Annotated in this window: 55 protein-coding genes (2 of these 55 running past the window's edge); 26 read left to right on the top strand and 29 right to left on the bottom strand. The window is 62.8% G+C overall.

Annotated features, from left to right (window positions below; all coding sequences use genetic code 11):
- The 4 genes from A0O30_RS14975 to A0O30_RS14960 all read right to left on the bottom strand — a co-directional run.
- On the bottom strand, window positions 1-1,287 hold the 5' portion of the coding sequence (locus A0O30_RS14975) for a phosphatase PAP2/dual specificity phosphatase family protein (RefSeq protein ID WP_105947025.1). It extends 27 nt beyond the left edge of the window; the window shows 1,287 of its 1,314 coding nt (coding positions 1-1,287); its start codon is at window positions 1,285-1,287; its stop codon lies beyond the left edge, outside the window.
- Window positions 1,288-3,042 (bottom strand): bifunctional alpha/beta hydrolase/class I SAM-dependent methyltransferase, encoded by a 1,755-nt coding sequence (locus tag A0O30_RS14970; protein ID WP_105947024.1) that lies wholly within the window; start codon window positions 3,040-3,042, stop codon window positions 1,288-1,290.
- Window positions 3,043-3,066: 24 nt separating this feature from the next.
- The gene (locus tag A0O30_RS14965; protein ID WP_105947023.1) at window positions 3,067-3,678 is read right to left on the bottom strand and encodes a CDP-alcohol phosphatidyltransferase family protein; all 612 of its coding nucleotides are present in this window, start codon (window positions 3,676-3,678) and stop codon (window positions 3,067-3,069) included.
- Between the two features lie 160 nt (window positions 3,679-3,838).
- Complete coding sequence (locus A0O30_RS14960; protein ID WP_105947022.1) at window positions 3,839-4,723, bottom strand: LysR substrate-binding domain-containing protein; 885 nt, start codon at window positions 4,721-4,723, stop codon at window positions 3,839-3,841.
- Window positions 4,724-4,800: 77 nt separating this feature from the next.
- Here A0O30_RS14960 and A0O30_RS14955 point away from each other — a divergent pair, with 77 nt between their 5' ends.
- Window positions 4,801-5,565 (top strand): sulfite exporter TauE/SafE family protein, encoded by a 765-nt coding sequence (locus A0O30_RS14955; RefSeq protein WP_105947043.1) that lies wholly within the window; start codon window positions 4,801-4,803, stop codon window positions 5,563-5,565.
- Here A0O30_RS14955 and A0O30_RS14950 read toward each other — a convergent pair.
- Window positions 5,555-5,869: a putative quinol monooxygenase gene (locus tag A0O30_RS14950; RefSeq protein ID WP_016713437.1), complete on the bottom strand. Its 315-nt coding sequence runs from the start codon at window positions 5,867-5,869 to the stop codon at window positions 5,555-5,557. The genes A0O30_RS14955 and A0O30_RS14950 overlap by 11 nt on opposite strands.
- A 163-nt stretch (window positions 5,870-6,032) precedes the next feature.
- Between A0O30_RS14950 and A0O30_RS14945 the strand changes: the two genes are divergently transcribed.
- From A0O30_RS14945 to ggt, 3 genes are all read left to right on the top strand, one after another.
- A complete protein-coding gene (locus A0O30_RS14945) occupies window positions 6,033-6,623 on the top strand; it encodes an NAD(P)H-dependent oxidoreductase (RefSeq protein WP_060500016.1) in 591 nt (196 codons plus the stop codon).
- Window positions 6,624-6,653: 30 nt separating this feature from the next.
- A complete protein-coding gene (locus A0O30_RS14940) occupies window positions 6,654-7,550 on the top strand; it encodes a LysR family transcriptional regulator (RefSeq protein WP_028699858.1) in 897 nt (298 codons plus the stop codon).
- A gap of 117 nt (window positions 7,551-7,667) precedes the next feature.
- On the top strand, window positions 7,668-9,335 hold the full coding sequence (gene ggt / locus A0O30_RS14935; protein ID WP_105947021.1) for a gamma-glutamyltransferase: 1,668 nt from the start codon (window positions 7,668-7,670) through the stop codon (window positions 9,333-9,335).
- Window positions 9,336-9,469: 134 nt separating this feature from the next.
- Here ggt and A0O30_RS14925 read toward each other — a convergent pair whose 3' ends face one another.
- Together A0O30_RS14925 and A0O30_RS14920 are read right to left on the bottom strand one after the other, a co-directional pair.
- A complete protein-coding gene (locus A0O30_RS14925) occupies window positions 9,470-11,389 on the bottom strand; it encodes a methyl-accepting chemotaxis protein (RefSeq protein ID WP_105947019.1) in 1,920 nt (639 codons plus the stop codon).
- A gap of 174 nt (window positions 11,390-11,563) precedes the next feature.
- Window positions 11,564-12,457 (bottom strand): neutral zinc metallopeptidase, encoded by an 894-nt coding sequence (locus A0O30_RS14920; protein ID WP_016713442.1) that lies wholly within the window; start codon window positions 12,455-12,457, stop codon window positions 11,564-11,566.
- Window positions 12,458-12,657: 200 nt separating this feature from the next.
- Here A0O30_RS14920 and pcaH point away from each other — a divergent pair, with 200 nt between their 5' ends.
- Both pcaH and pcaG read left to right on the top strand, forming a co-directional pair.
- Window positions 12,658-13,377: a protocatechuate 3,4-dioxygenase subunit beta gene (gene pcaH / locus A0O30_RS14915; protein ID WP_105947018.1), complete on the top strand. Its 720-nt coding sequence runs from the start codon at window positions 12,658-12,660 to the stop codon at window positions 13,375-13,377.
- 10 nt (window positions 13,378-13,387) lie between these two features.
- Window positions 13,388-13,993: a protocatechuate 3,4-dioxygenase subunit alpha gene (gene pcaG / locus A0O30_RS14910; protein WP_012274187.1), complete on the top strand. Its 606-nt coding sequence runs from the start codon at window positions 13,388-13,390 to the stop codon at window positions 13,991-13,993.
- Between the two features lie 208 nt (window positions 13,994-14,201).
- Here pcaG and trmA read toward each other — a convergent pair whose 3' ends face one another.
- From trmA to A0O30_RS14895, 3 genes are all read right to left on the bottom strand, one after another.
- Window positions 14,202-15,287 (bottom strand): tRNA (uridine(54)-C5)-methyltransferase TrmA, encoded by a 1,086-nt coding sequence (gene trmA, locus A0O30_RS14905; protein ID WP_105947017.1) that lies wholly within the window; start codon window positions 15,285-15,287, stop codon window positions 14,202-14,204.
- Entirely contained in the window at window positions 15,284-16,579 is a 1,296-nt protein-coding gene (locus tag A0O30_RS14900) for an NCS2 family permease (protein ID WP_019098809.1), read from the bottom strand. Before A0O30_RS14900 ends, trmA begins: the two co-directional genes overlap by 4 nt.
- Window positions 16,580-16,860: 281 nt before the next feature.
- Window positions 16,861-18,081 (bottom strand): MFS transporter, encoded by a 1,221-nt coding sequence (locus tag A0O30_RS14895; protein WP_105947016.1) that lies wholly within the window; start codon window positions 18,079-18,081, stop codon window positions 16,861-16,863.
- Between the two features lie 346 nt (window positions 18,082-18,427).
- Between A0O30_RS14895 and A0O30_RS14890 the strand changes: the two genes are divergently transcribed.
- Genes A0O30_RS14890 through A0O30_RS14880 form a run of 3 tightly spaced genes read left to right on the top strand, consistent with a single transcriptional unit; the run spans window position 18,428 to window position 21,040 of the window.
- Complete coding sequence (locus tag A0O30_RS14890; RefSeq protein WP_025754001.1) at window positions 18,428-19,864, top strand: cytochrome ubiquinol oxidase subunit I; 1,437 nt, start codon at window positions 18,428-18,430, stop codon at window positions 19,862-19,864.
- A gap of 3 nt (window positions 19,865-19,867) precedes the next feature.
- On the top strand, window positions 19,868-20,875 hold the full coding sequence (cydB, locus tag A0O30_RS14885; RefSeq protein ID WP_016713450.1) for a cytochrome d ubiquinol oxidase subunit II: 1,008 nt from the start codon (window positions 19,868-19,870) through the stop codon (window positions 20,873-20,875).
- Between the two features lie 9 nt (window positions 20,876-20,884).
- Window positions 20,885-21,040, top strand: coding sequence for a DUF2474 domain-containing protein (locus tag A0O30_RS14880; protein ID WP_016713451.1), 156 nt, complete (start codon window positions 20,885-20,887; stop codon window positions 21,038-21,040).
- 121 nt (window positions 21,041-21,161) lie between these two features.
- Here the strand turns inward: A0O30_RS14880 and A0O30_RS14875 are convergent, their stop codons facing one another.
- Both A0O30_RS14875 and A0O30_RS14870 read right to left on the bottom strand, forming a co-directional pair.
- Window positions 21,162-22,286: a methyltransferase gene (locus A0O30_RS14875; RefSeq protein WP_105947015.1), complete on the bottom strand. Its 1,125-nt coding sequence runs from the start codon at window positions 22,284-22,286 to the stop codon at window positions 21,162-21,164.
- A gap of 96 nt (window positions 22,287-22,382) precedes the next feature.
- Window positions 22,383-23,090: an autoinducer binding domain-containing protein gene (locus tag A0O30_RS14870; RefSeq protein ID WP_105947014.1), complete on the bottom strand. Its 708-nt coding sequence runs from the start codon at window positions 23,088-23,090 to the stop codon at window positions 22,383-22,385.
- A gap of 213 nt (window positions 23,091-23,303) precedes the next feature.
- Between A0O30_RS14870 and A0O30_RS14865 the strand changes: the two genes are divergently transcribed.
- Window positions 23,304-24,080 (top strand): ferredoxin--NADP reductase, encoded by a 777-nt coding sequence (locus tag A0O30_RS14865; protein WP_028699862.1) that lies wholly within the window; start codon window positions 23,304-23,306, stop codon window positions 24,078-24,080.
- Between the two features lie 128 nt (window positions 24,081-24,208).
- On the opposite strand, the gene mscL is transcribed toward A0O30_RS14865, so the two are convergent.
- Entirely contained in the window at window positions 24,209-24,628 is a 420-nt protein-coding gene (gene mscL, locus A0O30_RS14860; RefSeq protein WP_060499987.1) for a large-conductance mechanosensitive channel protein MscL, read from the bottom strand.
- Window positions 24,629-24,804: 176 nt separating this feature from the next.
- On the opposite strand from mscL, the gene radA reads away from it, so the two are divergent.
- The gene (radA, locus tag A0O30_RS14855) at window positions 24,805-26,175 is read left to right on the top strand and encodes a DNA repair protein RadA (protein WP_012274175.1); all 1,371 of its coding nucleotides are present in this window, start codon (window positions 24,805-24,807) and stop codon (window positions 26,173-26,175) included.
- A 176-nt stretch (window positions 26,176-26,351) separates the two neighbouring features.
- Here radA and A0O30_RS14845 read toward each other — a convergent pair whose 3' ends face one another.
- The 3 genes from A0O30_RS14845 to A0O30_RS14835 form a co-directional block, all read right to left on the bottom strand.
- Window positions 26,352-27,869, bottom strand: coding sequence for a nucleobase:cation symporter-2 family protein (locus A0O30_RS14845; RefSeq protein ID WP_060499985.1), 1,518 nt, complete (start codon window positions 27,867-27,869; stop codon window positions 26,352-26,354).
- A gap of 263 nt (window positions 27,870-28,132) precedes the next feature.
- On the bottom strand, window positions 28,133-28,501 hold the full coding sequence (locus A0O30_RS14840; protein WP_105947013.1) for a PilZ domain-containing protein: 369 nt from the start codon (window positions 28,499-28,501) through the stop codon (window positions 28,133-28,135).
- 71 nt (window positions 28,502-28,572) lie between these two features.
- Window positions 28,573-29,193 (bottom strand): lytic polysaccharide monooxygenase auxiliary activity family 9 protein, encoded by a 621-nt coding sequence (locus tag A0O30_RS14835; RefSeq protein WP_105947012.1) that lies wholly within the window; start codon window positions 29,191-29,193, stop codon window positions 28,573-28,575.
- A 318-nt stretch (window positions 29,194-29,511) separates the two neighbouring features.
- Here A0O30_RS14835 and A0O30_RS14830 point away from each other — a divergent pair, with 318 nt between their 5' ends.
- The 3 genes from A0O30_RS14830 to yjiA all read left to right on the top strand — a co-directional run bounded on the left by A0O30_RS14830 (window position 29,512) and on the right by yjiA (window position 32,917).
- A complete protein-coding gene (locus A0O30_RS14830) occupies window positions 29,512-31,578 on the top strand; it encodes a carbon starvation CstA family protein (protein ID WP_016713458.1) in 2,067 nt (688 codons plus the stop codon).
- A 17-nt stretch (window positions 31,579-31,595) separates the two neighbouring features.
- Window positions 31,596-31,793 (top strand): YbdD/YjiX family protein, encoded by a 198-nt coding sequence (locus A0O30_RS14825; RefSeq protein ID WP_016713459.1) that lies wholly within the window; start codon window positions 31,596-31,598, stop codon window positions 31,791-31,793.
- Window positions 31,794-31,939: 146 nt separating this feature from the next.
- Window positions 31,940-32,917 (top strand): GTPase, encoded by a 978-nt coding sequence (gene yjiA / locus A0O30_RS14820; protein ID WP_105947011.1) that lies wholly within the window; start codon window positions 31,940-31,942, stop codon window positions 32,915-32,917.
- Here yjiA and A0O30_RS14815 read toward each other — a convergent pair.
- Window positions 32,877-34,364, bottom strand: a complete 1,488-nt coding sequence (locus A0O30_RS14815) for a methylenetetrahydrofolate reductase C-terminal domain-containing protein (RefSeq protein ID WP_105947010.1) — start codon at window positions 34,362-34,364, stop codon at window positions 32,877-32,879. The two genes, yjiA and A0O30_RS14815, sit on opposite strands and share 41 nt — an antisense overlap.
- Before the next feature lie 208 nt (window positions 34,365-34,572).
- Here A0O30_RS14815 and A0O30_RS14810 point away from each other — a divergent pair, with 208 nt between their 5' ends.
- Both A0O30_RS14810 and A0O30_RS14805 read left to right on the top strand, forming a co-directional pair.
- Window positions 34,573-35,397, top strand: coding sequence for a 5-methyltetrahydropteroyltriglutamate--homocysteine methyltransferase (locus tag A0O30_RS14810; RefSeq protein ID WP_105947009.1), 825 nt, complete (start codon window positions 34,573-34,575; stop codon window positions 35,395-35,397).
- A gap of 54 nt (window positions 35,398-35,451) precedes the next feature.
- Window positions 35,452-36,171: an SDR family oxidoreductase gene (locus A0O30_RS14805; RefSeq protein WP_105947008.1), complete on the top strand. Its 720-nt coding sequence runs from the start codon at window positions 35,452-35,454 to the stop codon at window positions 36,169-36,171.
- A gap of 192 nt (window positions 36,172-36,363) precedes the next feature.
- Here the strand turns inward: A0O30_RS14805 and A0O30_RS14800 are convergent, their stop codons facing one another.
- Window positions 36,364-37,542 carry an acetyl-CoA C-acetyltransferase gene (locus tag A0O30_RS14800; RefSeq protein WP_105947007.1) on the bottom strand — a complete coding sequence of 393 codons (1,179 nt, stop codon included), beginning with the start codon at window positions 37,540-37,542 and terminating at the stop codon, window positions 36,364-36,366.
- A gap of 175 nt (window positions 37,543-37,717) precedes the next feature.
- Between A0O30_RS14800 and A0O30_RS14795 the strand changes: the two genes are divergently transcribed.
- Both A0O30_RS14795 and A0O30_RS14790 read left to right on the top strand, forming a co-directional pair.
- Entirely contained in the window at window positions 37,718-37,984 is a 267-nt protein-coding gene (locus tag A0O30_RS14795; protein ID WP_105947006.1) for a PepSY domain-containing protein, read from the top strand.
- Window positions 37,981-38,514: a cytochrome b/b6 domain-containing protein gene (locus A0O30_RS14790; RefSeq protein WP_105947005.1), complete on the top strand. Its 534-nt coding sequence runs from the start codon at window positions 37,981-37,983 to the stop codon at window positions 38,512-38,514. Before A0O30_RS14795 ends, A0O30_RS14790 begins: the two co-directional genes overlap by 4 nt.
- A gap of 9 nt (window positions 38,515-38,523) precedes the next feature.
- Here A0O30_RS14790 and A0O30_RS14785 read toward each other — a convergent pair whose 3' ends face one another.
- Genes A0O30_RS14785 through A0O30_RS14770 form a run of 4 tightly spaced genes read right to left on the bottom strand, consistent with a single transcriptional unit; the run spans window position 38,524 to window position 42,658 of the window.
- Window positions 38,524-39,633 (bottom strand): agmatine/peptidylarginine deiminase, encoded by a 1,110-nt coding sequence (locus A0O30_RS14785; protein ID WP_105947004.1) that lies wholly within the window; start codon window positions 39,631-39,633, stop codon window positions 38,524-38,526.
- A 3-nt stretch (window positions 39,634-39,636) separates the two neighbouring features.
- Window positions 39,637-40,722: an extracellular solute-binding protein gene (locus A0O30_RS14780; RefSeq protein WP_105947003.1), complete on the bottom strand. Its 1,086-nt coding sequence runs from the start codon at window positions 40,720-40,722 to the stop codon at window positions 39,637-39,639.
- A 2-nt stretch (window positions 40,723-40,724) separates the two neighbouring features.
- Window positions 40,725-41,621: an N-carbamoylputrescine amidase gene (gene aguB, locus A0O30_RS14775; RefSeq protein ID WP_105947002.1), complete on the bottom strand. Its 897-nt coding sequence runs from the start codon at window positions 41,619-41,621 to the stop codon at window positions 40,725-40,727.
- Window positions 41,618-42,658 carry an agmatine/peptidylarginine deiminase gene (locus A0O30_RS14770; RefSeq protein WP_105947001.1) on the bottom strand — a complete coding sequence of 347 codons (1,041 nt, stop codon included), beginning with the start codon at window positions 42,656-42,658 and terminating at the stop codon, window positions 41,618-41,620. The genes aguB and A0O30_RS14770 overlap by 4 nt, the downstream gene beginning before the upstream one ends.
- 135 nt (window positions 42,659-42,793) lie before the next feature.
- On the opposite strand from A0O30_RS14770, the gene A0O30_RS14765 reads away from it, so the two are divergent.
- The 3 genes from A0O30_RS14765 (at window position 42,794) to A0O30_RS14755 (ending at window position 46,016) form a co-directional block, all read left to right on the top strand.
- Entirely contained in the window at window positions 42,794-43,654 is an 861-nt protein-coding gene (locus A0O30_RS14765; protein ID WP_105947000.1) for a LysR substrate-binding domain-containing protein, read from the top strand.
- Between the two features lie 136 nt (window positions 43,655-43,790).
- Window positions 43,791-45,002, top strand: coding sequence for an enoyl-ACP reductase FabV (gene fabV / locus A0O30_RS14760; RefSeq protein WP_016713467.1), 1,212 nt, complete (start codon window positions 43,791-43,793; stop codon window positions 45,000-45,002).
- Between the two features lie 105 nt (window positions 45,003-45,107).
- Window positions 45,108-46,016 carry an alpha/beta fold hydrolase gene (locus A0O30_RS14755; RefSeq protein ID WP_105946999.1) on the top strand — a complete coding sequence of 303 codons (909 nt, stop codon included), beginning with the start codon at window positions 45,108-45,110 and terminating at the stop codon, window positions 46,014-46,016.
- A gap of 129 nt (window positions 46,017-46,145) precedes the next feature.
- Here the strand turns inward: A0O30_RS14755 and A0O30_RS14750 are convergent, their stop codons facing one another.
- The 4 genes from A0O30_RS14750 to A0O30_RS14735 form a co-directional block, all read right to left on the bottom strand.
- Window positions 46,146-46,487, bottom strand: coding sequence for a HopJ type III effector protein (locus A0O30_RS14750; protein ID WP_177410280.1), 342 nt, complete (start codon window positions 46,485-46,487; stop codon window positions 46,146-46,148).
- A complete protein-coding gene (locus tag A0O30_RS14745; protein WP_012274156.1) occupies window positions 46,480-46,776 on the bottom strand; it encodes a DUF1244 domain-containing protein in 297 nt (98 codons plus the stop codon). Before A0O30_RS14745 ends, A0O30_RS14750 begins: the two co-directional genes overlap by 8 nt.
- A gap of 9 nt (window positions 46,777-46,785) precedes the next feature.
- Complete coding sequence (gene folM, locus A0O30_RS14740) at window positions 46,786-47,478, bottom strand: dihydromonapterin reductase (RefSeq protein WP_060499968.1); 693 nt, start codon at window positions 47,476-47,478, stop codon at window positions 46,786-46,788.
- A 77-nt stretch (window positions 47,479-47,555) separates the two neighbouring features.
- Window positions 47,556-48,116: an antibiotic biosynthesis monooxygenase gene (locus tag A0O30_RS14735; protein WP_105946997.1), complete on the bottom strand. Its 561-nt coding sequence runs from the start codon at window positions 48,114-48,116 to the stop codon at window positions 47,556-47,558.
- Between the two features lie 218 nt (window positions 48,117-48,334).
- Between A0O30_RS14735 and A0O30_RS14730 the strand changes: the two genes are divergently transcribed.
- Window positions 48,335-49,270, top strand: coding sequence for a MerR family transcriptional regulator (locus A0O30_RS14730; protein ID WP_105946996.1), 936 nt, complete (start codon window positions 48,335-48,337; stop codon window positions 49,268-49,270).
- On the opposite strand, the gene A0O30_RS14725 is transcribed toward A0O30_RS14730, so the two are convergent.
- Together A0O30_RS14725 and A0O30_RS14720 are read right to left on the bottom strand one after the other, a co-directional pair.
- Window positions 49,255-49,872, bottom strand: coding sequence for a hypothetical protein (locus tag A0O30_RS14725; protein ID WP_105946995.1), 618 nt, complete (start codon window positions 49,870-49,872; stop codon window positions 49,255-49,257). The two genes, A0O30_RS14730 and A0O30_RS14725, sit on opposite strands and share 16 nt — an antisense overlap.
- 59 nt (window positions 49,873-49,931) lie before the next feature.
- Window positions 49,932-50,360: a PAS domain S-box protein gene (locus tag A0O30_RS14720; protein ID WP_105946994.1), complete on the bottom strand. Its 429-nt coding sequence runs from the start codon at window positions 50,358-50,360 to the stop codon at window positions 49,932-49,934.
- Window positions 50,361-50,476: 116 nt separating this feature from the next.
- Here A0O30_RS14720 and A0O30_RS14715 point away from each other — a divergent pair, with 116 nt between their 5' ends.
- Window positions 50,477-50,932, top strand: a complete 456-nt coding sequence (locus tag A0O30_RS14715; RefSeq protein ID WP_019098828.1) for a flavodoxin — start codon at window positions 50,477-50,479, stop codon at window positions 50,930-50,932.
- A 25-nt stretch (window positions 50,933-50,957) separates the two neighbouring features.
- On the opposite strand, the gene A0O30_RS14710 is transcribed toward A0O30_RS14715, so the two are convergent.
- Entirely contained in the window at window positions 50,958-51,839 is an 882-nt protein-coding gene (locus A0O30_RS14710) for a LysR family transcriptional regulator (protein ID WP_105946993.1), read from the bottom strand.
- 98 nt (window positions 51,840-51,937) lie between these two features.
- Here A0O30_RS14710 and A0O30_RS14705 point away from each other — a divergent pair, with 98 nt between their 5' ends.
- From A0O30_RS14705 to A0O30_RS14695, 3 genes are all read left to right on the top strand, one after another.
- Window positions 51,938-52,324 carry a CidA/LrgA family protein gene (locus tag A0O30_RS14705; protein ID WP_016713476.1) on the top strand — a complete coding sequence of 129 codons (387 nt, stop codon included), beginning with the start codon at window positions 51,938-51,940 and terminating at the stop codon, window positions 52,322-52,324.
- A complete protein-coding gene (locus tag A0O30_RS14700; RefSeq protein WP_016713477.1) occupies window positions 52,314-53,000 on the top strand; it encodes an LrgB family protein in 687 nt (228 codons plus the stop codon). The genes A0O30_RS14705 and A0O30_RS14700 overlap by 11 nt, the downstream gene beginning before the upstream one ends.
- Window positions 53,001-53,176: 176 nt before the next feature.
- A protein-coding gene (locus tag A0O30_RS14695) for an alpha/beta fold hydrolase (RefSeq protein WP_105946992.1) crosses the window boundary here: on the top strand, window positions 53,177-53,421 show its 5' end (the start). The gene runs 661 nt beyond the window's last position; 245 of the gene's 906 nt are visible here — the first part of the coding sequence; it begins with the start codon at window positions 53,177-53,179; its stop codon lies beyond the right edge, outside the window.

The raw sequence follows: 53,421 nt of genomic DNA, 5'->3' as shown, positions 1-53,421 counted from the left end.
AGCCTGGCGATGCGTGTTGCGCAGGACGATGCCGGGGCGTGCTTTACGGATAAGGGATTCTGCCTGCTGGGCGTCATCGCAGCGGCCGGTCACCATCAGCCAGGCCGCCACGGCGCTGGCGCTGCGTGAATAACCCAAAGCGCAGCAGACCAGCACGGGGCCTTTGGCATGGCAGTGTTCGATGGCGTTAGCGGCCTGCTGTAGCAGGATGCTGTCGGGTGCTATCAGGTCAAGGGTGGGGAAATGCTGGTAATCCTGCGTTGCCAATACGGTGTACGGCAGCTCCGCACACAAATCGACAATCGCAGCAAATTGCCCCCCCTCGCCACGTCCTGGAATCCGCCCAAGGTACACGCCATCGCATACCTCATCCGCTTGCGGGTGGCCCTTCGTCCACAGCCGCGAATTGAGCCACGCACCTGCCAGATAGGGCGCAAGCAGCCACCGGCTCGCATTCGACAAGCGCCCGTCGACACCCTTCTGAAAACCACCCGCCCCGAACACGGCATAGTTCAGTGCCACTAGCCCCAGCGACACGGCCGGCCAAACTAACCACAGCCAGATACCGCCCAGCGCAACAGCTGGAAGTGCACACAGCAGCGCGCCCACGGCATAACAACCGGCGACCTTCCAACGCTTGGCATCCCGTGCAAGGTGGGCCGCTTGAAAAGGCAGGCGCCCCTGACATGGCCACAGCCACAGGCAGGCAAACCCGGCCAGCGCCCCCGTGGGTACATCGATGAAATGATGCTGCCAGGTGGTCAGCACCGACACTCCGATCAGCGCCATCCAGCCATGCATCAGCCAACGCCAGGGCTGGCGTTGCACATGCCGGGCAAACATCGTCCAGATGACCACCAGCAAAGCGATGTGCAGCGAAGGCGCCTGGTTGAAGGGTTTGTCGAAGCCCATCAACACATCGAACAGCCAGCCGAACAGCCCGTCCAGGTCCGGTCGCTCGAAGGTGAAACGCAGCGGCCACAGCAAGAAGCAACTGACGCTGATCACCTGTGCGGTAAGCAGCGCCAGCGCGTGGCGGTCCATTTCCTGGCGTGTGCGTGGCAGCAGGAAGGACAGCCCGTAGAGCAGGTCGATCGACCAGTACGGGATGATCGTCCAGGGCCACAGCGGCATGCCGTGCTCCCAGCCGAACACCAGGCTGCCGACATCACTGCGCCCGGCCGTGTAATGGTTCGCCAGCCCATAGCTGAGGAAAAACAACGGCCCCAGCAGCAGAAGCCAGAACACGCCCCGGCGAATCAGCCCAGGCTCGCGTGGCGGGCTCACTCAGCGTACCCGCTGTGCCAGGCTGACGCTGAAAATGCCCCATTCATCGATACGTTGGGCCAGCTTGCGGAAGCCCGCTGCCTCGACCAGCTGGTCCATCTCGGCCTGGCTGCGGCGGCGCATCACCCAGGCCTCGCCACCCCGATGGCTGGTGAGGGCGCGGGCAATCATCTCCAGTTGCGGGTGCCACGGCTGGCCGGTGTAGACCAGGTAGCCGCCATCCTCTACGGCGTCGGCCAGCCCCGCCAACGAGTTGCCCACCAGTTGGTTACTGGGGAAGAGTTCGTACAGCCCTGAAACCACGGCCAGCGTTGGGGGTTGTTCAAGTGTGGCCAGGCTCTGGCGATCGAAAGCATCGCCCTGGACGAAGCGGGCAATGTCGGCCAGGCCCTTTTCGCTGATCAGCGCGCTGCCTTGCTGAACATTCAGTTCGCTGTAGTCGCGCAGCAGGATCGAATCCGGCAGCTGCTCAAGGTCTTGCAGGGCTTCGAGGATGTAGCGGCCATGGCCGGCGGCAATATCGACAACGTGCACGGGCCGTTGTTGTTCACGCAGGCGGGCGATGGCCAGGCGCAGCAATTCTTCGACGTGCAGCTTGCGCTGGCGAATGCCACGCCAGCCGATGGCGTCGAGGTAGTTCTGGTCGATCAGGCGGCCCAGTTTGCCCTTGCCGGTCGGCTGGTTGCGGTACACGTAGTCGAGGGTGCTGCCCGAGTCGAAGCCGGTGTCGAAGCCCAGCTTCACGCCTTCGGACAGCCCCTTGCCCAGCTGCAGGCCCGCGCGGGTGGCGCGCCAGTAAAGGTCGCGGGGCGAATTGCGTGGCAAGGGTGCGGCCAGGCTCTCGGCCTCGGCGCAGCTGGCGCCGGTCTTGTCGGCATCCAGCAATGACGGCTGTGCGGCGGGGTGGGTGAAGCAGTGTTCGACAAACCGTTCGATACGCCTCAGCGCATGGGCCCGATCACGTTCACCCAAGGTGTCGTGGAAGAACCCGGGCAGTATGTGCATTTCCTTGCGGGCACTGCCCAGCCGTTCGAAAAAGCGCTCCTGTGGCTGGCGCTCGACCACGAAGTCGGCCCCCGAGACCAGCAATTGGGTCGGTACCTGAATGGCCTGGGCGTCTGCCACTACCCGGTCGGCGGCTTCGTACAGGCCTAGCAGCATGGTCACTGAAATCGGCCGGCTGATCAGCGGGTCGGCCACGTACGACATCACCCGCTCTGGGTCATGGGTAAGCAGGCGCGGCTTGACGTAGCTGTTGACGAAGAAGTTGCCGCGCAAGGCCTTGAGCAGTTTCAGGCCGGGGCGGGCGAACGGCACGTACAGCTTGACCTTGAATGCCGGCGAGGCCAGCACCAGGCAGCGCACCTTGGGCGCGTAGTCGTGGGCCCAGGTGGCAATCAGCACGGCGCCGACGCTTTGCGCCAGCACCACCACGTCCTGCTCGGCGATACCGTGGTGGGCCTGGATATGTTCGATGAAGGTTTGCACGTCGCGCACGCTGGTGGCGAACCCTGGGCTGTCGCCGCGCGCACCTGGCGACTGGCCGTGGCCGCGTGCATCCCAGGCGAAGAAGTCGTAGCCCGGCATGTCCAGTTCATCGGCCAGGTGGGCCATACGCCCGCCGTGTTCATGGCCTCGGTGGAACATCACCACCGCCCGGCGTGGCTGGTGTTCGTTGCGGGTGGCAGGCCAATGACGGTAGTGCAGCTCGACACCGTCATGGGTGGAGAAGTGCAGCGCTTGCGCTTGGCGCATGGTCAACGTCCTTTTGCGACGATTTTAGGCTCTGCGGGTTTCGGCCAGCCCCTGGCGAACCCGGTTGTAGAGGGTATAGAGCGAGAGCACGAGGATGACCAGCAGCAAACCATTGATCCAGCTGCCGTTCAGCAGGCCAAAGGCGACGCCGGTGCCCAGCACGCCGAAGGCAAAGGCGCGGTCGCTTTTGCCCATGGGGCCGTCATAACGCCGCGATGCGCCGGCCAGCGGGCCCATGACCCCGGCGTACTCGCTGAAGGTGGCGCACAGCACCACCAGCACCACCAGCGTAGGTGACACGCCAGCCAGCAGGGCGAAGGGCAGGTACAGGGCGGCGTCGGCGATCACGTCGCAGAGTTCGTTGAGGTAGGCGCCGAGTGTGGATTGCTGGCCGAACTCCCGGGCCAGCATGCCGTCGACGGCATTCAGCGCCATGCGCAGCAGCATCCACACTGGCACCAGGATGAACAGCCAAGTGGCATGGGGCAGGGCGGCCAGCAGCAGGCCCAGCAGGATCGATACCACGGCGGCGGTGACGGTGACCTGGTTGGCGGTGACGCCCCGGTCATGCAGGCGCTGGACGGTTGGGCGCAGCAGGGCCTGGAAGCGTGGTTTGAGCTGGTAGATCGATGCCACTGGAAAGTCCTTTTTAGTGGGGCGTCATGGCGCCATTGTGTGTGAGCCTTCTTCGCGGGTAAACCCGCTCCCACAGGTATAGCGTCAACTCGGAAGGTGGAGACTTCCCTGTGGGAGCGGGTTCACCCGCGAATGCGGCATCACAGGCACCGTCACAATCTCAGGCTTCCACCAACCGATCCACCAAGCCCGACGCATACCCTGGCAACGCCGCAAAGTCCCGTGTACACACCAGCAACCGGCGGTTCGCCCAGGGCTCTGCCAAGGCCGCCCAGTGCAGTGGCAGCATCCCTTGCCAGCGTTTCACCGCTGCCAGTGGCACCACTCCGACCCCAGCCCCGCCTGCAACCATGCGGATCACGCCATCAAACCCTTCGGCCCGCACTCGCACCTGCATGCGCCGCCCCTCGCGCAGCGCCTGTTCTTCCAGGTACAACGCCAATGCACTACCTGCTCCAAGCCCGACATAGCCATACACCAGGCTGTCGATGAAGCAGGGGGCAGTCTCGTTGGCTAGCGGATGGTTTTGCGGCGTTACCAGCACCAGGGGGTCGTCACGAAATGGCCGGGTTTGCAGGTGCTCGCTGGGCGCAGCAGTAGAAACGATGCCCAAGTCCGCCATGCCCTGGGTAATCGCCTGCACGATGCGCAGGCTTGGCAGCTCCTGCACATCAACGCTGACCCCAGGGTTTTCAGCCAGGTAATGGGCCAGCAACTCAGGCAGGTACTCCGTGAGCGCAGCGGTGTTGCACAGCAGGCGCACTTGACCCTGCTGGCCCTGAGCGTACTGGCCCAGGTCGAATTGCAGGCGTTCCACCTGCTGTGCAATCAGCCTGGCATGCTGCAATAGCGCCTGGCCGGCTGGGGTCGGCTGCACGCCACGGCGGTTGCGTTCGAGCAACGGGATACCCAGCGATGCCTCCATGGCGCGGATGCGCGCACTGGCTGCAGGCAGCGACAGATGGCTACGGCTGGCACCGGCGGTGATGTTGCCGCACTCCAGGGTGTGCTGGAACAGCTTGAGGTCGATCAGGTCGAAATGCATGTGCCTCTGTCTTTGCAAGAGTCTGGCTAATGGTATGGCAGATTTTCACCCTGCCCGCTACGGGCCATTATCGGCCCATGACTACCTTGCTTGCTTTCTACCAGAACATTGGCCCAGCGCTCTCGCTGCTGGTGGTGCTGACCTTCCTGCTGGCCGGCGCAGTGAAGGGCGTGATCGGCCTGGGGCTACCCACCATCGCAATGGGTCTGCTGGGCCTGGCTATGCCACCGGCGCAGGCTGCTGCAATGCTGATCGTGCCTTCGACCCTCACCAACCTTTGGCAATTGGCAAGTGGCGGGCACCTTCAGGCCTTGCTGGTGCGGCTAGGCCCGATGCTGGCATTTATCTTCATTGGCACCTTGCTGGGCAGCGCCTGGTTGGGCATCAACAGCGGCCCATGGGCCGTCCACGCACTGGGTGCGGCCTTGCTGGTGTATGCGGTGTACGGGCTGATTGGCCCAGGTTTGCACGTGGCGGCGGCGCACGAGCGCTGGCTGGGGCCGGTTTGTGGGCTGGTGACGGGTGTGGTCACGGCGGCAACCGGGGTGTTCGTGATACCGGCTGTGCCCTACCTGCAGAGCCTGGGCCTGGGCCGCGAGCAGATGATCCAGGCCTTGGGCCTGTCGTTCACGGTTTCGACCCTGGCCCTGGCCGTTGGCCTGGCCGGGCAGGATGCCCTCGGTGGCCAGGCGTTGGGAGCTTCGCTGCTGATGCTGGCGCCAGCCCTGCTCGGCATGCTGGTCGGCCAGTGGTTGCGTCAGCGCATCAGCGCGCTGGTGTTCAAACGTTGCTTTTTCATCGGCCTGGCCGCACTGGGCGGCCATTTGCTGATCAACGGCTAGCGCTTGAGGCGCTGAGCATGTCGACCCGCTGGATATCGAAATCGCGCTCCAGGTAATCCATGCGCTTTTCGAAGAACGCGGCCATGTGCGGCAGGGCCGAATGCACATCCAGCGCGGCCTGGTCGGCCCACACTTCGAAGAACACGAACAGGCTCGGGTCCTGCTGGTCACGCAGCATGTGGTACTCGATGCAGCCCGGCTCCTGGCGGCTTGGCTCGACGTAAGGGCGGAACAGGTTTTCGAAGGCGTCAGCCATTTCCGGGCGGGTCTTGGCTTTGAGGATGAAGGCGAACTGCTCGCTCATGGGGCGCTACTCGGTGATGGGAAGGTGAACCGATTCTACGGCAATAATATGGTGCGCATTCGTGACTTCTGGTCAATTGTATTTTGCCCCGTTACCGCTGTATCCCACCCTCATGAGTCTCTAACCTGCCGGCATGAATTCTGACCCGGCCGGGGAGGCCAGCATGAAAAAGATCCTTCTGCTCAATGGTGGTAAACAGTTCGCTCACTCCGATGGTCGCCTCAACGCGACCTTGCACGAAGCGGCCATCGCTCACCTGGACCGCGCCGGTTTCGATGTGCAGGAGACGTTCATCGACGGCGGCTACGACGTGCAGGCTGAAGTGGAGAAGTTCCTCTGGGCCGATGTCATCATCTATCAAATGCCGGGCTGGTGGATGGGCGCGCCCTGGACCGTGAAGAAGTACATCGATGAAGTCTTCACCGCTGGCCATGGCAGCCTTTACGCCAACGATGGCCGCACCCGTTCGGACCACTCGCAAAAGTACGGCAGCGGTGGTTTGGTGCATGGCAAGCAGTACATGCTGTCGCTGACCTGGAACGCGCCGCAGCAGGCATTCGATGACCCTGCCGACTTCTTCGAAGGCAAGGGTGTGGATGCCGTGTACTTCCCGTTCCACAAGGCCAACCAGTTCCTTGGCATGACCGGCCTGCCGACCTTCCTGGCAGTGGATGTGATGAAACGCCCGGATGTACCGGCGGCACTGGCGGCTTATGAGGCACATCTGGACAAGGTGTTCGGCAAGGCGATCTAATCCAGACAAGTAGCTGCCGCAGGCCAGAATGTGAAAACCCGATCCGAAGAGCTCCAGGTGTTCGTCGCTGTCATCGACTGCGGCTCGATCTCTGCCGCTGCCGAGCAGATGGGCCAGACCCCGTCCGCCGTCAGCCGTACCTTGTCGCGCCTGGAGGGCAAGCTCGGCACTACCTTGGTCAACCGCACCACCCGGCGTATGGACCTGACCGAGGAAGGGCGCTTTTTCCTTGAGCGTTCGCGGCAGGTACTGGAGCAGATGGACGAGATGGAAGAGCGCCTGTCGATGAACCGCCAGACCGCTACCGGGCGCCTGCGCATCAATGCGGCCGCGCCGTTCATGCTGCATGCCATCTTGCCGTGGATCGGCGAGTTTCGCCGCCAGTACCCGGGTATCGAGCTGGAGCTGAACACCGACGACCTGATCATCGACCTGCTGGAGCAGAGCACCGACGTGGCCATCCGCATCGGTGAGCTGGCCGACTCCAGCCTGCACGCACGCAACCTCGGTTGCAGCCCGGTGCAGGTGCTGGCCAGCCCGGCTTACCTTGAGCAGCACGGTACACCGCAGCAGGTCGAGGACCTGGCCAATCATTGCCTGCTGGGTTTCAGCCAGCCCGAATCGCTCAACCAGTGGCCACTGCGCCATGCCCAGGGTGACCGTTGGAGCATTCGCCCGGCGCTGATCGCCTCCAGTGGCGAGACCCTGCGCCAGCTGGCGCTGGCCGGCGAGGGCATCGTCAGTCTGTCGCACTTCATGACCCACGAGGACATTCGCACCGGGCGCCTGCAGGTGCTGCTGAGCGAGGCCAACAATGGCTATCGCCAGCCGATTCACGCGGTGTACTACCGCAACACCCAGCTGGCATTGCGTATCCAGTGCTTCCTTGATTTCATCCAGCGCAAGCTGGCGATGTACGCCTGCTGAGTTGCCTGAACGCGACAGATCCTGTCCGCAGGCGGCGAAACTTCCTACGTGTTATTGCGCAGTCGAACCGCTTCGGCCTTACTGACTGCTCAACAAAAACAACACCAAGGAAGTGTCATGCGTATTGTTCCGTTCCAGTACCTGGCTCTCGCAGCCGCGATCCTGAGCTGTTCCTCGGTTTACGCCGCCACGCTGGAGGGTGGCGCGGTGGCTGCCCCCGATCAATATGGTGCACAGGTGGCTGCCGATATTCTGAAAAAGGGTGGTAACGCGGTGGATGCCGCGGTGGCCACTGCCTTCACCTTGGCGGTGACGTACCCTGAAGCCGGCAACATTGGTGGTGGCGGGTTCATGACCCTGTTCGTCGACGGCAAGCCTTACTTCCTCGATTACCGCGAAGTCGCGCCAAAGGCCGCCACGCGCAACATGTACCTGGATGACAAGGGCGAAGTCATCGAGAACCTCAGCCTGGTCGGGGTGCGTGCAGCAGGTGTGCCCGGCACCGTGATGGGCCTGTGGGAGGCACACAAGAAGTTCGGCAAGCTGCCCTGGAGCGAGCTGCTGACCCCGGCCATCGGCTATGCGAAAAACGGCTTCAAGGTGGCGGAAAAGCAGTACCAGTACCGCAACGATGCCCAAGGCATGTTCAAGACGGCGACCAACTTCAACGACTATTTCGGCAACATGAAGGTCGGTGAACTGTTCAAACAGCCAGAAATGGCCCAGACACTGGAACGTATCGCCGACAAGGGCGTGAGCGAGTTCTACCAAGGCAAGACCGCCGACCTGCTGGTGGCGCAGATGAAGGCCGACAAGGGCCTGATCACCAAAGAAGACCTGAAGGACTACAAGGCCGTATGGCGTGAGCCGATGGCCGTGAGCTGGCGTGGCAACGTGGTCTACACCGCGCCACCGCCAAGCTCTGGCGGTGTGGCCCTGGCCCAGCTGCTGGGTATCAAGGAAGACCGCGCGGCGGACTTCAAAGGGGTAGCGCACAACTCGGCGCAGTACATCCACCTGTTGGCCGAGATCGAGAAGCGCGTGTTCGCCGACCGCGCCGACTACCTCGGTGACCCGGCGTTCACCAAGGTACCTGTGGATAAGCTGGTGGCCAAGGACTACCTGGCCAAGCGTGCCGCGCAGGTCAACCCGAAGGCCATTTCCGACACCGACAAGGTCAAGCCGGGCCTTGAGCCGCACCAGACCACGCACTTCTCCATCGTCGACAAGCAGGGCAACGCGGTCAGCAACACCTACACCCTCAATCTCGACTACGGCAGTGGCGTGGTGGTGAAGGGGGCAGGCTTCCTGCTCAACGACGAGATGGATGACTTCAGCGCCAAGCCGGGGGCGGCGAATGCCTTTGGTGTGGTGGGGGGCGATGCCAATGCCATCGAACCGGGCAAGCGTATGCTGTCGTCGATGAGCCCTAGCCTGATGACCCGCGATGGCAAGGTGGCGCTGGTGATCGGCACGCCGGGTGGCTCGCGGATCTTTACCTCGATCTTCCAGGTGATGAACAACCTGTACGACTACGGCATGCCGCTGGACAAGGCGGTGGCGGCGCAGCGCGTGCACCATCAGTTGCTGCCCAAGGACACCATTTACTTTGATGCCTATGCGCCGTTGACCGGGCCGGAGGCTGATAAGTTGAAGAAAATGGGTTATGTGCTGGAGGATCAGGGCTGGGAGATGGGGGATATCCAGGCGATCCGGGTGGACGGGACGAAGCTTGAGACCGCTTCCGATCCGCGTGGGCGTGGGGTGGGGATGATCGTCAAGTAAGTCGTTGCCTGTGACGGCCCTATCGCCGGCAAGCCAGCTCCCACAGGTACGCCGCAGCCCTTGAGGCTTGTGCTGTCTCTGTGGGAGCCTGGCTTGCCGGCGATGGGCCGCAAAGCGGCCCCAGGTTCTTGAGGTCAGACGCGGAACTGGCTGACCAGCGTCTGCAACTGCCCACCCAGCCGCGCCAGCTCCACGCTGGACGCCGCCGTCTCGTCACTGGCCGCTGCCGTCTGCTCCGACACATCGCGCACATTCAGAATGCTGCGGCTGATCTCTTCAGCCACCGCGCTCTGCTGCTCTGCCGCCGCCGCAATCTGCTGGTTCATCGACTGGATGCTCGACACCGTGCTGGTGATGCTCTCCAGCGAAGCCCCGGCCTTGCGTGCCAGCTCGACGCTGCTGTCGGTGAGGGTACGGCTGCCCTGCATGGCGTTCGCCACTTGCTGGGTGCCATGTTGCAGGCTGGCAATCAGCTCTTCGATTTCTTCGGTGGACTTCTGCGTGCGCTGCGCCAGGCCGCGCACTTCGTCGGCAACCACGGCAAATCCACGCCCGGCTTCGCCAGCACGCGCCGCTTCGATCGCTGCGTTCAGCGCCAGCAGGTTGGTCTGTTCGGCCACCGACTTGATCACGTCCATCACGCTGCCGATCTTCTGGCTTTCCTGCTGCAGCAGGTTCATGGCTTCGGTGGAGCGGTGCATGTCTTCGGCCAGGCGCTCGATCTGGCCAATCGCCTCGCCCACCACGCGATCGCCGGCACGGGCTTCGTCGTCGGCACCGGTGGCGGCATGCGAGGCCTGCTCGGCGTTGCGTGCCACTTCCTGAACGGTGGCGGCCATTTCGTGCATGGCGGTGGCCACCTGGTCGGTCTCGACCTTCTGGCTGTTGGCGCCCGCGCTGGTCTGTTCGGTGACTGCCGACAGCTCTTCGGCGGCGCTGGCGATCTGGGTGACGCCATCGCGAATGCCGGTGATCAGCTCGCGCAGGGTGGTGCCCATGCGTGCGATGCCTTGCTGCAACACGCCCAACTCATCGCGGCGGGTGACGCGCAGGTGCTGGGTAAGGTCGCCGCTGGCGATCTTTTCCACCGCGCCCAGGGTTTCACGCAGCGGGCCGGTGATCTGGCGGGTGATCAGCACCGCTGCCAGCACGCCAACCAACAGCGCCAGCAACGTGGCGATGGCTTGCAGGCTGCGGGCCTGGGTGCTTTCGATGTCGCGGCGCTCCAGCTGGATCTGGTACAGCGCATCACTGCGCTTGACGATGTCGGCACCCTGTACGGTCATTTCGGCGCGTGAGGTGGTGATGTCGGCGACTGCGTCGCGGAATTGGCGGACGGCGTCGCGGTAGGCCAGCACCGAGCGCTCGAACTGTTGCAGGCGAGCATCTTCGGCGGGTAGCTGGCGCTTGAGGTTGTCGATATCGGCCAGCGCCGCATCCAGCTGGCGCAGGGCGGCCTGCTCGTTGGCGGCAGTGTTGTCGGCAATGTAGCCGCGCACATCGATGCGCACCTGCAGCAGTTGCTGACGGGCTTTGCTGATCAGCTGGTACTGGGCCAGGCGTACGCTGTCGGCCTCGGGGCGTGCCATGACTTCCTGGCTGAGCACATCCATGGCCTGGTCGGCGCGGGTTGCCGAGCTGTCCATCGCCGTGCGCACGGTACGGGTGGCGTCGTAGCCCTGGCGCATCTTGTTCAGCGACAGCTTGTAGGCGCTGATGGTTTCGCCCAGTTCATTCAGCAGCTTGATGTTTTCCGGGCTCTTGAAGGTGCTGGCCAGGTAGGCCTGTTGCTTGCTGAATGCGTCCAGTTTGGTCTGGGTGTTGGCGGCGGCGGCATCGTCGCCGTTGGCGATCATGTACTGCAGGCGCGCAATGCGCAGGTCGGTGAGATCCTTGTTCAGCTGGCCGATGTCGCCCATCCAGTTGCTGCGGTCGATCAGGCTGCCCAGGCTGGTCCAGCCTGTGAGGGCCAGCAGGCCGGTGAGGACCAGCACCAGGCCGAAGCCCAGGCCGAGTTTGAGGTTGACGCTGATGTTGGCGAACCAGCTGTTCATGCACGCTCTCCAGAAGTAGTTTTCGCTCTCTTGATCTTCGATCGCCAGGCGTTGTTGTTCTGGATGCCCGCTGATTCGTGCAGGGGTTATCGGCAATGATTGCGGAAGCTGAAACGCTTTTTCAGCAGATTTGTAACTGGATAAATTGGGGCTGCTTTGCGGCCCCAATCAGTCTCAAAGGTTACGCGCACTGAAGGTATCGCAGCTGTTCACCTCGCCCTGGGCAAACCCGGCCTTGAACCAGCGCACCCGCTGCGCCGAAGTGCCATGGGTGAACGAGTCCGGCACCACGCGCCCGCGGCCTTGCTGCTGCAACCGGTCATCACCGATGGCGTTGGCAGCATTCAGCGCTTCTTCAACGTCACCCGGCTCCAGCCAGTTCAGGCGCTTCTGCGCCTGGTAGGCCCACACACCGGCCAGGCAGTCGGCTTGCAGTTCCTGGCGCACCAGCAAGCCGTTGTCGCCCTCCATGCGCTGGCCGTTGCGGCGCGCGGCATCCACCTTGGCCGAAACGCCCAGCAGGGTCTGCACATGATGGCCGATTTCGTGAGCGATCACGTAGGCCTGGGCGAAGTCGCCAGCGGCAGCAAAGCGGGTTTCCATTTCGCGGAAGAACGACATGTCCAGGTACACCCGCTGGTCTGCCGGGCAATAGAACGGCCCCACTGCCGCCGAGGCGAAACCACAGGCTGAATTGACCTGGCCACTGAACAGCACCAGCTTGGGGTCGCGGTACTGTTTGCCGGCTTCGGCAAACAAGGCTTTCCAGGTGTCTTCGGTGTCGCCCAGGATCGAGGCAACGAATTCGGCCTGCTGGTCATTGGCCGGTGGCGCCTTGCCACCCGCACCACTCGGTGCAACCTGCGTCTGTTGCTGCTCCATCTGGCCGGCGAGCTGGCCAAGAATCTGCAGCGGGTCCTGCCCGGTGAGCCAGCCGATGCCGACGATCAGCAGGATCGCCCCAAGCCCCAGCCCCTTGCCGCCGCCGAAACGCATGCCGCCGCCACCGCCACCTTCGCCTCGGGCATCGACCACGTTGTCGCTGCGTCGGCCTTTTCGCCATTCCATGAGTGCTCTCCCGAGCGTGAAACAAGAATACAAAGATTAGTTCACGACAGCGGCAGGTGTCAGGCCAAGGTGTTAATCCATAACCATATGGTTATGTTTAAGGTGCCTGATTTCAATATTCATCGCGCGCGACTTGTCAGAAACTGCAAGTCCGCCTGCCACGCCCAGGCCTTCACATAATTCCAAGAGAGGAAACCGGCATGCCCGCACAGGACAACAGCCGCTTCGTGATCCGTGATCGCAACTGGCACCCCAAAGCCCTTACGCCTGACTACAAGACGTCCATTGCCCGCTCGCCGCGCCAGGCACTGGTCAGCATTCCACAGTCGATCAGCGAAACCACGGGGCCAGACTTTTCCCACCTGGGCTTTGGTGCCCACGACCATGACCTGCTGCTGAACTTCAACAACGGTGGCCTGCCAATCGGCGAGCGCATCATCGTTGCCGGCCGCGTCGTCGACCAGTACGGCAAGCCTGTGCCGAACACTCTGGTGGAGATGTGGCAAGCCAACGCTGGCGGTCGCTACCGCCACAAGAACGACCGCTATCTGGCTCCGCTGGACCCGAACTTCGGTGGTGTCGGCCGTTGCCTGACCGACAGTGATGGCTATTACAGCTTCCGCACCATCAAGCCGGGCCCGTACCCATGGCGCAACGGCCCGAACGACTGGCGCCCGGCGCACATCCACTTCGCCATCAGCGGCCCGTCGATTGCCACCAAGCTGATCACCCAGCTGTACTTCGAGGGTGACCCGCTGATCCCGATGTGCCCGATCGTCAAGTCGATCGCCAACCCGCAAGCCGTGCAGCAGTTGATCGCCAAGCTCGACATGAGCAACGCCAACCCGATGGACTGCCTGGCCTACCGCTTCGACATCGTGCTGCGCGGCCAGCGCAAGACCCACTTCGAAAACTGCTGAGGACCCCGCCATGCCAATCGAACTGCTGCCGGAAACCCCTTCGCAGACCGCCGGCCCCTACGTGCACATCGGCCTGGCCCTGGAAGCGGCCGGCAACCCGACCCGCGACCAGGAAATCTGGAACCGCCTGGCCAAGCCAGACGCGCCGGGCGAGCACATTCTGCTGATCGGCCAGGTGTATGACGGCAACGGCCACCTGGTGCGCGACTCGTTCCTGGAAGTGTGGCAAGCCGACGCCAATGGCGAGTACCAGGATGCCTACAACCTGGAAAACGCCTTCAACAGCTTTGGTCGCACCGCCACCACCTTCGATGCCGGCGAGTGGACGCTGCACACGGTCAAGCCGGGCGTGGTGAACAACGCGGCTGGCGTGCCCATGGCGCCGCACATCAACATCAGCCTGTTTGCCCGGGGCATCAACATTCACCTGCACACGCGCCTGTACTTCGATGACGAAGCCCAGGCCAACGCCAAGTGCCCGGTGCTGAACCTGATCGAGCAGCCGCAGCGGCGTGAGACGTTGATTGCCAAGCGATGTGAAGTGGACGGGAAGACGGCGTATCGCTTCGATATCCGTATTCAGGGGGAAGGGGAGACGGTCTTCTTCGACTTCTGATTAAAGCTTGGGGCCGCTTCGCGCGCCATCGCCGGCAAGCCAGCTCCCACACCGTTCGATGTGGGGCGGCTTTCTTGGCTTGCCTGTCGGGCCCCATTGCTGGTAAGACAGTTCTCACAGTTACTGCACAGGCCTTGAGGGCAGCGCGGTCGGTGTGGGAGCTGGCTTGCCTGCGATGGGCTGCAAAGCAGCCCCGGCGATCTGAAGGTTACCGCCGAACCAGCAGCACCCCACTCTCCATATGGTGGGTGTAGGGGAACTGGTCAAACAACGCACACCGCTCGATGCGGTGGGTGTCCTGCAACTGGGCAATGTTCGCCGCCAGCGTTTCCGGGTTGCACGAGATGTACAGAATCCGCTCGAAACGCCGGGTCAGCTCGCAGGTGTCCGGGTCCATCCCCGCGCGCGGCGGGTCGACGAACACGGTGCCGAAGTCATAGCTTTTCAGGTCGATGCCTTCCAGGCGCCGGAACGGCCGCACCTCATTCAGCGCCTGGGTCAGCTCTTCCGCCGACAACCGCACCAAACGCACGTTATCCACAGCGTTCTCGTCGAGGTTGCTCAGCGCGGCATTGACCGAAGTCTTGCTGATTTCGGTCGCCAGCACCTGGCGCACGCGGGTAGCCAGCGGCAGGGTGAAGTTGCCGTTGCCGCAGTACAGCTCCAGCAAATCGTCCTCACGCTCGCCGATGGCGTCGAACGCCCAGCTCAGCATCTTCTGGTTCACCGCGCCGTTAGGCTGGGTGAACGCGCCTTCCGGTTGGCGATAGCTGAACACACGGCCAGCCACGTCGAGCTTTTCCACCGCGTAGTCGCGGCCGATCACCAGGCGTTTGCCTTTGGAGCGGCCAATCACGCTAACACCCAGCGCTTCAGCCAGTTGCCGCGCTTCCACTTCCCACGCCTCGTCCAGCGGGCGGTGGTAGCACATGGTGATCATCGCATCGCCGGCCAGGGTGGTCAGGAACTCCGCCTGGAACAGGCGGTTGCCCAGTTCCTCACTGGCCTGCCAGGCCGCCTTCAGGCGCGGCATCAGCGCATTGATGCGCTGGCTGGCAATGGGGAAATCCTCGATCAGGATTGCCTTGTGCTTCTCGCCCGGGGCAAACATGGCGTAGTGGCGCTGGCCGTCCTCGCGCCACAGGCGGAACTCGGCGCGCAAGCGGTAGTGCTCGCGCGGCGAGTCGAAAACAGCCGGCTCCGGCGCGCCGAAGGGCGCCAGCAGCTCGCGCAGCCGGGCCACCTTGGCTTCCAGCTGGGTGGTGTAGGAGGAGGGGTCGAAAGCAGCACTCATGCGTTGAACCAGCCCAGCTTGATGACGAACAGGATGGAGAGGATCACCAGGGCCGGGTTCAGGTCGCGGTGGCGGCCAGAGATCAGCTTGACGGCGGTCCAGGAAATGAAGCCGAAGGCGATACCGTTGGCGATCGAGTAGGTCAGCGGCATGGCCAGGGCGGTCACCACCACCGGTGCGGCTTCGGTGACGTCGTCCCAGTTTATTTCTGCCAGGCCCGAAGCCATCAGCACCGCGACGAACAGCAACGCCGGGGCGGTGGCGAAGGCCGGCACGCTACCGGCCAGCGGGGCGAAGAACAGCGCCAGCAGGAACAGCACGGCAACCACGATGGCGGTCAGGCCGGTGCGGCCACCGGCGCTCACGCCGGCAGCGGACTCGATGTAGCTGGTGGTGGTCGAGGTGCCCAGCAGCGAACCGGCCATGGCGGCGGTGCTGTCGGCGATCAGGGCGCGGCCCATTTTCGGCATGTGGCCGTCCTTGCCCATCAAACCGGCGCGCTTGGCCACGCCGATCAGGGTGCCGGAGTTGTCGAACAGGTCGACGAACAGGAAGGCGAAGATCACGCTGACCAGGCCTACGTCCAGCGCACCGGCAATGTCCAGTTGCAGGAAGGTTGGCGCCAGCGACGGCGGCATGGAGACGATACCGCCGAACGGCGTCACGCCCATCACGATCGAGGCGATGGTCACCGCCAGGATGCCGATCAGCACGGCGCCGCGCACTTTCAGCGACTCCAGGCCCACGATCAGGAAGAAGCCTAGGGTGGCGAGGATCGGAGCCGGCTGCTTGAGGTCGCCCAGGCCCACCAGGGTAGCCGGGTTATCGACGACGATGCCCGCGTTATGCAGGGCGATCAGTGCCAGGAACAGGCCGATACCCGCGGCAATCGCCGAGCGCAGCGGCAGCGGGATGCTGTTCACGATCCATTCGCGGATGCGGAAGATCGACAACAGGAAGAACATCACCGCCGACAGGAACACCGCACCCAGCGCCACTTGCCAGGTGTGGCCCATGTGCAGCACCACGGTGTAGGTGAAGAATGCGTTCAGGCCCATGCCCGGCGCCAGGGCGATCGGGTAGTTGGCGATCAGGCCCATGGTCACCGAGCCGATGGCTGCGGCCAGGCAGGTGGCGACGAAGATCGCGCCTTTGTCCATGCCGGTCTCGCCGAGGATGCTCGGGTTGACGAACAGGATGTAGGCCATGGCCAGGAAGGTGGTGACGCCCGCGAGAATCTCGGTGCGCACATTGGTGTTGTGTGCTTTTAGTTGAAACAGCCTTTCCAGCATGCCCGCTCCCCAAGGCGCCCCCGGCGCCATGAATGTATCGACCCCATCAGCAAAGCACAGACCGTACCGGTTGCCGTGGTTTTGTGTGGGGAGGAAAAAAGCCGCGCATCATACCAGCATGCTTGGCGGGGGCCTATGGCCGTTGGGAATGGGATTTTCTATCGCCTGTACCGGCCCTATCGCCGGCAAGCCAGCTCCCACAGGTACTGCACAGCATTCGGAAACTGTGGTGTACCTGTGGGAGCTGGCTTGCCGGCGATAGGGCCAGTACAGGTCACCGCTCAACCGTTATGCAACCGATCCCGCTTGGCCAGTGTCGGGAACAGTTTTATCCACACCCCGGTCACCACCAACGTGCCCACTCCGCCCATCACTACCGCTGGCACTGTGCCAAACCAGTGCGCCGTCACCCCCGATTCGAACTCGCCGAGCTGATTCGAGGCACCAATGAACAACCCGTTCACCGCGCTCACCCGCCCGCGCATTTCATCCGGCGTCTCCAACTGCACGAAAGCCCCGCGAATCACCATGCTGATCATGTCCGCCGCGCCCAGCACCACCAGCACCGCCAGCGAGAACCAGAACGAGGTCGACAGGCCGAAGGCGATGGTCGCCACGCCGAACACGCCGACTGCCGTGAACATGGTGCGCCCCACGTTGCGCTCGAACGGGAAGCGCGCCAGCCATACCGACATCAGCAATGCGCCCACTGCCGGCGCCGAACGCAAAAGGCCAAGGCCCAGCGGGCCGGTCAGCAGGATGTCCTTGGCGAACACCGGCAGCAGCGCGGTGGCGCCACCCAGCAGAACGGCAAACAGGTCCAGCGAGATAGCGCCGAGGATGTCAGGCCGGCTGCGGATGAAGCGAATGCCGGCCAGCAGCGATTCGATGCTGGCCCGCCCGCGCTGCACGACCTGGCCGCGTGCCTGCAGGCTCAGGGTGAGCACGCAGGCGATGGCGTACAGGGCCACGGTGGGGCCGTACACCCAGATGCTGCCAAAGGCATACAGGAAGCCGCCCACCGCTGGCGCCACGATAGTCGCCGACTGGGTGGCTGACGCCGACGCCGCCACCGCCCTCGGGAACAGCCCAGGCGGCACCACGTTGGGCAACAGCGCCTGAGTCGCCGGCATTTCGAACGAGCGTGTGGCGCCCAGCAGGAAGGCCAGGGCGAAAATCAGTTCGCGGGTGACGTTGTCAGTCGCGCTGCCCACCGCCAGCGCCAGGGCGATCAGCCCCTGCAGGCTCTGGCACAGGGCGGCGACTTTGCGCCGGTCATAACGGTCGGCCACATGCCCGGTGTGCAGCATGAACAGCACCCGTGGTGCAAATTCCACCAGGCCGACCAGGCCCAGGTCCAGCACGTTGCCGGTCAATTGATAGAGGTGCCAGCCAATGGCCACGGTGAGCATCTGGAAGCCACTGGCGGTAAACACGCGGGCCAGCCAGAACGCCAGGAAAGGGCGGTGGTGACGTAACAACTGCGGTGCGGAATCAGACATCGGAAACCAGGGGCCTCGGCGCAGTAGAGGGGTTGCGCAGCGTATCATCTGTTTGTAACAAACGGTTACTGTTTACCCGAATCGGCACTTTTTCACACGTAATGAAAGAGGGTGGGGCAACCGGTCACGCGGCAATCAACCACACGGCTTGCCGGGCCATTCGGGACTATGCTTCCTAGCATTCGTTGATCTGGATCAATCGTTCCAGATTCAACGAATAGGCCCTTTGGGCCGGAATCCCTGCGATCGAACAGAACAATTCCAACACGCCGTACTCGACCCAGTGGGGGCAGTGGGCGACTGGGGCCACAAGCCCGGACGCCGGATTATCTGAAGAGGAAGCACCATGTTCGGAATAGAGGCCCTAGAGCTCGCCCGAATGCAGTTTGCCTTTACCGTGTCGTTCCACATCCTGTTCCCGGCCATCACCATTGGCCTGGCGAGCTACCTGGCAGTCCTCGAAGGCCTCTGGCTGCGGACCCACAACCAGGTCTACCGTGACCTCTATCACTTCTGGTCGAAAATTTTCGCCGTCAACTTCGGCATGGGCGTGGTCTCGGGCCTCGTCATGGCCTACCAGTTCGGTACCAACTGGAGCCGCTTCTCCGAGTTCGCCGGCGCCGTGACCGGGCCATTGCTGACCTACGAGGTGCTGACCGCCTTCTTCCTCGAAGCGGGCTTCCTCGGCGTCATGCTGTTCGGCTGGAACCGTGTAGGCCGAGGCTTGCACTTTTTCTCCACCTGCATGGTGGCACTGGGCACGCTGGTATCCACCTTCTGGATTCTCGCCTCCAACAGCTGGATGCAAACCCCGCAAGGCCACGAGATCATCGATGGCCGGGTGGTACCGGTGGACTGGTTTGCGGTGGTGTTCAACCCCTCCTTCCCCTACCGCCTGATGCATATGGCCACCGCTGCGTTCGTCTCCACGGCGTTCTTCGTCGGCGCCTCGGCGGCCTGGCACCTGCTGCGCGGGCGTGACAACCCGGCGGTGCGCAAGATGCTGTCGATGGCCATGTGGATGGCGCTGATCGTTGCCCCGATCCAGGCGGTGATCGGCGACTTCCATGGCCTGAACACGCTCAAGCACCAGCCGGTGAAAATCGCTGCCATCGAAGGCCACTGGGAGAACGTGCCCGGCGAGCCGACCCCGTTGATCCTGTTCGGCATCCCCGACATGAAGGCCGAAACCACGCACTTCAAACTGGAAATCCCGGCGCTCGGTAGCCTGATCCTCACCCACAGCCTGGACAAGCAGGTGCCGGCGATGAAGGAATTCCCGCCTGAGGACCGGCCCAACTCGACCATCGTCTTCTGGTCGTTCCGCATCATGGTCGGGCTTGGCTTCCTGATGATCTTCGTCGGCCTGTGGAGCCTGTGGCTGCGCAAGCGCGGCACGCTCTACACCTCGCGCCCGTTCCTGTACCTGGCGCTATGGATGGGGCCTTCCGGGCTGATCGCCTTGCTGGCCGGCTGGTTCACCACCGAAATTGGCCGCCAGCCCTGGGTGGTGTATGGCCTGATGCGCACGGCGGATGGCGTGTCCAACCACAGTTATGCACAGCTTGGCTTCACCCTGGTGGCGTTCGTGGTGGTGTACTTCGCCCTGTTCGGTACCGGCCTTGGCTACATGATGCGCCTGGTGCGCAAAGGGCCGCAGACCGGCGAAGGTGACGAACACACACCGGGCGGCCCTGGCCAGAAACGTACGCCGGCGCGGCCGCTGTCTGCCGCCGATGATGGCCATGAGGCCAAGACTGCCAGCCTGAGCAAGGAGGACTGAGCCATGGGTATCGACCTTCCGCTGATCTGGGCGGTGATCATCATCTTCGGCGTCATGATGTACGTGGTGATGGACGGCTTCGACCTGGGTATCGGCATGCTCTTCCCCTTCGTCAAGGGCGAGCAGGACCGCGATGTAATGATGAACACCGTCGCCCCGGTGTGGGACGGCAACGAAACCTGGCTGATCCTGGGTGGTGCGGGGCTGTTCGGGGCGTTCCCGATGGCCTATGCCGTGGTGCTCGAAGCCCTGTACCTGCCGTTGATCCTGATGCTGATCGGGCTGATCTTCCGCGGCGTGGCCTTCGAGTTCCGCTTCAAGGCCAAAGCCGACAAGCGGCACATCTGGGACAAGGCGTTCATCTGGGGGTCGCTGGTTGCCACCTTCTTCCAGGGCGTGGCCCTGGGTGCCTTCCTTGAAGGCTTCAAGGTGGTCGACCGCCATTTTGCCGGTGGCACCCTCGATTGGCTTACCCCGTTCAGCCTGTTCTGTGGCTTGGGGCTGATCGTGGCCTACACGCTGCTGGGCTGCACCTGGCTGATCATGAAGACCGAAGGGCCACTGCAACAGAAGATGCACGACATGGCCCGGCCGCTGGCGCTGGTGCTGCTGGTGGTGATCGGTATCGTCAGCCTGTGGACCCCCATCGCTTATCCACAGATCGCCGACCGCTGGTTCAGCATGCCTAACCTGATCTGGTTCATGCCGGTACCGCTGCTGGTGCTGGTGACCTTCTACGGGTTGCTCAAGGCGGTGGCGCGCAACGCGCACTACACGCCGTTCCTGCTCACCCTGGTGCTGATCTTCCTTGGCTACAGCGGCCTGGGCATCAGCCTGTGGCCGAACATCATCCCGCCGTCGATCTCGATCTGGGATGCTGCGGCGCCACCGCAAAGCCAGGGCTTCATGCTGGTGGGCACGTTATTCATCCTGCCGTTCATCCTCATGTACACCTTCTGGAGCTACTACGTGTTCCGCGGCAAGGTGACCCATGAAGACGGCTATCACTAGGAGGACCGCATGATGACCGGCAAACATGGCTTGGAAGAGAAGAAACCGCTGTGGCAGCGGCTGGGTTGGCTGCTGCTGATCTGGGCGATGAGCGTGGCGGCGTTGGGTGTGGCGGCGTGGGTGATGCGCTTGTTCATGGGGGCTGCGGGCCTTACCACCCATTGAACCGATGGGGGCGCTTTGCGCCCCTTTCGCGACACAAGGCCGCTCCCACACGGATCGGCATACGCAGGACCTTGTGGGAGCGGCCTTGTGTCGCGATGGGCTGCAAAGCAGCCCCAAAAGCCTATTTGCGGGCTTTCAGGATGACGAACTTGGGCGTCGCTGCCACCTGTTCCACCCCCCGGAACAACCGCGCCAGCTTGCTGTGATACCCCAGGTGCCGGTTACCCACGATGTAGAGCGCCCCACCCACCACCAGCGCCTCACGCGCCTGCTGGAACATGCGCCAGGCCAGGAAATCCCCCACCACCTGCTGCTGGTGGAACGGCGGGTTGCACAGCACCACGTCCAGCGACTGCTTCTCCACCCCGGCCAACCCATCGGCTGCGACGAAGGTTGCCGGGCGTTCGCCCAGTGCAGCCTGCCAGTTCTCCCGTGCCGATTGCACCGCCATGTACGACTCGTCGACCAGCGTGTACTCGGCATCGGGGTTCGCCAGTGCACTGGCAATCGCCAGCACGCCATTACCGCAGCCCAGGTCTGCCACCCTCGCGTTGCCCAGGTCACGTGGCAGATGCGGCAGGAATGCCCGGGTGCCGATATCCAGCCCTTCACGGCAGAACACGTTGGCGTGGTTCACCAGCTCCAGCGCAGGCGCTTCAAGGCGATAGCGGCTAGGGTAGGGCGAGCGGGCGGCCGGTAGTTCGGCCACCGTTGCCGTCAGCAGGCGCGCCTTTTTCTGCGCGAGCGAGGCCTGCACCGGGCCGATGTACTTTTCCATCAGGTCACCGGCTGCGCGCGGCAAGTGCTTGATCATCGCCCCGGCAATCACCTGCGCCCCTGGCGCCAAGTGGCCTTGCAGGCGAATCAATTGCTCTTCGAGCAGTGCCAGGGTTTTTGGCACGCGCACCAGCACCCGGTCGAACGGGCCTTGCCAGTGTTCGCTGGCAGGCACGAACGGCACGCTGTCGAACGGCAAGCCATTGCGCGCCAGGTTTTTTTCCAGGGCCAGATGCGCCAGGTGCGAATCGCCACTGCTGACTACCTGCAACCGGCCCGCCAGGCTGGCGGCCAGGGCACCGAAGCTGTCGTTGAGCACCAGCACGCGGCAGTTGGCGTCGGGTGCCTGTTCGTGCAGCTGCGCAAGCAGGTACTCGTCGGCGGCGTCGAAAGCCTGCAGCGGGTCGTTGGCCTGCTCCGGCTGGCGGATCAGGTCGAGTTCGGCGTAGGGGGTGGTCAACAGGGGCATGGCGTCTGGCTCGGGTATGAAACTGCCCGTTGCGGTTCGCCCCGGGCTTTGCCGGGCGATTCTACAGGGCTTTGCCCAAGGTCGCAGGTTTGTAGGTCAGATCCAGCCACGCAGGGCGGCGATGGCGATGGCACCGGCTTTGTTGGCTGCGTTGGTCTTGGTGATCACGCTGCGGATATGAAAGTTCACCGTGCTTTGCGACAGCGACAGAATGCAGGCCACGTCGGCAGCGGTCTTGCCGGCGGCTGACCATTTCAGCACTTCCAGTTCCCGATCGCTCATTTTGGGTTGGGGTGGGCACAGTGCGTTCAGGTGGTGCTCGCCCAGTACGGCGTGAAGGGTGTGGCACAGCCACTGCACGCTGCCGGCTTTGTCGTAGAGTTCGGTAATGTCGATGTTGCCGGCGGGTCTGGCTACGCTGATCTGGCTCTCGTTGTGCTGTAAGTCGTGCAGCGACTGTGTCCAGCCATGACGCAGGCCATATTGGCAAGCCTCTTCGCGAAACCGAGGGGCTTCGCGATACAGCTCGTCTGTCCACAGCACTGGCATCGTCGAGCTGTGGCTCACGTTTGCGGCGGGGTCCCGTTTGTAGAACTCGTCACGCTGATAGCGCTCGATCCATTCGTTCGGGTAATTGCTGTAGAGGTAAACCCTGGGTGTCTGCGTGGCGATCTGAATGCGAATATTCAGCCCGAGGTATTCCATGCCCAAGTCCTGAGCCAAGTGCACTGCGATGTCGAACAACTTCCTTGGGCATCGCTCGCTGACGAACACATGCAGGTGTTCGGGTCTCCAATGAAGCATTTGAAGCACTCCTTGGGTGTCAGGATCCAATCCGTTTGAGTACCCGGATGATTGTAGGAAAAGTCCTACCACCTTGTTGGGATTTTTTTGTTATAGCGATCAGGATTATCTGAGGGTTCGGCACGATCGCCCTAGATGAGGCCTTACAAAGCGGTGGTTTTTATCCGGGCCACTTTAAGCGACACTGTGCACTCGCCAACCCTGGAGCCCGATATGACCGCAAGCGCCGAAAAATTCACCCGCCAGACCCTGCTCGATGTTCAGCCGTTGACGCCGAACCTCTTCAGCCTGCGGGTTACGCGCGATGCGGGGTTCCGCTTCCGTTCCGGCCAGTTTGCCCGCCTGGGCGTGACCAAGGCCGATGGCAGTGTGGTGTGGCGCGCCTATTCCATGGTCAGCGCACCGCATGACGAGCACCTCGACTTCTTCTCCATCGTGGTGCCGGGCGGCGAGTTCACCAGCGAGCTGAGCCGGTTGGGCGCAGGCGACACCCTGCTGATCGACCGCCAGGCGTTTGGTTTCCTCACCCTCGACCGCTTTGTCGGGGGGCGTGACTTGTGGCTGTTGGCCACGGGCACGGGTATTGCGCCATTCATGTCGATTCTGCAGGACTTCGAGGCCTGGGAGCGTTTCGACAGCATCAAGTTGGTGTACTCGGTGCGCGAAGCGAAAGAGCTGGCTTATGTGGATGAAATCGCCGGGCTGGAGCAGCGCGACTACCTGGCCGAGTTTGCTGGCAAGTTGCAGTTCATCCCGGTGGTGACCCGTGAGCAGCATCCGGGTGCATTGAATCAGCGGATTACCACGCTGATCGAGAATGGCGAACTGGAGAAGGCCGCAGGGCTGGAGCTGTCACCGGAGCATTCGCGGGTGATGCTGTGCGGCAATCCGGAGATGATCGACGAGACGCGCAAGGTGCTGAAGGCGCGTGACCTGCAACTGAGCCTGAGCAAGCGGCCAGGGCAGGTGGCGGTCGAAAATTATTGGTAATTGGGGCCGCTTTGCGGCCCATCGCCGGCAAGCCAGCTCCCACAAGTACTGTGCAGGGCTTGAGCATTGCGCGGTCCCTGTGGGAGCTGGCTTGCCGGCGATGGGCTGCAAAGCAGCCCCCGGCTATCTCAAGGCAAGCGGTTCTGGTTCTGCGTCTTGAGCAAATCGCGAATCTCGGTCAGCAGCGTTTCCTCGGCAGTCGGCACAGGCGGCGCAGTCGGTGCCACGGCTTCTTCACGCTTGAGCCGGTTGATTGCCTTCACCCCCATGAAGATGGCAAAGGCCACGATCAGGAAGTCGATCACGGTCTGGATGAACTTGCCATACGCCAGCACCACCGCTGGTACATCACCTTCGGCAGCCTTCAGGGTAATGGCCAGGTCGCTGAAGTCCACGCCCCCGATCAACAGGCCCAGTGGCGGCATGACCACGTCTCCGACGAAGGACGAGACGATCTTGCCGAAGGCCGCGCCGATGATGATACCCACCGCCATGTCGACGACATTGCCTTTGACCGCGAAGGCCTTGAACTCACTGATCATGCCCATGTTTGGTTCCTTGTAACAAAAGGTAAGGTTAACGCAGTGTAAGCCACTAAAACGCTTCATGCGTGGTGTTCAGGCCTACTGACTGCAGTTGGAACGAATAGTTTTGTCGCATCCCGAAGCGTTCGAGACACGTTCGGCTCGGCTATCATGGCGGTTTTTTCCAGGAGACCCCACCCATGGCCAAGGCCAAGCGCTTGTATGGCTGCACCGAGTGCGGCGCGACCTTCCCCAAATGGGCAGGCCAGTGTGGCGAATGCGGGGCCTGGAACACCCTGGTCGAAACCATGATCGAGAGCGGCGGCGCGGCGGCGCCCAGCAGCGGCCGCGCCGGCTGGACCGGGCAGCAGGCACAGATCAAGACCCTGGCCGAAGTCAGCGTCGAGGAGATCCCGCGTTTCACCACCAGCAGCACTGAACTGGACCGCGTGCTGGGCGGTGGCCTGGTGGATGGTTCGGTAGTGCTGATTGGTGGCGACCCCGGCATCGGCAAGTCGACCATCCTGCTGCAGACGTTGTGCAACATCGCCGTGGGCATGCCGGCGCTGTATGTGACGGGTGAGGAATCGCAGCAGCAGGTGGCCATGCGTTCGCGGCGTCTGGGCTTGCCCCAGGACCAGCTCAAGGTGATGACCGAAACCTGCATCGAGACCATCATTGCCACAGCCCGCGTCGAGAAGCCACGGGTGATGGTGATCGACTCGATCCAGACCATCTTCACCGAGCAGCTGCAATCAGCGCCCGGTGGCGTGGCCCAGGTGCGTGAGAGCACGGCGCTGCTGGTGCGTTACGCGAAACAAAGCGGCACGGCCATCTTCCTGGTCGGCCATGTGACCAAGGAAGGCTCGCTGGCCGGCCCGCGGGTACTGGAGCACATGGTCGACACCGTGTTGTATTTCGAGGGTGAGTCCGATGGCCGCCTGCGCTTGCTGCGGGCGGTGAAGAACCGCTTTGGCGCGGTCAACGAACTGGGTGTGTTCGGCATGACCGACCGAGGCCTTAAAGAAGTCTCCAACCCTTCGGCGATCTTCCTCAACCGTACCCAGGAAGAAGTGCCGGGCAGTGTGGTGATGGCGACCTGGGAGGGCACCCGGCCGATGCTGGTCGAGGTACAGGCACTGGTCGACGACAGCCACCTGGCCAACCCTCGGCGGGTGACCCTGGGCCTGGACCAGAACCGTCTGGCCATGTTGTTGGCGGTGTTGCACCGCCACGGCGGGATTCCGACCCACGATCAGGACGTGTTCCTCAACGTGGTGGGCGGGGTGAAGGTGTTGGAAACAGCCTCGGACCTGGCGTTGCTGGCGGCGGTGATGTCCAGCTTGCGTAACCGGCCACTCGCCCATGGGCTGCTGGTGTTTGGCGAGATTGGTTTGTCGGGCGAGGTGCGGCCTGTGCCCAGTGGCCAGGAGCGGTTGAAGGAGGCGGCCAAGCACGGTTTCAAGCGTGCCATCGTGCCCAAGGGCAATGCGCCGAAAGAACCGCCGGCAGGGTTGCAGGTGATTGCCGTGACTCGGCTGGAGCAGGCTTTGGATGCACTGTTCGAGTAATTAGTAGCCTGTACCGACCTCTTCGCGGGCACGCCCGCTCCCACAGGTACTGCACAGGTATCAGAAAATGTGGAGTCCTTGTGGGAGCGGGCGTGCCCGCGAAGAGGCCGGTACAGGCAAACGAAAAAGGGGCCGACGATGCGCGTCGGCCCCCCACCTCACCGCCCAGTTAGCGGTTAATGCTCAGCAACCGCCGCCCGCCGGACTGTTTCATTGCCATGCTCGTCCACCTCCAGCATCGGCACCTCATTGCCTTCAGCGTCGAACAGCTTGCCATCCTTGAAGTAGTCACCATCACGCAATGCAGAAATGTCCGAGTACTGGATGGTGCGCTCGTAGGCTGCAGCGAACACCGACTGGTTTTCCGAGTTGCCGGTGGTGAAGTGGTTGAAGATCAGGTTCAGCAGGATGGCCATGATCGCCGCCGAGCTGATGCCCGAGTGGAAGATGGTCTCGAACCAGTTCGGGAAGTGGTGGTAGAAGGTCGGCGCGGCAATCGGGATCATGCCGAAGCCCAGCGAGGCCGCGACGATGATCAGGTTGACGTTGTTCTTGTAGCTGACCTTCGACAGGGTGCGGATACCACTGGCTGCCACGGTGCCGAACAGCACGATGCCCGCGCCGCCCAATACCGGGGTAGGTACGGCGGCAATCACCCGGCCCATGATCGGCAGCAGGCCGAGCACCACCAGGATCACGCCACCGGTAGCCACCACATAGCGGCTCTTGACCCCGGTCACGGCCACCAGGCCAACGTTCTGGGCGAACGCGCTCTGGGTGAACGAGCCGAAGATCGGCGCCAGGATGCTCGATGCCATGTCGGCGCGCAGGCCATTGCCCAGCCGCTTGGAGTCGACCTTGGTATCGATGATCTCGCCTACGGCGAGGATGTCGGCCGAGGTTTCCACCAGGGTCACCATGATCACGATGCACATCGACAGGATCGCGGCGATGTGGAATTCCGGCATGCCGAAATGGAACGGCGTCGGGAAGGCAAACATCGGGCCTTCGGTGACCTTGCTGAAGTCGGTCATGCCCAGCGCCCAGGCGATCAGCGTGCCGACTACCATGGCCAGCAGGATCGACAGGCGCGAGATGGTCGCGCTGCCCAGCTTGCTCAGCAGCAGCACGATGGCGAAGGTGAGCCCGGCCAGGCCGATGTTGGCCACGCTGCCGAATTCTGGCGAGGCGCTGTTGCCGCCCATTACCCAGCGTGCGGCCACCGGCATCAGGGTCAGGCCGATGGTGGTGATGACGATACCGGTCACCAGTGGCGGGAAGAACTTGGTGATGCGCGAGAACACCGGCGTGATCAGAAAGCCGATCAGCGATGCCGCCATGACCGCGCCAAGCACGCCCGGCAAGCCACCGCCGCCCTCGCTGCTGAGGATCGCGCCCATGGTCGCCACACCGGCGAACGACACGCCCTGCACCAGCGGCAACTGGCAACCGAAGAACGGCAGCCCCAAGGTCTGTAGCAGGGTGGCCAGGCCACCGGCAAACAGCGAGGCCGCGATCAGCATGCCGATTTCGGCACCGTTCAGGCCAGCGGCCTGCCCCAGGATCAGGGGTACCGCGACGATCCCCCCGTACATGGTCAACACATGCTGCAGACCATAGGCCAGGTTGGCACCAAGCCCGAGGTTTTCATCCTCGGGGCGCTTGGTGGGAGACGTGCTAGGGGACGTAGTCATGGAGCAGGCTCTCTGTTTATTGTTGTGTCGCTACTGTAGACATTTCCTACAAATGATTGCCACAAGAATTGTATACAATATTTTGATCGGAGCGCGTACACGGGCGACCGCCGGGTGTGCAAAAACCCAATGCAGAAGGCGTACCAACTCATCGAAAGCGGTGCTAGAGGGGTGTGTACAAAGTGCTGCTACCCAGGCTTAAAGCTGTCTGGGTAGACAGGAAACGTCAGGCGGGAGAGCTATTAGCTAGCTAAGAGATTTCATTATTCGATGAGTTCGCGCAGCTCACGCATCATTTCGGTGCTGTCAGCCACGTTCAATTCCACAAGACGGTGCAAATGGGTCATCGAATCGACGTCGATGTAGAGGCAGATGAAGCCCAGGCGATCGGGTTCTTCGTGGCGCAGCTCGACCTGCATCTGCACCTCGGTCACTTCATCGTTGAGCAGGATGTACGCTTCGAAGTCCTGGGTCAGGTCGGCATCCCACGGTTGTGGGCATTCGACCAGCAGCCCTTTGAGGGACAGGTCGAGCAATTTCACCTCCCAGCAGCGTTCGCCCTGGCACAGCCGGGTGGGGGCGTCGAACTGGATACGCTGGAAGCGGCGGCGTTCGTCAGATGAAGTGGTCATGGCAAGCCCCTCGTCAATTGAAATGACTATAGACCAGCCATGGCCGCCTCTGTTGGCTCACCGGAGATAGGTCACTTGACGACGAAGTTCAGGTCAACAACCTGATAGAAGGCCTTATCGGTTTCGGCAATTTCCCATACGCCAAGCAGCACATGATAACCCTGGCGTTCAGGCAACCTCAGGTTGTGGGTAGTGGGTTGGGTTGGCCACATTTGTTCGTCCGTGAAACTCCAGTAAGGTTGCAGTTCATTGAGGGATGTGGCGAACGGTTCAGATTCGAACTGGGCCCGTGATAGCGGTTCGCTGGGGTTCCATCCGACCTTGGTGATGAAGTAGTTGAAGCGGCGGTACTTGTGGCGGGCACTGAAGTGCCAGATGAACTCCAAAGAGGATCCGCTGGTCACGTCATGCTTGTCCCAGATGACATCTGTTCTGTCCAGATAAGATGCCCCCGGTCTTTCACCACTGGCAATCTTGCCATCGACGGGGGGCGGGATACTGTGCACATCCTCTTTGGCATAGGGATCGGCCAACTCCCCCTTCACCTGAGGGAAGAACTTGCCACTTTCGATCCCATACTGAAGATTCCCTTCGATCAAGCCTCTTTCCTCGGCGAAAAAGGCCCGGGATTTTGGCGTCGCAATCCCGCCATGTGCAGGTGTAATGGGGCGATCTGTGCGTTTTGACGTCATGATGAAAATTCCTTTTCGTTAACTATTCAGAAGAGTGGCACCCGGTGTGCATGTGGCCTTGTTTCAGACCCTGGTGTCATGGGGGAACAAGCGTTCTGCGCCTTTATTTGAAAGCGAGTGGCCTGATTCGGACAACTGGCAAAAATGTCAGGTCGGCAACGCAGGCATCACTGGGAGAGGTTCTGGCGTACGTGGACAGCCGTGCTCTAGGGCGCATGGTTGCGGGTGGCAATAAGCTGAATTCGATATGGTAAAGGAGCTAAGCAAGCCCTAGACTCAAGGAGCTGTCTATTCCAACCACTTAGCTGGAAGCATGCCATGAACAACAATAACAGCCTGCTACGTCACATCCCGTGGCTAGCGCTGGCAGTCATAGGGGCCTGCGCGCTGGGTGTGGTAGCCCTGCGGCGCGGTGAGGCGATCAACGCCTTGTGGATCGTGGTCGCGGCAGTGGCCATCTACCTGGTTGCCTACCGTTACTACAGCCTGTTCATCGCCACCAAGGTGATGCAACTCGACCCGCGGCGCGCCACGCCTGCGGTGCTCAACAACGACGGCCTGGACTACGTCCCGACCAACAAACACATTCTTTTCGGCCACCACTTCGCCGCTATCGCTGGCGCAGGCCCCCTGGTCGGCCCGGTGCTTGCCGCGCAAATGGGCTACCTGCCCGGCACGCTGTGGCTGATTGCCGGTGTGGTGCTGGCCGGTGCGGTGCAGGACTTCATGGTCCTGTTCCTGTCTACCCGCCGCAACGGCCGCTCGCTGGGCGACATGGTGCGCGAGGAGATGGGCCGAATTCCGGGCACCATCGCCTTGTTTGGCTGCTTCCTGATCATGATCATCATCCTGGCGGTGCTGGCGCTGATCGTGGTCAAGGCCCTGGCCGAAAGCCCGTGGGGCATGTTCACGGTGATGGCGACCATCCCGATCGCGATGTTCATGGGCATCTACATGCGCTACATCCGCCCGGGCCGCATCGGCGAAATCTCGGTCGTAGGCGTGGTTTTGCTGCTGGCTTCGATCTGGCTGGGCGGTGTAATCGCTGCAGACCCGGTGTGGGGCCCGGCGTTCACCTTCACTGGTGTGCAGATCACCTGGATGCTGGTGGGCTACGGCTTCGTTGCTGCCGTGCTGCCGGTATGGCTGGTGCTGGCGCCGCGTGACTACCTGTCTACCTTCCTCAAGATCGGCACTATCGTTGGCCTGGCCATCGGTATCCTGATCATTGCGCCTGAGCTGAAAATGCCGGCGCTGACCCAGTTCACCGACGGCACTGGCCCGGTGTGGAAGGGCACCCTGTTCCCGTTCCTGTTCATCACCATTGCCTGTGGTGCGGTGTCCGGCTTCCACGCGCTGATCTCTTCGGGGACCACGCCCAAACTGCTGGACAACGAAACCAACGCCCGCTACATCGGTTATGGCGGCATGCTGATGGAGTCGTTTGTCGCCATCATGGCCATGGTCGCCGCTTCGGTGATCGAGCCGGGTGTGTACTTCGCCATGAACAGCCCGGCCGCCGTGGTCGGTGCAGACGTGGCGTCGGTGGCGCAGACGGTCAGCAGCTGGGGCTTCCTGATTACCCCTGAGCAGCTTGAAGCCGTCGCCCGAGACATCGGCGAGCACACCATCCTGGCCCGTGCCGGCGGTGCGCCAACCTTGGCGGTCGGTATCGCGCAGATCCTGCACCAGGTGTTGCCGGGTGAGAACACCATGGCCTTCTGGTACCACTTCGCGATCCTGTTCGAGGCGCTGTTCATCCTCACCGCGGTGGACGCCGGTACCCGTGCCGGGCGCTTCATGCTGCAGGACCTGCTGGGCAGCTTCGTGCCGGCCCTCAAACGCACCGAATCGTGGGGGGCCAACTTGCTCGCTACCGCGGGTTGCGTGGCACTTTGGGGCTACCTGCTGTACCAGGGCGTGATCGACCCGCTGGGCGGCATCAACACCCTGTGGCCGCTGTTCGGCATCTCCAACCAGATGCTGGCCGGTATCGCCCTGATGCTCGGTACCGTGGTGCTGATCAAGATGAAGCGTCAGCGTTACATCTGGGTCACCCTGGTGCCGGCCGTCTGGCTGCTGATCTGCACCACGGCTGCAGGCCTGATCAAGCTGTTTGACCCGAACCCGGCGGTTGGCTTCCTGGCCCTGGCCAAGAAATACAGCACCGCGCTGGACGCCGGCCAGGTACTGGCCCCGGCCAAGGACATCGGGCAGATGCAGCATGTGATCTTCAACGCCTACACCAACGCGGGCCTGACGATTCTGTTCCTGCTGGTGGTGTTCAGCATCCTGTTCTTCGCCATCAAGGTTGGCTATGCCGCCCTGGGCCGCAAGGAACGTACCGACAAGGAAACCCCGTTCCAGGCACTGCCTGACGCGTAATCGAGAGGACTGCAGTCATGTTCAACGACCTGGGTCGACTGGGTAAATACCTGGGGCAGGCAGCCCGCCTGATGGTCGGCATGCCCGACTACGACAACTATGTCGAGCACATGCAGAAGACGCACCCGGACAAGCCGGTGATGACGTACGAGGAATTCTTCCGCGAACGTCAGGAAGCACGTTACGGTGGCAAGTCCGGGCCCAAGTGCTGTTGAGCCTCAAGCGTTAACCTGTCCTGGCCTCATCGCCGGCAAGCCAGCTCCCACAGGGACTCCACAGGCCTCAAGGCTTGTGCAGTACGGGTGGGAGCTGGCTTGCCGGCGATGAGGCCACTGTTTTTTCCGCACAGGAGATGTTCTGCGTGCAGACGCCTATTCCCGTAACCGTGCTCACTGGCTTCCTCGGTGCCGGCAAGACCACCTTGCTCAAGCACATGCTCAAGGCCGAGCACGGCCTGAAACTCGCCGTGATCGAAAACGAGTTCAGCGAGGCTGGCATTGACAGCCAACTGCTGGGCGACGAACCGGTGCAGGTGATGACCCTGGCCAACGGCTGTGTATGCTGCAGCATCCACGGCGACCTCACCCGCGCGCTGTACCTGCTGCTTGAACGCCTGGACGCTGGCGAAATCGCCTTCGACCGCCTGGTAATCGAATGCACAGGCCTGGCCGATCCGGCGCCGGTGGCGCAAACCTTTTTCATCGACGAGGAACTGCGTGAGCGCTACATCCTCGACGGCATCATCACCCTGGTAGACGCGGCTCATGCCGAACTGCACCTGACCCAAACCATTGCCCAGGCCCAGGTCGGCTTTGCCGATCGCCTGCTGTTGAGCAAGACCGACCTGGTCGACGCGGCTGCGGTAGAAGCCCTGCGCGAGCGGCTGGCGCGAATCAATGGCCGGGCGGCTATCCGCGTCGTCGAACATGGCCGCATCGACTTGGCTGAGCTGCTTGATGTACGTGGCTTCAACCTCAACCCCGACTTGGGTGCGAACCTGAAGCCGACGCTACGCCCTGTACTCAAACCGGCTACCCCGGACCGCATTTCCACGCTGGTGTTGCGTACGGAAACTGCGCTGGACATCGACCGCCTCAGCGACTTCATGAACGAACTGCTGGAAACCCACGGCAAGCAGCTGCTGCGCTACAAAGGCGTGCTGAACATTGCCGGAGAGGACCGCAAGCTGGTGTTCCAGGGGGTGCTCAAGCTTTACGGCTTCGACTGGGACGCCGAGTGGGCTGAAGGTGAAACCCGCGAAAGCGTGATGGTGTTCATCGCCGATGAACTGCCAGAGGCTACGATTCGGGCTGGCTTCGAGGCGTTGGCTGCGGGCTGAGCCGGCGCGGCGTTTGCGGTGCGAACCACTGCGGCCATGAGCTGCGGTGGCGGGTTTCGACCTCGATGCAGGGGATCAGGCGCTCGGTGAGCACCGCCGTTTGCCGCACGGCCTTGGCCGTACGGTACTTGATGCTGTGTATGCATTCACGGTCGCCGAACTCGCAGCGGTTCAGTGCGGTACCGCCGCAGGGGCCGTTGGCCAGGCCCTTGGGGCAGGTTTCCGGGCAGATGTACAACGTGTCTTCCAGGCGGCAGCGGCCACAGGTGTCGCAGCCCACCAATGGCCGTTTCACTGCGCGCTCCACCTTGTGCAGCACCTGTGCGCCAACCGGCGTGGACCACAGCGGCTGGCGCACCGCCCAGCCAAATGCCTTGCTCAGGCTATTGCGACGGCTGAACAGCAATGAATGCATGCCGTGCATCAGGTGATAGCGCGCTTTTTCTGTGAGCGAAGCATCGACCCGTGATTCGCCTTGACGCCAACCCGCCTGCGGTGGATGGAAGGTGACTGCCGGCAGGCCGGGCATCTGCCAGCTGGCGCGCCACGCAGGCGCCCATTGATCCAGGGTGTGGATCCGGGCTTGCCAGTGTTCGATGCGGGCCTCAAGGGCCAGCAGTTGTTTGAGTTCGTGAACCCCTGACAGATGCACGCCGGCGTAACCCATCAGCTTCACGCCGATGATCTGCAAGGCCAGGCGGTCAACGCTGCGTGCCTGGGCAAAGGCCTTGGACTGCACGGTCTCCGCTTCGAGCATGTCGCGCATGGACGGTGTGACGGTAACGCCAGCCACGTGGTCGAGCATCGCAGCGCGCCCGTGGGTAAGGCTCATCAGGCACGCCAGCATGGGCTTGGGCGTGGCCTGGCGGCGCATCCAGTGCATGGCTTCCTGGTGTTTATCCCCATCGAATCCCAGTTGCAGGGTGAGGAAGTCGGCACCTGCCGCCAGCTTTTTCTCGGCCTTGAAATACTGGGCGCCGCCTTCTTCCTCGTGGTACTTGAACGGGTTCAGTGCAGCGCCCAGCAGCCAGTGAGGGCAAGCCTGGCGAGCGATCTGCAGGGCGGCGACCGACTCCAGATAACGCACCGGGCGCTGGCCAGGCTCGTGGCCGGGCAGGCGGTCGCCGGTCAGCAGCAACAGCTGGTCGAGGCCGGCGGCGTCCATGCGTTGCAACTGGGCGAGCAGGTGGTGGCGCTCGCGGTCCTTGCCGGAAAAGTGCGGCAGGGCAGGCACCGGGTTGCTGAACGAGGCGAGGGCGTCCAGCGGCGACATGTCCAGCGGGTTGCCGACACGGTCGCCGATGGCAATGGTCATTGGCCAGCCACACAGGTGTGCACGGGCCATGATCGCTTCCATGGCGGCGAAGCGTTCTGCGGAAGGCTTGGGGACGAATTCCATCACGCAGACGAAATTCTGTTCGCGCAGCGCGGTTTTCAGCAGGCTCATGTGGCCGGGTACCTGGTGTGGTCAGGGTGGCATTGTGCGGCACAAGGCGGACAGGGTCATGTCCGGATGCGCAGGATGGTGCTCTGATTGAGACATGATCATGATCATGAAGAAATCTTGAGTTCATCTCAAATTTAATGAGTTTGTCTCAACGGTCCGCGAGCCGGAAAATCCCCTCATTCATTTATGCATGCTGAAGGGACAAGACATGGCACTGGCACACAACCTGGGCTTTCCACGCGCCGGCCGCGATCACGAGCTGTGGCAGGTGCAGAAAGACGCCGGCATTGAACTGCTGCCAGTCGGCGACATTGCCTGGTACGGCCAGGTGTTGGCCGGTGACCACCAGCAGTTTGCCCTGAACTGGGAACAGCTTTTCGAGGAAGTAGCGCAAGCCACAGCCCTGGGCCATGCGGTCAAGCCGGTGTTGCTGGGCCCGTTGAGCTACCTGTGGCAGGCCAAAGCCAAGGTCGGTGATGTCGACAAGCTGGAGCTGCTCGACAGCCTGCTGCCGCTGTATGACCAAACCCTCAACCGCCTGGCTGCCCTGGGTGTCGAGTGGGTGCAGATCGATGAACCGATCCTCGCCCTTGAGTTGCCGCAAGATTGGAAAAACGCCTACGAACGCGTCTACAACATTCTTCAGCGCGCACCTTTGAAGAAGTTGATCGCCACTTACGCGGGTGGCCTTGAAGGCAACCTTGGCCTGGCCGCGAACCTGCCGGTCGATGGCTTGCACATCGACCTGGTGCAGGCGCCCGACCAGTACACCGCCATGCTCGACCGCCTGCCGGCCTACAAGGTGCTGTCGCTGGGCCTGGTCGACGGCCGCAACGCTTCGCCTTGCGACCAGGAAAAGACCCTGGACCTGCTGCGCGATGCCCACGAGCGTCTGGGTGAGCGGCTGTGGGTGGCGCCATCTTGCGCGTTGCTGCACAGCCCATTGGACCTGGCGGTGCAGAAGTGCCAGGAAGTGGCTGTACTGGTCAAGGCCCTGAATAACGCGCTGAAACAGATCGCTATCGCCGCTTGATCCTCAAACACCCTAGAATGCCGACTCCGATTCAAATCGACAGGGAGTGATGCGATGAGAGTTCTGGTAGTCGGCGCCAGCAAGGGCCTGGGCAAGGCCTTCATGGAAGGGTTGGGCAAGCCGGGTGACACATTGGTCGGTGTCTCTCGCACCCGGCCAGCAGATGTGAGCTTGGGCAAGGGGGTTGAAACCCAGTGGATCGAGGCCGACCTCGGCCAGCCCGCTGCCGCCGTCGAGGCCATTGCCGAAGCAGTGGCCGAGGGCGGGGTGGATACGCTGATCTACAACCTCGGCTTGTGGGAGGCCGAAGCGTTCGAGGCGCACTACAGCTTCCTCGACGACCGTGATGTGGAATTGCAGCGCATGGTCGACTGCAACATCACGGCAACCATCCTGCTGATCAAGCGCCTGCTGCCGTTGCTGCTTGAAAGCGAAAAACCACGGATCATTCTGACCGGCTCCACCTCGGGCTTGCCCCAGAGTGGTCGCCCGGAAGTGACCTTTGCCGCCTCCAAATTCGCCCTTCGCGGTATTGCCGAGGCGTTGCGCGAAGGTTATCGGGGGCAGGGCCTTGGGGTGACGTGCCTGAACCTGGGATACCTGAATACCGAGGACGGTCTGGATGTGCCGGTGGCCGAGGCTGCAGTGCGTGGGGAAGGGGGGCTGATACCGCTGCACGATGTGGTGCTGATGGTACGCACGCTGCTTGAACTGTCGGCGGCGAGCTATGTGCGGGAGCTGACCTTACCGGCCATAGCCGATGAGCGGTTCTGAAGGCTGAAATAGCCAAGTAGACAGGCCTGGCCCTATCGCCGGCAAGCCAGCTCCCACAGGGATCGCGCCAGCTTTCAGGTTTTGTGCAAGACAGTTGCTCCCATAGGTATGCACAATCCCTGAAATCTGTGCGGTCCCTGTGGGAGCTGGCTTGCCGGCGATAGGGCCAGGCCTGCTTGCATCAGTCCTGATTCAGCGCTCGATCGCCAGCGCCACCCCTTGCCCACCACCGATGCACAAGGTGGCCAGGCCTTTCTTCACATCCCGCTTGATCATCTCGTGCAGCAAGGTCACCAGCACCCGGCAGCCGGATGCACCAATCGGGTGGCCCAACGCAATCGCCCCGCCATTCACGTTGACCCGTGCCGCATCCCATTCCAGTGCCTTGCCCACCGCCAGCGCTTGCGCGGCGAACGCTTCGTTGGCTTCGATCAGATCCAGTTCGGCCAGCTGCCAGCCGGCCTTGTCCAGGCAACGCTGGGTCGCGGAAACCGGACCGATGCCCATGATTGCCGGGTCTACGCCGGCACTGGCATAGGCTGCGATCTTCGCCAGTACCGGCAGGCCAAGGGCCTTGGCCTTGGCGGCGCTCATCAGCAGCACGGCAGCTGCGCCGTCATTCAGGCTGGAGGCGTTGCCCGCGGTAACGCTGCCATCTTTCTTGAACGCAGGGCGCAGTTTGGCCAAGGATTGCGCGGTGGTGTCCGGGCGTGGCTGTTCGTCACGCGCAAACACTTTGGGCTCACCCTTTTTCTGCGGCATCACGATTGGCGTGATTTCGTCATCGAAACGCCCGGCCTCGATAGCCGCCACCGCCTTGCGCTGCGACTCGGCGGCAAAGGCGTCCTGCTGCTCTCGGCTAAGGCTGTACGTGTCCACCAGGTTCTCGGCGGTGATCCCCATGTGGTAGTCGTTGAAGGCATCCCACAAGCCGTCGGTGATCATGCTGTCGATCAGCTGGCCATGGCCCATGCGCTGGCCGGTACGCGCCGAAGGCATCACGTAAGGGGCAAGGCTCATGTTTTCCTGGCCGCCGGCAATCACTACCTCGGCGTCACCGCAGCGAATGGCCTGGGCGGCCAGGTGAAGGGCCTTGAGGCCCGAGCCGCAGACCTTGTTCAGGGTCAGTGCCGGAACACTGTAGGGCAGGCCGGCCTTGATCGCGGCCTGGCGCGCCGGGTTCTGCCCGGCACCTGCGGTGAGTACCTGGCCGAGGATCACTTCGTCGACCTGCGCCGGGTCCAGCCCGGTCTGTTCCAGCAGGCGCTTGATCACGGCGGCACCGAGGTCGACCGCAGGCACCGTAGCCAGGGCGCCCTGGAAGCTGCCGATGGCGGTACGGGTTGCGGCGACAATGACCACGTCGTTCATGTTGTTGTTCTCCGTGCGATGGGCGTAATGCCCAAGGATCGGTGGCTTTGGCTTATTTGTTAAGTTTGTTTTTCTTTCTGATTGATGTGAAAAGCAAATCAATGAGCACCAATCGCGCTATCCAACTAAGCTGATTCTCGTGCTGTCTTCACCCAACTGAATGGAGCTCATTCCCATGCGCATCCTGATAGCCCTGTTTATCCTGATCGGCAGCAGCACAGCATTCGCCGCCACCCAATGCACCACCGCGGACAAAAGCACCTGGCAAGACCAGGAAAAATTCCAGGCGCAGCTCAAGGAACAGGGCTACAAGATCAACAAGTTCAAGGTGACCAAGGGCAACTGCTACGAGATCTACGGTTTCGACAAGGATGGCCGCAAGGTCGAGATCTACCATGACCCGGTGACCGGCAAGGCGGTCAAGTCCGAGTACCACGATTGAACAGCAACGGCACGGTGCAGCTGTGGGACCCGATCCTGCGGCTGTGCCATCTCTCCATTGCCGGCGTGTTCTTCGCGGACTATTTTTTCAACGAAGAAGGTGACGACTGGCACCAGTGGCTGGGCTACTACGCACTGGCCTGCGTGATGTTGCGCCTGGTGTGGGGCTTTGTCGGGCCACGCAGCGCGCGCTGGGCCGACTTCTGGCCAACCCCCTCGCGCCTGGCGGGGCATGCCCGCAAGCTGCTGCGGGGAGAGCCTTGTCATCGCCTGGGGCATTCGCCGATTGGCGCCCTGGTGATGTTGCTGATGCTGACCGGCATTGTCGGCCTGGTCCTGACCGGATGGGCATCGCAGGAGGTGGATGCCTTGTGGGGCGAGGACTGGCCGACAGATCTGCACAGCTGGTTGGCCGATGCCGTGCTGGTGCTGGTTTGCGTGCATGTGCTGGCGGCCGTTTACGAGAGCGTGCGCCTGCGGGAAAACCTGCCTTGGTCGATGATTACCGGGCGCCGTCGGCGCCGCGATTGACTGAACCGGTTAAACGGCTGGGCACTGGTGCGTCACGCAGTGAATCCCCCCACCCCCAGCGGCAATGGCATCGATATCCAATTGCACGATATCCCGCCCCGGATACAACGCTGCCAGCAACGCCCGTGCCTTCTCATCTGCCTGCGCATCGCCAAACTGCGGCGCGATGACCGCACCATTGATCACGAAGTAATTGATGTACCCCGCTGCAAAGTCGTCATTGCCTTTGCTGAACCTGTTACGCCGCCCACGCATTGGCGGTGACACCACATGTATCTGCAACTTGCGGCCCTCGGCATCGGTGGCCTGCCTGAGGATATCCAGGTGCTTGCGCGTTACGGCGTAGTCATACGAATCAGGGTCATTGTCCAGATTGGAAATGACCACCCCCGGCCGCACGAAGCGGGCATAGAAATCCACATGCCCGTCGGTAATGTCGTTGCCGGCGATGCCTGGCAGCCAGATGACCTTGCTCAACCCAAGGCGCGCCTTGAGCTCGGCCTCGACGTCTGCCTTGCTCCAGCCCGGGTTGCGGTTGGCGTTGATCCAGCTGCTTTCGGTCATGATGCCAGTGCCATGGCCATCCACTTCAATGGCGCCACCTTCACCTACCAGCTCGCTGCGTTGGTACTGACCGCCAGCCAGGGTAGCGACCCGTTTGGCCAGCTGCGCATCGTTGCGGTGGCGCTGCTTGTTGCCCCAGCCGTTGAAATTGAAGTCCACCGCACCCAGCGCGCCGTCGTCATCGAGGACGAAGTTGGCGCCAATGTCGCGCATCCAGATATCGTCCAGGTTGCATTCGACAAAGCGGGTGCGTGGGCTGCCACAGTGTTGCTCGGCCAGCTTGCGTTCGCTGGCCCGGCAGAACACGGTGACCGGCTGATAACGCGCGATGGCCTGGGCGATACGACCCAGGGCAGCTTGCACATCGGCGGTGAAGTCTTCCCAGATGGCATCCTGCGCGCCAAAGGCGATGAAGGCGCGTTGCTGTGGTTCACCTTCGTCGGGCATGAACCAGCGCCCCGGTTCTTCAGCGCGGGCCAGGCCCAGCGGCAGGCCAAGGCCCGCGCCGAGGCCAGCGGCCAGTGACAGTTGCAGGAAGGTTCTACGGCTGGGCATGGGTCAGTCCTGTGCAGTCTTGAAGCGTGTCCACACGCGCATGCGTGCCCGCATGTCGGCCTGTGGGATATCGCGGCCCGGAATCAGCCGGGCGTAGGTGGCTTCATCGAGGTAGATGTCGGGGTTGTCGCGCATGCGCGGGTCCACGGCCTGGCGCGCTTTGGCGCTGGCGGTGGGGTAGCCGGTGAAGTTGCTGATGGCGGCCATGTTTGCCGGGCGCATGACGAAGTTGATGAAACGATAGGCATATTCCGGGTGCTTGGCATCGGCCGGGATGGCCATGGTGTCCATCCACACCGTGGTGCCCTGGCGGGGGACGCGGTATTGGAAGTCCAGGTGCTTGCCTGCGGCATCGGCGGTACGTTGGGCCTGGACCACGTCGCCGCTATAGCCCAGCGACACACACAGGTTTTCGTTGACCAGTTCGGTCACCGGCTGCGACTGGAACTTGCGCACGTACGGGCGTATGGCCTTGAGTAGTTCGCTGGCGGCGGCCAGGTCTTCACGTTTGGCGCTGCGCGGCTCGCGGCCCAGGTAGTTGAGGACCACGGCCAGCACTTCGTCGGGCGAGTCGATCACCGAAATGCCACAGTCGGCGAACTTGGCGGCCAGCGCTGGTTTGAACAGCAGGTCGAGGTTGTCCAGCGGCGCATCGGGCATGCGCTGGCGGACTTTGTCGGCATTCACCGTCAGGCCGATGGTGCCCCAGGTGTAGGGCACGGTGGCCTGGCTGGCCTTGGGGTAGCGAGCATGCAGCTGGCGCAGGCCGGGCTCGATGTCGTCCAGTGCCTCAAGGCGGCTGTGGTCCAGTGGCTGCAGGCTGCCGGCGCGCATCAGCCGCTCGGCAACGGTGTCACCGGGGAACACCAGGTCGTAGCCACTGCGCCCTGACATCAGCTTGGCTTCGAGTACTTCACTGCCGTCCATGACGTCGTAGATCACCTGGATGCCGGTTTCGGCCGTGAACTGCTTGAGGGTGTCCTCGGCAAAATAATCGGCCCAGTTGTACAGGCGCAGCACGGGCTGTTCGGCCTGTGCCTGGCTGGCGCAGATGGCCAGCGCCATTGCGGCTAGAACGTGGCGTTTCATGCTCAGGCCCTCAGGGTGTGTGGATGCTTGCCGTCCAGGGTCAGCAGGGGGGCGTACATCTCTGGGCGACGATCGCGGTAGATGCCCCAGCTCAGGCGGTCTTCGCGCATGGCTGCAAGGTCCAGGTCGTGCAACCAGATGCCCGTGTCGTCGCGGTCCGCTTCGCTGAGCATGGCGCCCTTGTGGTCACAGATGAACGACGAGCCATAGAAGCGCATGGACAACGATGCATCGCTGGCCGCGACCTCCTCACCGACGCGATTGGCCGCCACCACCGGCAGCAGGTTGGCGGCGGCGTGGCCGCGCATGGCTATTTGCCAATGGTCACGCGAGTCCAGTTCGGCGCAGCCGGGCTCGGAGCCGATGGCGGTGGGGAACAGCAGCACTTCAGCACCCATCAAGGCCAGGCAACGGGCCGTTTCGGGGAACCACTGGTCCCAGCAGATACCAATGCCCAGTCGCCCGAAAGCGGTGTCCCAGACCTTGAAGCCCGTGTCGCCGGGGCTGAAGTATTCCTTCTCCTGATAGCCAATGGCGTTGGGGATGTGGGTCTTGCGGTAGACCCCCAGCAGGCGGCCATCGGCATCGGCCACGGTCAGCGAGTTGAAGAAGGCATTGCCGGCGCGCTCGTACCAGCTAAGCGGTAGCACCACGCCCAGCTCGCCGGCCAGCGCCGCGAAGCGCTGCAGTATCGGGCTGTCGGGATAGGGCTGGGCGAGGGCCTGGTGCTGGTGGTCCTGTTCGATGCAGAAGTACGGGGTGGCGAACAGCTCTTGCAGCAGGATCACCTGGGCACCTTTGGCAGCAGCCTGGCGCACCAGCTGTTCGGCGCGGTCGAGGTTATCGGGCAGGTTCCAGCTGCACGGCATCTGCGTGGTGGCCACGCGCAGCAGGCTCATGGCTGCACCTGCGGCTGTTGCTGGGTGATGCAGTGAATGCCGCCACCGCCGTGGGCAATGTGGTCGATGCGCACCGGCACGATCTCGCGGCCCGGGAAGGCGTGGGCCAGTTGCGCAGCTGCGTCCTGGTCGGCAGCGATGCCATAGGCCGGCATGATGATTGCGCCGTTGGCGATGTAGAAGTTGGTGTAGGAGGCGCAGAACACCTCGGCATTCGGGTCAACGGCGGCGCTGGCCTCGTACAGGTCGAGCAGTTCGAAGTGGCGGCCCTGCGCATCGGTCGCCAGCTCCAGGGCGCGGCGGTTTTCCCGCACCACTTCGGCGTACACCGAATGCGGGTCTCGGGTGGCATCCACCAGCAGCACGCCAGGGCGGGCGAAGGCGCACACGCCATCGACGTGGCCGTCGGTCATGTCGCCGGTGACGTACTGCGGGTCACCCGGCAACCAGATGGTCTTGCGGATGCCCAGGTGGCGGGCGAAACAGGCCTCGAAATCGGCCTTGCTCACGCCAGGGTTGCGGTTGGGGTTGAGCAGCACCGATTCGGTGGTGATCAGCGTGCCTTCGCCGTCGACATGAATCGCACCCCCTTCGTTGCACAGTGCAGTGCTGAACCCGTCCAGGCCCAGTTGGTCTAGGATGCGCCGGCCCAGGCTGCGGTCCAGGCTGTGCTGCGACTTGCCGCCCCAGGCATTGAAGCGCCAGCTCAGGCCGGCCAGGCCGTGCTGCGGGTGGCAGACGAAGCTCGGGCCGCTGTCACGGCACCAGCTGTCGTCCACCGCCAGTTCGATCAGCTCGATGTTGGCACCACACAGGGCGCGGGCGCTGGCCACGGCGGACGGGTCGACCACCATCTTCACCGGCTCGAAACGGGCGATGGCCGCTGCGACTCGGGCGTAGTCCTGCTGGACATCGGCCAGGCGCACGTTCCAGCCGCTTTCCCACAGGGCCTGATTGTGTGGCCAGACCATCCAGGTTGCCGCGTGGCGTGCCCATTCGGCGGGCATGCGCCAGCCGCTGTCGAGGGACAGGTGCATAGTGAACTCCGATCTATTAGGGTTTTTTATCAACGAAGCCCGCCGTCGCGGGTGTTGGTGTTCATGCTATGGCTAGGCGTGGCCTGCGACAAACGATAGATTTAGCGCATATCTGATCAGTACGGCTTATCAATCATGCTTAAACACTGGCCACCCCTGAATGCCCTGCGCGGCTTCGAGGCCGCCGCGCGGCTGGGCAGCTTCCACAAGGCCGCCGAGGCGCTGAACCTGACTCAGTCGGCCATCAGCCAGCAGATCCGCAGCCTGGAAACCTACCTGGAGCAGCCGCTGTTCTACCGCAGTGGCCGTAGCGTGAGCCTGACAGACGCCGGGCACGACCTGCTCAGTACCACGCAATCATTGCTGCAGCACCTGGCCGTGGGCATTCGTCGGCTCGACCAGTACCGCAAGCCCAACCAGTTGGTGGTGAATACCAGCCCGGCGTTTGCCAGGCACTGGCTGTTGCCGCGACTGACGGACTTCCATCAGCGCTGCCCGGACGTGGACTTGTGGTTGTTCACCAGTTTCGAGGTGCCGGACATGGCCACCGAAACCATCGACCTTGCCATCCGCGACGACCTCAGTGCTCAGGCCGAGTGCAGTTTCAGCGTGCTGCATCAGGACCAGTTGTACCCGGCTTGCCATCCAGCCTTGCTGCAAACGCCGGTACAGCGGCGCACCACGCTGCATGGCGAGCGCGAGATGGACTGGAGCCACTGGCAACTGGAAGGCGGCGAAGATGTGGGGCAGCAGGGCAAAGGGTTGAACTTTTCCGACCCCGGTTTGTTGCTGGATGCGGCGAGCGAGGGGCTTGGGGTGGCGCTGGTCAGCCAGTTGCTGGCGCGGCGGGCAGTGGAAGAGGGGCGTTTGCAGGCGTTGTCGGCGCAGCGCGTTCGCGGGCCCGCGTGGGCTTGTCTGGTACATCGGGACAGCCAGGATGATCCGCTGGCCAGGCAGTTTCTGGATTGGCTTAAAGCGGCTTTACTGCCGGATTGAGGTTGCCACCGTTTTGCATCCCTTTGATCACCCCGTAATATGTGTCGGATAACCTGCGGGGGTAGTCTCACCCTCTGATCAATCGGAATCGCCTCAAGCGGCGCTTCCCCGGCATAAACCTGACGAGGTACAGACATTGGCCATCATTCATCCTAAGGTTCGCGGTTTCATCTGCACCACGACTCACCCGAAGGGCTGCGAGCTCAACGTCCGTGACCAGATCGAAGCCACCCGCAAGCTGGGCGTGCGCGAGGATGGCCCGAAGAAGGTCCTGGTCATCGGTGCTTCCAGCGGCTATGGCCTGGCGGCCCGCATCACCGCAGCGTTCGGCTTCAAGGCCGACACCCTGGGCGTGTTCTTCGAAAAACCAGGCACCGAAACCAAGGCCGGCACTGCTGGCTGGTACAACGCCGCTGCCTTCGACAAGTTTGCCAAGGCCGAGGGCCTGTACAGCAAGTCGATCAACGGTGACGCCTTCTCTGACGAAGCCCGTGCCAAAGTCATCGAACTGATCAAGAACGAAATGGGTGGCAAGGTTGACCTGGTCATCTACTCGCTGGCTTCGCCTGTGCGCAAGCTGCCGCAGACCGGTGAACTGGTGCGTTCGGCCCTGAAGCCAATCGGCCAGCCGTACAAATCGACCGCCATCGACACCAACAAGGACACCATCATCGAGGCCAGCATCGAGCCGGCCACCGAGCAGGAAATCGCCGACACTGTCACCGTCATGGGTGGCCAGGACTGGCAGCTGTGGATCGACGCCCTGGCGGGCGCTGACGTGCTGGCCGAAGGCGCCCGCACCGTGGCCTTCAGCTACATCGGCAGCGACATCACCTGGCCGATCTACTGGCACGGCGCACTGGGCCAGGCCAAGCAGGACCTGGACGAAACTGCCCTGCGCCTGGACCAGAAACTGGCCGGCGAACTCAAGGGTGGCGCCAACGTGGCGGTGCTGAAGTCGGTGGTCACCCAGGCCAGCTCGGCCATCCCGGTGATGCCGCTGTACCTGTCGATGGTCTTCAAGATCATGCAGGAGAAGGGCGTTCACGAAGGCACCCAGGACCAACTGGACCGCATGTACCGCGACCGCATGTACCGTGCCGACGGTGCGCCGGCCGAAGTCGACGAGAAGGGCCGCCTGCGTCTGGACGACTGGGAACTGCGTGACGACGTGCAGAGCGCCTGCAAGGCCCTGTGGCCACAGGTGACCACCGAGAACCTGTTCGAGCTGACCGACTATGCCGGTTACAAGAAGCAGTTCCTCAACCTGTTCGGCTTCGAGCGTGCTGACGTCAACTACGACGAAGACGTGGCTACCGATGTGAAGTTCGACTGCGTCGAGCTGTAATCGGCGATAGCCTGTACCGGCCCTTTTGCGGGTTCACCTGCGAACGGGCCGGTACAGGCTATAAAATCTTTGCTAGTTTTGGCGCACAACAACAGGGAATGCGCCATGAGCAGCCTCACCCAACCCGCCACAGCCTTTCGCCACCCCGCAGCCGACGGTTACAGCCTCGGCGGTTTCTGCTGGCGCCACGCCCAACCAGACCCCCAGCGCCCGCTGGTGATCATCAACGCTGCCACTTCGGTACGCTGCCGCTATTACTCACGCTTTGCCGACTTCCTGTTCGCCCAGGGCTTCGATGTGCTGACCTACGATTACCGGGGTATCGGCGAGTCGCGTCCGGCGTCACTGCGCGGTTTTCAGGCTTCATGGAGCGACTGGGGCAGGCTCGATTTCGAAGCCATGCTGGCGCATGCGGCAACGCATTTCCCTGGCCAGCCGGTGGATGTGGTGGGGCACAGTTTCGGCGGCTGCGCAGTGGGCCTGGCGCCTTCTGCCAGCCGGGTGCGCCGGGTGGTGATGGTGGGCGCGCAGTTTGCCTACTGGCGCGATTATGCGGCTGAGCAGCGCTGGCAGCTGTTTGGCAAGTGGCATGTGGTGATGCCGCTATTGACCCGAGTGTTCGGCTACTTCCCCGGCAAGCGCCTGGGGTGGCTGGAAGACACGCCGTCCGGCGTGGTGCACGACTGGACCACGCGTACACCGCGTTACGAACACCGGCCCAGCGGCCGTGGCCTGGAGGCGCTACCGTTCGCTCATGTGCGGGCGGCAACGCTGGCCATCAGCCTGACCGATGACCCCTTCGGCACCGTGGCGGCGACCGAGCGATTGCTGAGTTATGTACAGGGGGCCGAGCGTAAGCACCTGCGCATCGCGCCTGTGGATATCTCGGTCGAGGAGATCGGCCATTTCGCGTTCTTCCATGACCGGTTTCGCGAAAGCCTGTGGCCAGTGGCCTTGCAATGGTTGCAGCAGGGAGGGCTGGAGGAAGGGGGCCCTGGCAACATCATGGATTGATGGTCGGCGCAGAATTTTGGGGCTGCTTTGCAGCCCTTTCGCGACACAAGGCCGCTCCCACAGGAAGCATGCGATCCCTTGTGGGAGCGGCCTTGCGTCGCGATGGGCCGCAAAGCGGCCCCGGCTATCTCAAGCCTTGCGCGCCAGAGGCTGCCCGGCAAACTTCACACCCGCCAGCCCATGCTTGATCAGCGCACGGATATTGCCATGGTCGCTACCCTCAGGCGTGGCAACCACATCACGGTAATGCTCGCCAAAGGCCAGCAGCGCTTCCTGATCGCTCAGCCCTTCCAGCAGTGCCAGGCCCAACGTCTTGCACGAACCTTCGTTCTGCCCAGCCGCATTTTCCACGCCACCATTGTTGAAGGCCTGAGGCTGGTAGCTGTAATTGTCGGCAATGAACGCCAGGGTATTGGCAAATACATGTTGGCCGCTGGCCAGGCTGGTGCGCAGGGTGTTCAGATCAGTCACGAGGTTTTCCTTTTTCGAACGCCGCTTGTTGTTCGGCGCTGGCTTCTTTCTGGTGTTGGGCTTTCCACTCGGCGTAGGGCATGCCGTACACCGCTTCGCGGGCGTCATCCAGGCTCAGGTCGAGCTGGCGCTCGTCCGCTGCGGCCTTGTACCACTTGGACAGGCAGTTGCGGCAGAAACCGGACAGGTTCATCAGGTCGATGTTCTGCACGTCGGTGCGCTTTTGCAGGTGTTCGACCAAGCGCCGGAACGCGGCGGCTTCGAGTTCGAGCTGTTGCTGTGGGGTCATGGGCGTCTCTCAAGTCATGCGGTTTTTCAAGTGGCGGCCGCCGTTGATGACCACCTGGCTGCCGGTGCTGTACTGGCTGGCGAGCAGGTACTTGACGGTCTCGATCAGCGGGCCGGCGCCGGGTTCGAATTCCAGCAAGGCCTTTTTCAGGGTTTGCTGGCGGTAGGCTTCATCGCCCCCTTCCTTGAGGATCAGCAGCCCAGGCAGGATACCGTTCACATGCACCTTGGGCGCATATTTTTCGGCGAACGACAGCACCATGTTCTGCAGCGCGGCCTTGGTGGCGGCATAACCGATGTGGCTCTTGCTGCCGCGTGAGGACGTTTCGTCGCAGATGTGGATGATGTCGGCCTTGTCCACCCTGGCCAGCAGGTCGCCCAGGGCCAGGTTGAGGTGGTAGGGCGCTTCGACGTGCAGGCGGAACATGGTTTCGAGGTTGTCGAGCCCGTCATCAAGCCACAGCGAGGCATTGTGGATGATGGCGCGCAGGCCGTCGTAATGGCTGTGCAGGTGATCGATCAGGGCCTGGCGGTCGGCTGCCTGGCACAGGTCGGCCTGGAACTGCACGATGTTCGGGTGGGCCGTCTGTGGCTGGACACTGCGGCTGGCACTGACCACCGTATGGCCGGCCTGTGCCAGTTCAAGGGCCAAGGCCAGCCCGACGCGCTGGCTGGCTCCGGTAACGAGAATGGGGCTGTTCATGTTCGGGCGGTCAACTTGTCTGTCCTTTGGTTGCCACCCAGCATACCCGAACTGTTTCCCTGTTGTATGGCCTGCCCTCAGCGGCTGCGCAGGGCGCCAGGGGGCGTTGGGGTGGCATGCAGCCAACCGGCCAGCAGGCGGGTGGACAGGGGGATGAACAGGTAGACCATCACGGGTGTCAGCGCCAGGGTGCTGAGCAGTACCCGGGGTACCAGGTCCAGCGCTGCCAACCAGTGGCCGAACAGCAGGTTGAACAGCAACGAGACCGGGAAGAATGCCAGCCAGATTGCCACGGCCTGCTTCCAGCGGGGTGGTTTTTGCACCATGTTGGTGCCAAACCAGTCGTCAATACCACTTACGCGCGCCTCTTTGGGGCGTTCGAACAGGCCGTTGCCGCGTTGCAACCAGGCCCGGCGCGAGGCGGAGTGTTCCCAGGCATGCAGGGTAGGCTCGTCGCTGAAGCGGAAGATAATCTGGAATTCGTCGCCATCGCGGGGCGGGGCAAGGATGCCCGAGCCAAGGTAGCCGGGAAAGTCGGTGGCCAGCTGCTCGCCTTCATGCAACCAGGCCAGCAAGTCCTGGTAGCGGCCATGGGCGGCGCGGCGCGACACCATCAGGGTGACGGGTGGGGTAGACATTGTGTATCTCCTGGCAACGGGGCTGGCGGGTAGCTGGCCCCTTTGGCTGTGTGGCCCGGGGTGGTGGGCAACACAGGCGTGCATGCAAGAATCGGGCGCGGATTATCGCGTATCTGCAATATTCGGCAAACGTCGGGCGGCGAACGGTTGCACCCTGCGACCGATGCCGTCGTAGTAGAATGCGCGTTCAACTTCCGCACCCAGGGTAGCTCGTGCAGATGAACGAACAGGGACGTAGTCCGGTGATCGATGCGAGTTTCGAACAGCAGGAGCTGTTTCCAATTCGTGAAGTTTCCCGTCTGACCGGTGTCAACGCTGTGACCCTGCGGGCCTGGGAGCGTCGTTATGGCCTGATCCAGCCGATCCGTACCGACAGTGGCCACCGCCTGTATTCCCAGGCCGATATCGATGAAATCCGCCGTATCCTCGGGTGGCTGGAGCGCGGTGTGGCGGTCAGCAAAGTGGGCAGTATTCTTGCGCGTGGCCATGCCCTTGCCGGCCAGGCCGGTGATGCGACGGACGCCTGGCTACGCTGGCAGCACCAGATCCGCCTGGCGGTGCAGCGTTTCGACGTGGCGGGCCTTGATCTGCTTTTCCAGGAGGTGTTTGCCGCCAGCACCCTGGACCAGGTTTTCAGCGAAGTGTTCATGCCTGTGTGGCACGACATGGCCGTCCGCCAGGGCGGCTATGGGCAGGCCAGTGAATGGCTGTTCTTTGACCAGTTCTTGCGCGGTCGGGTATTCGCTCGTTTGCAGCTTGCCCATGTGCCGCGTAGCCGCACCGTGCTGTTGGCGCCATTACCGGGACAGTGCCATGAGCTTGAGCTGCTGGTCACCAGCCTGATCCTGGGCAGTGACGAAACAGGTGTGACCCCGTTGGCGAGCGGGCAGCCACTGCAGGAGCTGGCGCTGGTTTGCGAACGCCTGAAGCCGGATGCCCTGGTGCTGTTTTCCCATCAGCCGCCTACCGCAGAACTCATCCGGCACTTGGCTCGCCTGGCGGCGGTATTGGACTGCCCGTTGTTACTGGCCGGTGAGGCGGCGGAAGTGGCACAGGCCAGTCTGGCTGGCAGTGCTATCGCCTGCCTGGGAGCGCAGGGTGGTGTCATGCGCCAGCGGTTGCGGCAGTTTCTGGCAGGTCAGCTAGATACCTGAGTGTGCAGGTCGGGGTGGGCCCGACGGTGGGCCTGGAGGATGTAGTCGCGCAGACGCTCGATTTCTTCGGCCGGGCTTTGGCTGAGGTCGTAGGCCGCCAGGTCCGGGCCAATGCGCCGGCCCAGTACGCCGTGCAGTTCGATCGGGCTGATGCCGCCGGGGGCGAAGCGCAGTTCGAAGCGGGCGGGTGGCGAGGGCAGGTCACGGACTTCCAGCAGCACACCTTTGAAGGAAATATCACGCACCCACAGGCCGCTGATCTCGTCATGGGCATCGAGCAGTGCGCTCGGCTGGTCCATCGACAGGCGCCAAGGGCGCAGCATGGGGCCGTCTTCGTAGATTTCCGGTGAACCCAGTTGCAGGTGCAGGGCGTGGAACTCGTCCTCTACCAATTGCAGGGGGAAGCTGATCTGTTGGTTGTTGAACTGGGCCTGCAAGGTAACCTGTTCGTTCGCCACCAGCCGGGTGAGCAGGCTCTGGATGCGGCGGTCGCCATTGACCAGCAGGCTCGACATGGAGTCGGCCACGTTCAATTGCGGCGAATGCTGCATGTTCTGGATGAAGTCCAGCTCGTCCTGGGTCAGGAGCACGTCTGCTTGCATGATCGAACTCGGTGGTGGCGATTTCTTCATCGGGATTGACCGTGCATGGCGTACTTGGTTCAAGCGCGTTCGTCGGGTTTCGGACGAGCGCACAGTTCCGCCAGTTGCCGTTCCAGTTCGACCTGGCGGCTGACGTCTTTCTGGATACCGATGAAGTAGGTGCGCTGATCCGCGGCGTGCCTTACCGGGGTAATCGACAGCTCGTTCCAGAAGGCGCTGCCATCCTTGCGGTAATTGCGCAGCACTTCGCGGCAGGGGCGGCCTTCGGCCAAGGCCCTGCGGATACGTGCGCGGGCAAGCTGGTCACGGTCGTCCGCCTGCAGAAAGCGGCAATCCTGATAGAGGATTTCATCGCGGCTGTAGCCGGTCAGGCGTTCGAAGGCGGCGTTCACGTAGATCAGGATGGTGTCGTCGCCTTCCTGTTCGGCAACCACGATCCCGTCATTGGACGCATCGACCATCGATTGCAGCAATTGCGCATTGATCATGTTCGGGCCATTGGGCAAAGAGGGGCTGAGGACGGCGACTTTGGTAGAGGCGGCCTTTTGCCAGCGCTGGATGCTAGTATCCTACGTTTTCACTCAGTTTCGGAATCCTCTACCCGATGAAAGTCGCCATTATTTCCGGATCGGTCTATGGCACCGCCGAAGAAGTCGCCCGTCACGCTGAAACGCTGCTCAAGGCAGCGGGCCTGGAGGCCTGGCATGCGGCACGTGCCACCCAGCAGGACCTTGAAGGTTTTGCCCCCGACGCCTTGCTGGCCGTGACCTCGACCACCGGCATGGGCGAACTGCCGGACAACCTCATGCCACTGTACAGCACCCTTCGCGATACCTTGCCTGCGGCCTGGCGTGGTCTGCCGGGTGCGGTGATTGCACTGGGTGACTCCAGCTACGGTGATACCTATTGCGGCGGTGGCGAGCAGATGCGCGAGCTGTTTGCCGAATTGGGTGTGCGTGAGGTGCAGCCGATGCTGCGCCTGGATGCCAGCGAGACCGTGACCCCAGAGGCGGATGCCGAGCCGTGGTTGGCTGAATTGGCAATCGCACTGAAAGCCTGACCCTAAGGCCACATAAAAAAGCGCGTCAGGCGTGAGGTTCGCGCAACAATGCCAACCACGCCTGCGCCGCCCGTGACAGGTAGGCGCCACGCCGCCAGATAAAGGCGATATCCCAGCGCAAATCCGCCGGCGAACGTAGCGGCAAACGCACCACCCCAGGGCGCTCCAGCGCTTTTGCCACCACACGGGGCAGCAACACCACGCCCTGGCCTGCCGCCACCAACGCCGCCAAAAAATCTGCCTGGCCACTGCGGCCGCCTTCCTTCGGGGTAAAGCCCTGTTGCTGGCACGCCTTCAGCAGCCGGTCGTTGAGCACAAAGCTGCGTTGATACAACAGGAACGGCGTATCGGCCAGTTGCCCCAGGTCCACCCCGTCCAGGCTCGCCAATGAATGCCCCGCCGGCAACAGGGCATCCAATGGCTCGTTGCAGAATGGCTGGTAGTCGAACGCCTCGTCGCTGGGTGTCAGGCTACCACCCAGTTCCAGCTCTCCACTCTTGACCGCCTGTTCGACACTGCGGCTACCGCCTTCCAGCAACTGGATCGCGATGTTCGGGTGACGTCGCCGGTACTCGGCAAAAAGCCCGGCGAACAAGGCGTCACTGCCCAACATCGGCAAGCCCAGGCGCAGTTCGCCGCGCTCCATCTGGCTGAGGTCGTCCAGTTCGTTGAGCAGCGCCTGGCGCTGGCGCAGCAGGGCTTCGCCGCGCTCCAGCACAATGCGCCCGGCCGCTGTCAGGTGCAGCTGGGAGGCCTGGCGCTCCAGCAGCGGCTGGCCCACATCTTGCTCCAGCTGCGCCACCTGCTTGCTCACGGCCGATTGACTGATGTGCAGGGTTTGCGCGGCCTGGGTAAAACCACCGCGGTGGACCACTTCGATAAAACTGCGCAGCTGTTTGAATTCCATGCTCTGAATTCCATTCTGGAATGGCGATCAGTCTAACAATTCGCTTCTGGCCTAGGCAGCCAAATCTTAAAATGAGGGCCTGTCGAGGAACCCCCGCCATGAAACCCGCATTGTTGAAAAAAGCCCTGCGCCTGCTTGTCGAGCTGGCGATTCTTTGTGCCTTGTTTCTGCTGGGAGGCCAGCTTGCCACCTGGTTGGGTTGGCCGATCCCCGGCGGCGTGATGGGCCTGGCACTGCTGCTGATACTGTTCGCGTCCGGTGTGCTCAAGCCGGCCATGCTGCAACTGGGCGCCGGCTGGCTGATGGCCGAGATGCTGCTGTTCTTCATTCCGGCGTTGATGAGCCTGCTGGACTACGGCTCGCTGATCCGTGAGGAGGGCTGGCGCATCTTGCTGGTGATCGCCGTGAGCACGCTGATGGTGATGGTGGTGACCGCGCTCACCGTGGAACTGGTGTGCCGCTGGAGGTTGCGCCATGAGCCTTGAACCCATGCCGCTGTTCTGGCTGGCCCTGACCTTGCTGGCCTACCTGGGCAGCCGTTGGCTGTACCGGCGCAGCGGGCGCTACCTGCTGTCGCCGTTGATCCTGGTACCGGTGCTGTTGTTGGCGGTGGCGGTGCCGCTGCACACCGCGTATGCCGAATATGCGCGCAATACCCATTGGTTGATGAGCGTGCTTGGCCCGGTGACCGTCGCCTTCGCGGTGCCCATCTGGCAGCAGCGGGCGATGCTGGCGCGCCATTGGCCGGCGCTGATGGTGGGCATGGTCGCTGGCAGCAGTGCCTCGATCGCCAGTTCCTGGGGGCTGGCGCACCTGCTGGCGCTGGACAGCGCGACCAGCCTGTCGCTGGTGCCGCGTTCGATTACCACGCCGTTTGCCATGCCGTTGGCCCATGACCTGGGTGGCGTGCCAGAGCTGACAGCGGTGTTCGTGATGTTCACCGGTGTACTCGGCGCCATGTTCGGCGGCGTGCTGCTGCGTTGGTTGCCGTTGCGCACGCCGCTGGCACGGGGTGCGCTGTTTGGTGTCGGTGCGCACGGTGCCGGGGTCAGCCGGGCACAGGAGGTGGGCCGCGAGGAAGGCTCGGTGGCCGGCCTGGTCATGGTGCTGACCGGCTTGCTGAACCTGTTCGCGGCACCGTTGCTGGCGCTGTTGCTCTGACCGTTCGTGCCACTGACTCGCACAGTCATCAAGCTGGCTGGCAACGCAAGTTCCAGCCAGTGGGCTGCTGGCTAGACTTTGCCTCGACATAGAGAGCACATGTATGTGCCGAGGTGACATGCAATGACCGCAGCCTTGCCCTATCCCGTCCCTATCACTTCACCGGGTTACTTCTGATGCCTATGGCCGAAATTCCATTGTGCGTCTGGCGTACCCGGGGACAAAGCTTCAACTTCCGGGGCCAGAGCATCCGCTACTGGACCGCAGGGCAAGGAGAGCCCCTGCTTCTGTTACACGGCTTCCCCACGGCCAGCTGGGACTGGCACTACCTGTGGGGGCCTTTGACCCAACGCTTTCGGGTGATCGCTTGCGACATGCTCGGTTTTGGCGACTCGGCCAAGCCGGTCGATCACGCGTACAG

Source organism: Pseudomonas sp. LLC-1 (assembly GCF_002992185.1).
Lineage (GTDB): Bacteria > Pseudomonadota > Gammaproteobacteria > Pseudomonadales > Pseudomonadaceae > Aquipseudomonas > Aquipseudomonas monteilii.
This window is presented reverse-complemented; position numbering and strand designations above follow the sequence as displayed.

What these genes read in the sequence shown, in the direction of transcription:
- A0O30_RS14970 (WP_105947024.1), bottom strand. Translation starts at nt 3,042, where the DNA reads ATGCGCCAAGCGCAAGCGCTGCACTTCTCCACCCATGACGGTGTCGAG.
- A0O30_RS14960 (WP_105947022.1), bottom strand. Translation starts at nt 4,723, where the DNA reads ATGCATTTCGACCTGATCGACCTCAAGCTGTTCCAGCACACCCTGGAG.
- A0O30_RS14955 (WP_105947043.1), top strand. Translation starts at nt 4,801, where the DNA reads ATGACTACCTTGCTTGCTTTCTACCAGAACATTGGCCCAGCGCTCTCG.
- A0O30_RS14950 (WP_016713437.1), bottom strand. Translation starts at nt 5,869, where the DNA reads ATGAGCGAGCAGTTCGCCTTCATCCTCAAAGCCAAGACCCGCCCGGAA.
- A0O30_RS14945 (WP_060500016.1), top strand. Translation starts at nt 6,033, where the DNA reads ATGAAAAAGATCCTTCTGCTCAATGGTGGTAAACAGTTCGCTCACTCC.
- ggt (WP_105947021.1), top strand. Translation starts at nt 7,668, where the DNA reads ATGCGTATTGTTCCGTTCCAGTACCTGGCTCTCGCAGCCGCGATCCTG.
- A0O30_RS14925 (WP_105947019.1), bottom strand. Translation starts at nt 11,389, where the DNA reads ATGAACAGCTGGTTCGCCAACATCAGCGTCAACCTCAAACTCGGCCTG.
- A0O30_RS14920 (WP_016713442.1), bottom strand. Translation starts at nt 12,457, where the DNA reads ATGGAATGGCGAAAAGGCCGACGCAGCGACAACGTGGTCGATGCCCGA.
- pcaH (WP_105947018.1), top strand. Translation starts at nt 12,658, where the DNA reads ATGCCCGCACAGGACAACAGCCGCTTCGTGATCCGTGATCGCAACTGG.
- pcaG (WP_012274187.1), top strand. Translation starts at nt 13,388, where the DNA reads ATGCCAATCGAACTGCTGCCGGAAACCCCTTCGCAGACCGCCGGCCCC.
- trmA (WP_105947017.1), bottom strand. Translation starts at nt 15,287, where the DNA reads ATGAGTGCTGCTTTCGACCCCTCCTCCTACACCACCCAGCTGGAAGCC.
- A0O30_RS14900 (WP_019098809.1), bottom strand. Translation starts at nt 16,579, where the DNA reads ATGCTGGAAAGGCTGTTTCAACTAAAAGCACACAACACCAATGTGCGC.
- A0O30_RS14895 (WP_105947016.1), bottom strand. Translation starts at nt 18,081, where the DNA reads ATGTCTGATTCCGCACCGCAGTTGTTACGTCACCACCGCCCTTTCCTG.
- A0O30_RS14890 (WP_025754001.1), top strand. Translation starts at nt 18,428, where the DNA reads ATGTTCGGAATAGAGGCCCTAGAGCTCGCCCGAATGCAGTTTGCCTTT.
- cydB (WP_016713450.1), top strand. Translation starts at nt 19,868, where the DNA reads ATGGGTATCGACCTTCCGCTGATCTGGGCGGTGATCATCATCTTCGGC.
- A0O30_RS14880 (WP_016713451.1), top strand. Translation starts at nt 20,885, where the DNA reads ATGATGACCGGCAAACATGGCTTGGAAGAGAAGAAACCGCTGTGGCAG.
- A0O30_RS14875 (WP_105947015.1), bottom strand. Translation starts at nt 22,286, where the DNA reads ATGCCCCTGTTGACCACCCCCTACGCCGAACTCGACCTGATCCGCCAG.
- A0O30_RS14870 (WP_105947014.1), bottom strand. Translation starts at nt 23,090, where the DNA reads ATGCTTCATTGGAGACCCGAACACCTGCATGTGTTCGTCAGCGAGCGA.
- A0O30_RS14865 (WP_028699862.1), top strand. Translation starts at nt 23,304, where the DNA reads ATGACCGCAAGCGCCGAAAAATTCACCCGCCAGACCCTGCTCGATGTT.
- mscL (WP_060499987.1), bottom strand. Translation starts at nt 24,628, where the DNA reads ATGGGCATGATCAGTGAGTTCAAGGCCTTCGCGGTCAAAGGCAATGTC.
- radA (WP_012274175.1), top strand. Translation starts at nt 24,805, where the DNA reads ATGGCCAAGGCCAAGCGCTTGTATGGCTGCACCGAGTGCGGCGCGACC.
- A0O30_RS14845 (WP_060499985.1), bottom strand. Translation starts at nt 27,869, where the DNA reads ATGACTACGTCCCCTAGCACGTCTCCCACCAAGCGCCCCGAGGATGAA.
- A0O30_RS14840 (WP_105947013.1), bottom strand. Translation starts at nt 28,501, where the DNA reads ATGACCACTTCATCTGACGAACGCCGCCGCTTCCAGCGTATCCAGTTC.
- A0O30_RS14835 (WP_105947012.1), bottom strand. Translation starts at nt 29,193, where the DNA reads ATGACGTCAAAACGCACAGATCGCCCCATTACACCTGCACATGGCGGG.
- A0O30_RS14830 (WP_016713458.1), top strand. Translation starts at nt 29,512, where the DNA reads ATGAACAACAATAACAGCCTGCTACGTCACATCCCGTGGCTAGCGCTG.
- A0O30_RS14825 (WP_016713459.1), top strand. Translation starts at nt 31,596, where the DNA reads ATGTTCAACGACCTGGGTCGACTGGGTAAATACCTGGGGCAGGCAGCC.
- A0O30_RS14815 (WP_105947010.1), bottom strand. Translation starts at nt 34,364, where the DNA reads ATGAGCCTGCTGAAAACCGCGCTGCGCGAACAGAATTTCGTCTGCGTG.
- A0O30_RS14810 (WP_105947009.1), top strand. Translation starts at nt 34,573, where the DNA reads ATGGCACTGGCACACAACCTGGGCTTTCCACGCGCCGGCCGCGATCAC.
- A0O30_RS14805 (WP_105947008.1), top strand. Translation starts at nt 35,452, where the DNA reads ATGAGAGTTCTGGTAGTCGGCGCCAGCAAGGGCCTGGGCAAGGCCTTC.
- A0O30_RS14800 (WP_105947007.1), bottom strand. Translation starts at nt 37,542, where the DNA reads ATGAACGACGTGGTCATTGTCGCCGCAACCCGTACCGCCATCGGCAGC.
- A0O30_RS14795 (WP_105947006.1), top strand. Translation starts at nt 37,718, where the DNA reads ATGCGCATCCTGATAGCCCTGTTTATCCTGATCGGCAGCAGCACAGCA.
- A0O30_RS14785 (WP_105947004.1), bottom strand. Translation starts at nt 39,633, where the DNA reads ATGCCCAGCCGTAGAACCTTCCTGCAACTGTCACTGGCCGCTGGCCTC.
- A0O30_RS14780 (WP_105947003.1), bottom strand. Translation starts at nt 40,722, where the DNA reads ATGAAACGCCACGTTCTAGCCGCAATGGCGCTGGCCATCTGCGCCAGC.
- aguB (WP_105947002.1), bottom strand. Translation starts at nt 41,621, where the DNA reads ATGAGCCTGCTGCGCGTGGCCACCACGCAGATGCCGTGCAGCTGGAAC.
- A0O30_RS14770 (WP_105947001.1), bottom strand. Translation starts at nt 42,658, where the DNA reads ATGCACCTGTCCCTCGACAGCGGCTGGCGCATGCCCGCCGAATGGGCA.
- A0O30_RS14765 (WP_105947000.1), top strand. Translation starts at nt 42,794, where the DNA reads ATGCTTAAACACTGGCCACCCCTGAATGCCCTGCGCGGCTTCGAGGCC.
- A0O30_RS14755 (WP_105946999.1), top strand. Translation starts at nt 45,108, where the DNA reads ATGAGCAGCCTCACCCAACCCGCCACAGCCTTTCGCCACCCCGCAGCC.
- A0O30_RS14745 (WP_012274156.1), bottom strand. Translation starts at nt 46,776, where the DNA reads ATGACCCCACAGCAACAGCTCGAACTCGAAGCCGCCGCGTTCCGGCGC.
- folM (WP_060499968.1), bottom strand. Translation starts at nt 47,478, where the DNA reads ATGAACAGCCCCATTCTCGTTACCGGAGCCAGCCAGCGCGTCGGGCTG.
- A0O30_RS14735 (WP_105946997.1), bottom strand. Translation starts at nt 48,116, where the DNA reads ATGTCTACCCCACCCGTCACCCTGATGGTGTCGCGCCGCGCCGCCCAT.
- A0O30_RS14730 (WP_105946996.1), top strand. Translation starts at nt 48,335, where the DNA reads ATGAACGAACAGGGACGTAGTCCGGTGATCGATGCGAGTTTCGAACAG.
- A0O30_RS14725 (WP_105946995.1), bottom strand. Translation starts at nt 49,872, where the DNA reads ATGCAAGCAGACGTGCTCCTGACCCAGGACGAGCTGGACTTCATCCAG.
- A0O30_RS14720 (WP_105946994.1), bottom strand. Translation starts at nt 50,360, where the DNA reads ATGATCAATGCGCAATTGCTGCAATCGATGGTCGATGCGTCCAATGAC.
- A0O30_RS14715 (WP_019098828.1), top strand. Translation starts at nt 50,477, where the DNA reads ATGAAAGTCGCCATTATTTCCGGATCGGTCTATGGCACCGCCGAAGAA.
- A0O30_RS14710 (WP_105946993.1), bottom strand. Translation starts at nt 51,839, where the DNA reads ATGGAATTCAAACAGCTGCGCAGTTTTATCGAAGTGGTCCACCGCGGT.
- A0O30_RS14705 (WP_016713476.1), top strand. Translation starts at nt 51,938, where the DNA reads ATGAAACCCGCATTGTTGAAAAAAGCCCTGCGCCTGCTTGTCGAGCTG.
- A0O30_RS14700 (WP_016713477.1), top strand. Translation starts at nt 52,314, where the DNA reads ATGAGCCTTGAACCCATGCCGCTGTTCTGGCTGGCCCTGACCTTGCTG.